General features: G+C 46.3%; 39 protein-coding genes (1 of these 39 cut by a window edge). 9 read left to right on the forward strand and 30 right to left on the reverse strand.

Annotation, left to right across the window (positions count from 1 at the left end):
- From DFP97_RS07635 to DFP97_RS07660, 6 genes are all read right to left on the reverse strand, one after another.
- Positions 1–1,641: the start of a sugar-binding protein gene (locus DFP97_RS07635; protein ID WP_181873397.1), read on the reverse strand. The gene continues 2,526 nt to the left of window position 1, outside the view; the window shows 1,641 of its 4,167 coding nt (coding positions 1–1,641); its start codon is at positions 1,639–1,641; its stop codon lies beyond the left edge, outside the window.
- 105 nt (positions 1,642–1,746) lie between these two features.
- Entirely contained in the window at positions 1,747–3,420 is a 1,674-nt protein-coding gene (locus tag DFP97_RS07640; RefSeq protein WP_114379406.1) for an extracellular solute-binding protein, read from the reverse strand.
- 98 nt (positions 3,421–3,518) lie between these two features.
- The gene (locus DFP97_RS07645) at positions 3,519–4,403 is read right to left on the reverse strand and encodes a carbohydrate ABC transporter permease (protein WP_114379407.1); all 885 of its coding nucleotides are present in this window, start codon (positions 4,401–4,403) and stop codon (positions 3,519–3,521) included.
- A gap of 12 nt (positions 4,404–4,415) precedes the next feature.
- Positions 4,416–5,276 (reverse strand): ABC transporter permease, encoded by an 861-nt coding sequence (locus DFP97_RS07650; RefSeq protein ID WP_245976012.1) that lies wholly within the window; start codon positions 5,274–5,276, stop codon positions 4,416–4,418.
- Between the two features lie 258 nt (positions 5,277–5,534).
- A complete protein-coding gene (locus DFP97_RS07655) occupies positions 5,535–7,076 on the reverse strand; it encodes a response regulator transcription factor (RefSeq protein WP_114379409.1) in 1,542 nt (513 codons plus the stop codon).
- Complete coding sequence (locus tag DFP97_RS07660; RefSeq protein WP_114379410.1) at positions 7,073–8,845, reverse strand: cache domain-containing sensor histidine kinase; 1,773 nt, start codon at positions 8,843–8,845, stop codon at positions 7,073–7,075. Before DFP97_RS07660 ends, DFP97_RS07655 begins: the two co-directional genes overlap by 4 nt.
- Before the next feature lie 145 nt (positions 8,846–8,990).
- Here DFP97_RS07660 and DFP97_RS07665 point away from each other — a divergent pair, with 145 nt between their 5' ends.
- A complete protein-coding gene (locus DFP97_RS07665; protein WP_114379411.1) occupies positions 8,991–10,310 on the forward strand; it encodes a hypothetical protein in 1,320 nt (439 codons plus the stop codon).
- Positions 10,311–10,419: 109 nt separating this feature from the next.
- Here the strand turns inward: DFP97_RS07665 and DFP97_RS07670 are convergent, their stop codons facing one another.
- The 8 genes from DFP97_RS07670 to DFP97_RS07705 form a co-directional block, all read right to left on the reverse strand.
- Positions 10,420–12,852: a polysaccharide lyase 8 family protein gene (locus DFP97_RS07670; RefSeq protein WP_245975978.1), complete on the reverse strand. Its 2,433-nt coding sequence runs from the start codon at positions 12,850–12,852 to the stop codon at positions 10,420–10,422.
- 125 nt (positions 12,853–12,977) lie between these two features.
- Entirely contained in the window at positions 12,978–15,062 is a 2,085-nt protein-coding gene (locus DFP97_RS07675; RefSeq protein ID WP_114379413.1) for a hypothetical protein, read from the reverse strand.
- A 10-nt stretch (positions 15,063–15,072) separates the two neighbouring features.
- On the reverse strand, positions 15,073–16,329 hold the full coding sequence (locus DFP97_RS07680) for a glycoside hydrolase family 130 protein (protein WP_114379414.1): 1,257 nt from the start codon (positions 16,327–16,329) through the stop codon (positions 15,073–15,075).
- A 13-nt stretch (positions 16,330–16,342) separates the two neighbouring features.
- Positions 16,343–17,218 (reverse strand): carbohydrate ABC transporter permease, encoded by an 876-nt coding sequence (locus DFP97_RS07685; protein WP_114379415.1) that lies wholly within the window; start codon positions 17,216–17,218, stop codon positions 16,343–16,345.
- 15 nt (positions 17,219–17,233) lie between these two features.
- Positions 17,234–18,151: an ABC transporter permease gene (locus tag DFP97_RS07690; protein WP_114379416.1), complete on the reverse strand. Its 918-nt coding sequence runs from the start codon at positions 18,149–18,151 to the stop codon at positions 17,234–17,236.
- A gap of 249 nt (positions 18,152–18,400) precedes the next feature.
- The gene (locus DFP97_RS07695; protein WP_114379417.1) at positions 18,401–19,921 is read right to left on the reverse strand and encodes an ABC transporter substrate-binding protein; all 1,521 of its coding nucleotides are present in this window, start codon (positions 19,919–19,921) and stop codon (positions 18,401–18,403) included.
- Between the two features lie 190 nt (positions 19,922–20,111).
- Positions 20,112–22,388 carry an AraC family transcriptional regulator gene (locus DFP97_RS07700; RefSeq protein ID WP_114379418.1) on the reverse strand — a complete coding sequence of 759 codons (2,277 nt, stop codon included), beginning with the start codon at positions 22,386–22,388 and terminating at the stop codon, positions 20,112–20,114.
- A 403-nt stretch (positions 22,389–22,791) separates the two neighbouring features.
- On the reverse strand, positions 22,792–24,159 hold the full coding sequence (locus tag DFP97_RS07705) for an esterase-like activity of phytase family protein (protein ID WP_114379419.1): 1,368 nt from the start codon (positions 24,157–24,159) through the stop codon (positions 22,792–22,794).
- A 326-nt stretch (positions 24,160–24,485) separates the two neighbouring features.
- Between DFP97_RS07705 and DFP97_RS07710 the strand changes: the two genes are divergently transcribed.
- Entirely contained in the window at positions 24,486–24,806 is a 321-nt protein-coding gene (locus tag DFP97_RS07710) for a GNAT family N-acetyltransferase (protein ID WP_114379420.1), read from the forward strand.
- A 226-nt stretch (positions 24,807–25,032) separates the two neighbouring features.
- Here DFP97_RS07710 and DFP97_RS07715 read toward each other — a convergent pair whose 3' ends face one another.
- From DFP97_RS07715 to DFP97_RS07735, 5 genes are all read right to left on the reverse strand, one after another.
- Positions 25,033–26,523: a glycoside hydrolase family 32 protein gene (locus DFP97_RS07715; protein WP_114379573.1), complete on the reverse strand. Its 1,491-nt coding sequence runs from the start codon at positions 26,521–26,523 to the stop codon at positions 25,033–25,035.
- A gap of 84 nt (positions 26,524–26,607) precedes the next feature.
- Positions 26,608–28,191, reverse strand: a complete 1,584-nt coding sequence (locus tag DFP97_RS07720) for an ABC transporter substrate-binding protein (RefSeq protein WP_425453506.1) — start codon at positions 28,189–28,191, stop codon at positions 26,608–26,610.
- Between the two features lie 77 nt (positions 28,192–28,268).
- Entirely contained in the window at positions 28,269–29,150 is an 882-nt protein-coding gene (locus tag DFP97_RS07725; RefSeq protein ID WP_114379422.1) for a carbohydrate ABC transporter permease, read from the reverse strand.
- Between the two features lie 17 nt (positions 29,151–29,167).
- Positions 29,168–30,091: an ABC transporter permease gene (locus DFP97_RS07730; protein ID WP_114379574.1), complete on the reverse strand. Its 924-nt coding sequence runs from the start codon at positions 30,089–30,091 to the stop codon at positions 29,168–29,170.
- 450 nt (positions 30,092–30,541) lie between these two features.
- Entirely contained in the window at positions 30,542–31,426 is an 885-nt protein-coding gene (locus DFP97_RS07735; protein WP_114379423.1) for an ROK family protein, read from the reverse strand.
- A gap of 315 nt (positions 31,427–31,741) precedes the next feature.
- On the opposite strand from DFP97_RS07735, the gene DFP97_RS07740 reads away from it, so the two are divergent.
- Positions 31,742–32,782, forward strand: a complete 1,041-nt coding sequence (locus DFP97_RS07740) for a LacI family DNA-binding transcriptional regulator (RefSeq protein WP_114379424.1) — start codon at positions 31,742–31,744, stop codon at positions 32,780–32,782.
- 74 nt (positions 32,783–32,856) lie between these two features.
- Here the strand turns inward: DFP97_RS07740 and DFP97_RS07745 are convergent, their stop codons facing one another.
- The 9 genes from DFP97_RS07745 to DFP97_RS07785 form a co-directional block, all read right to left on the reverse strand.
- Positions 32,857–33,840 (reverse strand): ABC transporter permease, encoded by a 984-nt coding sequence (locus DFP97_RS07745; RefSeq protein WP_114379425.1) that lies wholly within the window; start codon positions 33,838–33,840, stop codon positions 32,857–32,859.
- Positions 33,841–35,397: a sugar ABC transporter ATP-binding protein gene (locus DFP97_RS07750; protein WP_114379426.1), complete on the reverse strand. Its 1,557-nt coding sequence runs from the start codon at positions 35,395–35,397 to the stop codon at positions 33,841–33,843.
- A gap of 100 nt (positions 35,398–35,497) precedes the next feature.
- Entirely contained in the window at positions 35,498–36,472 is a 975-nt protein-coding gene (locus tag DFP97_RS07755; RefSeq protein WP_114379427.1) for an ABC transporter substrate-binding protein, read from the reverse strand.
- Between the two features lie 370 nt (positions 36,473–36,842).
- Complete coding sequence (locus DFP97_RS07760; protein WP_114379428.1) at positions 36,843–37,640, reverse strand: DeoR/GlpR family DNA-binding transcription regulator; 798 nt, start codon at positions 37,638–37,640, stop codon at positions 36,843–36,845.
- A gap of 220 nt (positions 37,641–37,860) precedes the next feature.
- A complete protein-coding gene (locus DFP97_RS07765) occupies positions 37,861–39,150 on the reverse strand; it encodes a multi antimicrobial extrusion protein MatE (protein ID WP_245975979.1) in 1,290 nt (429 codons plus the stop codon).
- 218 nt (positions 39,151–39,368) lie between these two features.
- On the reverse strand, positions 39,369–40,418 hold the full coding sequence (locus tag DFP97_RS07770; protein WP_114379430.1) for a Gfo/Idh/MocA family protein: 1,050 nt from the start codon (positions 40,416–40,418) through the stop codon (positions 39,369–39,371).
- A 26-nt stretch (positions 40,419–40,444) separates the two neighbouring features.
- Positions 40,445–42,022 (reverse strand): extracellular solute-binding protein, encoded by a 1,578-nt coding sequence (locus DFP97_RS07775; protein ID WP_425453507.1) that lies wholly within the window; start codon positions 42,020–42,022, stop codon positions 40,445–40,447.
- A gap of 76 nt (positions 42,023–42,098) precedes the next feature.
- On the reverse strand, positions 42,099–43,013 hold the full coding sequence (locus DFP97_RS07780; protein ID WP_114379432.1) for a carbohydrate ABC transporter permease: 915 nt from the start codon (positions 43,011–43,013) through the stop codon (positions 42,099–42,101).
- 19 nt (positions 43,014–43,032) lie between these two features.
- The gene (locus DFP97_RS07785) at positions 43,033–43,962 is read right to left on the reverse strand and encodes an ABC transporter permease (RefSeq protein WP_425453501.1); all 930 of its coding nucleotides are present in this window, start codon (positions 43,960–43,962) and stop codon (positions 43,033–43,035) included.
- 327 nt (positions 43,963–44,289) lie between these two features.
- On the opposite strand from DFP97_RS07785, the gene DFP97_RS07790 reads away from it, so the two are divergent.
- Entirely contained in the window at positions 44,290–46,017 is a 1,728-nt protein-coding gene (locus tag DFP97_RS07790) for a sensor histidine kinase (protein WP_114379433.1), read from the forward strand.
- Positions 46,018–46,029: 12 nt separating this feature from the next.
- The gene (locus DFP97_RS07795) at positions 46,030–47,619 is read left to right on the forward strand and encodes a response regulator transcription factor (protein WP_342773259.1); all 1,590 of its coding nucleotides are present in this window, start codon (positions 46,030–46,032) and stop codon (positions 47,617–47,619) included.
- A gap of 10 nt (positions 47,620–47,629) precedes the next feature.
- On the opposite strand, the gene DFP97_RS07800 is transcribed toward DFP97_RS07795, so the two are convergent.
- Positions 47,630–48,544, reverse strand: a complete 915-nt coding sequence (locus DFP97_RS07800) for an NAD(P)/FAD-dependent oxidoreductase (RefSeq protein WP_114379435.1) — start codon at positions 48,542–48,544, stop codon at positions 47,630–47,632.
- A gap of 50 nt (positions 48,545–48,594) precedes the next feature.
- Positions 48,595–49,083 carry an RrF2 family transcriptional regulator gene (locus DFP97_RS07805; protein WP_114379436.1) on the reverse strand — a complete coding sequence of 163 codons (489 nt, stop codon included), beginning with the start codon at positions 49,081–49,083 and terminating at the stop codon, positions 48,595–48,597.
- A gap of 291 nt (positions 49,084–49,374) precedes the next feature.
- On the opposite strand from DFP97_RS07805, the gene DFP97_RS07810 reads away from it, so the two are divergent.
- The 4 genes from DFP97_RS07810 to DFP97_RS30650 form a co-directional block, all read left to right on the forward strand.
- Entirely contained in the window at positions 49,375–49,857 is a 483-nt protein-coding gene (locus DFP97_RS07810) for a hypothetical protein (RefSeq protein ID WP_114379437.1), read from the forward strand.
- Positions 49,858–49,891: 34 nt separating this feature from the next.
- Entirely contained in the window at positions 49,892–50,149 is a 258-nt protein-coding gene (locus DFP97_RS07815) for a hypothetical protein (protein ID WP_114379438.1), read from the forward strand.
- Between the two features lie 130 nt (positions 50,150–50,279).
- On the forward strand, positions 50,280–50,708 hold the full coding sequence (locus DFP97_RS07820) for a DUF6385 domain-containing protein (protein ID WP_114379439.1): 429 nt from the start codon (positions 50,280–50,282) through the stop codon (positions 50,706–50,708).
- Positions 50,709–50,845: 137 nt separating this feature from the next.
- Positions 50,846–53,450: beta strand repeat-containing protein (locus DFP97_RS30650; protein ID WP_425453502.1), on the forward strand; the 2,605-nt coding region annotated here is incomplete at its 3' end.

Here is a 53,450-nt window from a genome sequence, read left to right on the forward strand (position 1 = left end):
ATCGATATACAAAGCGGCTTCGTTTAAATCCGTAAAGCTTGTATAATTCGTGCTCCAATTCGCATTAAAGGCCGCGATATCAACGTACTTTTCCTGAAGCATCTGAACCAAACGCTTCTTAATTCCCGTAGTGCTTGCCTTCAGCTTGGGAACCGCCGTAAAAAACTTTTCATAATGGTATTCGTTATCGACAAAGTACCCGATCAGCAAAGGATCGTCCTTTAAGGCAGGCAGCGTTGCAGAAAAGGCAGCATCAATCTTGGCTTCCGCATCGGCAGCGAAAATGTCAAATATTTTGATTTCGCTAGGCTTGCTCATGCTGTTGAGGGGAAGAACGAGGGTATACGGCAAACCATTCTGCGCGGACAAAGCTCCCGAGCCCCACGCACCGGCGCTGTTAAAGCCCCATTTTCGGAGCCGATCGACCGCCTCCGCGAAAAACTCCGCATTCGTCGGAAACGCCCCGGTTTTTTTGTATTTATTCGCCATGTAGAAAGAAAAGACGTCCGGTGAGCCTTGGAAGGCGCCCCGATATTCGCTGTCATAGGGCGGCACCCATTCGAACTTCGTCTCCTGACCCTTGAGCAAGGTGAAGGTTTCATTGTTCGTAATCCCGTTCATGCCTAAGCTGAAATATGCCGCTCCGCTCGGCGAAACCAGAATCGGCTTGCCGTTCGCCTGCTGAATGTTGAAGAAACCTTTGGCTTCCAACTGGAGCTCTTCCTTGCTGCCCTTTAAACCGCCAAGCTCATCGAAATCGGCTGGTGCCTGGAGACTGCCGTAATATTCCTGATCCTTCGCAACGTCTGCCTGTAATTGCGCATCGCTTGTCACTTTTGCAGGAAAATCAGCTGTTTTGACCTGACCATACCGGTCAATCAGCATATCCGCTTCAGCATAATACTTATAGGTTTTGACCGGACTTGCTACGAGTCCTTCCTTAGAAGCATACGTATCCAGCGTAGTAAACCCGGTAAGCGACAACGGTTCCGTATACGGTTTATAGCTTGTATCATCATTCAGTTTATAGAACACGGAAGCTCCCTGCGTTGCCGAACTCAAAGCAACGGTAAGCGGCTGATCGCCGATCAGACCGTTCGGCGGATCCGCAATCACCGAACTAACGTTTTGGTTAATGACCAGCTTGGACAACTGGGGCGTCCAAGCTTTGGTATCACCGATGAACTCAATTTTCAAATAATGCGTATCGGACGGTACTTGAGCGTCCTCGTAAATGACAAGCTGCCAGTTGGACACCGGGGCGCCGGAGCTGAACACCGACGGGTTCACTTCTGTAAAGGTCAAGCCGTCGGCAGAAGCATAGAAGCGATGCCCTACCGTCGGCATACCTCCACCTATAAAGGAATAGCTGTAGGCAGTAAAGGTGTTGATCGGCATTGCGGTTTTGTAAAGCATATATCCGGTAGCCGTTGTGTTTCGGACCATACGGCTGGCATCGTTTCCGAAATAGGACGGGTCAGCTGTCTCAATCCGTATATTCGAGCGTTGGAGCACTCGCGTAAAGTTGTTCATCTCATCGACAAACCCATTCTCTTCGGCATGAGTTGTAAACCCCGGAAATACAAGGGTAGCAAAGAGCGACCACAAGCAGATTAAGGCGAAAATTTTGCGTAGCTTCATGATGATGACCCCCCACATGTTTGGATGCGCTTTCAGACCCTTCATAATGAATTGGAAAGGGACACAGTTGCTGCTTGCTTACTGCATCCCTATCCGACTCCAGCCTTACTTTTGAGACTGCTGCTGCTCCATAACCTCGTAAATATCCTTTGCCAAGAATGCATTATTGCTGTCTTTTTCATACCATTGCTTGAACCAGTCCTCTATCGCTTTCCCGTTCCCTTTATCCCAAGTATCCTTCGCATCTTTTGTTGCCTGCTCGGCCGTATACCCTTTGCCGCCCAAAATTCCTTTGATAAACATATCGTCAATCGGCTTCACCATCGGTGCGGAGATCGCTTCAATATCCTTGGGAAGCTGCGGCATATGCTCAGGGTGAGTGATTTCGACATATGGCTTACTTGGATCGGTGTATAGTTCCATCGCTTTTTTGTACATGTCGAAGCCTTCCTTCTGCACCGGATCACTCAGGTTGAAACCTGTCTCGAGCTTGCCGCACTTTGTATCGAGTATTGTGCTGCTCATCATCTGGAAGTCACCGTTCCATGCCACCTCTTCCTTGCGCTTATCCATACTCACCGGTTCCGGACAGCCGCTGGCTCCAGCCTTCCAATGCTCGCCCTCGATACCGTTTCTCAGTGTATTCGCCGTCTCGGGCTTCACCAGGAAGTCGATGTATTTCATGACAGCATCCGGATTTTTCGTGCTGGCATTGACTACGGCTGTCGCTTGAACCGGATTTGAGAAAGCAGGATTGAACTGGCCTGCCGGGCTCTTCGGATAAGGAATCGGCGTCACGACGGCGTCCGGCACGTTCTTCTTCAGTGATGTCAGTTCATTTTGGGCAAAGCTGACCCAGTTGATCTGCAGCGGATAGATACCGACCTTGCCGTTAACGAAATCCTGCTTTGCTTTCGCGCCATTCTTATCGTTCAAGAAATCTTTATCGATGATGCCTTCATCAAACAACCGCTTCTTAAAGTCAGTCACAGCCGTGAAATTATCCCAGTTGCGGGTTACAGTCCCGTCCTTCACCACCCAGCGGGTCGCTTGAAAGATTTGGTCAACCACTTGACCTGATTGGAAGCTGATCGCGATGCCGTAGGTATCCTTTTCGCCGTTGCCGTCCGGATCGTTCTCCGCAAACGCTTTGGCAACCTGATAAAGTTCCTCCGTCGTTTGGGGAATCTGTAAATCAAGCTTTTTCAACCAGTCCTCACGGATCAAGAGGGCATGGATCGGATAGACCTCGGCCAGTCTAGCAAACTCGTACATTTTGCCGTCCGCCTTCGTGCCGACCTTCTTCAGCGCCGGATATTGCTGAAGCATTTGCTTATACGTCGTACTGTGCTCTTCGATCATATCATCGAGCGGCATTAGCAGCCCTTGATCGATCAACGGGTTCTTAATATGAGGCGCATACTCGAATATCAAATCGGGAGCGCTCGAGGAAGCAAACAGCACATTCAGCTTCTGCTGAGATTCAAATCGCGGAACCGCGACAAACTTTACATTCGCCGGACCCTGCTCATTAATCCATTTGGTCCAGCGGTTGTCTTCTATCGTTCCTTCTGCAGCAGGAACGGAGCCACGGTCGTAGACGGTTACGGAAATATCTTTTTTGGCTTCAGGCGTTTTCGTCTCCGTCGCGTTCGTCGCGTCCGGCCCGTCCTCCGGTTCAGTCGGAGCTGGCGTCTGGGAGCAACCCGAAAGCAGCAAGACTAAGGTTATGAGCAGCGCCGCACTTTTCGCTAACCATGGATTAACCGTGTTTTTCATCGTCATTCCCCTTTTTCATTAGGATTGAAATCATACTCTATTACGAATTCAAATTTTTCTTATAAACTCATTCGCCTCCCTCCTGCTCAAAGAAAACTTCACCCCTTCACCGAGCCCAGCAATGCGCCTTTTACAAAATATTTCTGAACGAACGGATAAACGATGACCATCGGCGCCATTAAGGTGATAATGCCGGCGGCTTTTATCCCTTCCGGGGTAATCTGAGCGGTGTCGTCGGCCTGAATCATTTGTGACGCGACGACCTCCTGGAGTACGGATTGGCTCTGAATCATGTTTTGCACGAGAACCGTCAGGTTGTATAGATGTGTATCGTTAATATAGATCAGAACGGCCAAGAACGAGTTCCAAAACCCGACCGCGTTAAACAGAGTTAATGTAGCCAGTACGGGCAGCGACAGCGGAAGAATGATGGAACCGAGCAGCCTCCACTCGCCGCAGCCGTCAATTCGGGCCGCATCCTCAACTTCTTCGGGCATCCCCACGAAGAACGTCCGCAGAATCAGGAGATTATACGTATTCACTAAGGCCGGCAGCCAGAGCGCCCAATAGGTATTGATGATACCGAGCGACTTCATAATCAGATAATTAGGAATCGTGCCCCCGCCGAACATCATCGTGAACAGAAAGGCCAGCATGAAAAAGCGTTTCCCGATAAAATATTTCCTGGCCAGCGGGTAAGCGGTTAGGATCGTGACGATCATCGCGAGCGTTGTTCCTACGACTGTAATCGTAATGCTGTTTTTGAGCGAATCTAATATACGCGTTCCTTGGAACAGAGCTTGGAATGATTCCATCGTGAAGCCGATAGGACGAAATGACACTCTCCCGGACATGATCGCATGTGCATCGCTCATCGATAAGGCCAGAATGTGCACTAAAGGCAGCAGGCAGCTTAATCCGAGCAAGAGCAGGACGATATAGTTAATGCCGTAGAAAAGCTTTTCTCCCGTAGTCGATTTCATCTGTGCACCTCCTTACCATAAGCCTTGATTGAATTTACGAGCGAAATAATTCGCCAACAAGATGAGAACAAGGCCGACGAGATTTTCAAATATACCCATCGCTGCCGTCAGGCTGTATTGTCCTCGAAGAATCCCGATTTGATAGATATAGAGGCTGATAACGTTTGCAACGTCAGAAACCACGGCGTTTTGCAAATTATAAATTTGGTCGAAGCCTACATCCATCACTTTACCGACGGACAATATTAACAATAGGATGATTGTCGTACTGATACCGGGAATGGTGATGTGCCGCATTTGCTGCCATTTATTCGCACCGTCAATACTCCCTGCTTCGTACAAGTGAGGGTCGATACCCGACAAGGCCGCTAAATAGATGATTGCCGCGAAGCCCATTTCCTTCCATACGCCTGAGCCCAAATAAATAATCAGCCATGAAACCTTTTCATACATGAAGGGGTATGGTTCTGCGAGAATGCCTTCCAGCCAGCGGTTGATCGTCCCCGACTCTAAAGCGAACAACGAAAGGACGATTCCGCCGACGATAACCCATGACAGGAAATGCGGTAAATAAACAAGCGTCTGTACGACGCGTTTAAACCACATTTTTCGAACCTCGTTTAACATTATGGCTAAAATGATCGGAACCGGAAAACCGACAGCAAGGCCAAGAATACTGATCATGAACGAATTGCGGATAATTTGGAGAGACTGCGCTTGGTTGAACAGCTGAACGAAATTGTCCATCCCGACCCAGGGACTCCCAAATATGCCGTCACGAAGATTAAAGTCCTTGAAGGCAATAATAATGCCGCCCATAGGTGCATACTTAAAAATGATATAAAACAGAAGTCCCGGCAAAAACATAATCATGAGCGGAATGTTTTGCTTTATTAATTTGACAGTGCTTGCTTTAAGCCATTTGTTCGTTCGGGTTTGGGGCACCGAATCCGTCAGGCTTGACCGAACAGCCACCTTCATCACCTCATCTGACCTTTATGAGTTTATCTTACCGATATTTTGTAAGCGCTACCTTGAATTACAGGCTCAAAACCTGTAATTTTTTGACCTGCCCGCTTCCAAGTAAAAATGCCGCTTTAAGGTTCTCCCTTAAAACGGCATAAAGAAAAATCAACTCTTATACTGCTTGCGGTAATCGCTCGGCGACATCTTATGGATCAGGCGAAACACGTTCGTAAAATAATTCGGGTCATCGTAGCCGACGGAAGCTGCGACGGAGGACACCTTCATATCCGTATTCATCAGCAGCAGGACGGCCTTTTGCATGCGAATTTTGGTCAAATAAGCGCTGTAATTATCGCCGGTCACCTTCTTGAACAATTTACTGTAATACGCCTGGCTGACGTTAAACATCTCGGCCATTTCCGTTAGCGAGCAGGTTTCCATGTAATGCTTGTCAAGGTAATCGAGAGAACGGCTGATGATGCTCTCGTTGTTGCGAAGCCTCCATTCTTCAAATCCCGTTATAAATTTTACCGCTTCGACCCTAGCCCATTCTGCTGCGGCATGCTCCGATTGCAAGCTCTGCAGCCGCTCGATTTGCTCGACAAAGCCCAGTGTCTCAGCGGACTGCTCCAGCTGCTGCTTAGCCACACTATTCATCGCAAAGGCTAGAGCCAGCGCCTCCATCTTGGCATCCTCGGGCGAAAGCGAACCGATTTTAGACACAAGCTCGCCTAACTTATACTCCAGCTTATCAGGCTGCCCGAGAAGGATGCCTCCGGTAAGCTGCGTTTGAAGCTCCTTCACGCGATGCCTGCTGGCCGTTCCGCTCGACAACACGGCAGATTCCGCCCCTTTTCGTTTCGAGGCCGAAGCTTCTTTCCTGATGAACGATTCGTAAAACGAAGGCGGATCGTTCAAGCTTGCAGCCGGAGGGGTCAAGCTTACCGTCAGACCGATGCCGAGATAGGTTTGCACCGCTTCCTTCATTAAATGGCCGAGTGTATTCGCTTCCCTGCCATCCTCTACAATGAAACAAAACCGGTCGAATTCGAGTGTAATGAACGGTCCGGTTAGCTGCTGCTGCTGCATGAGTTCCGTCAAGATATTGAACAAAGCAAATTGCAGCAGACCCAAATCGTTCGGCCCATAATGTTTATTCACAGGAAAATAATCCTTCACCGCTATAAACAGCAGCCTCTTCCCGACTACCCATGACTTCATCCGGCGCTCCTCCCCGCGGGTACCGGGAAGCCGGAGAAGCAACGCTCGCAGCAGCGCTTCCTCTTTCATGCGAAGTTCCGCCTCACGCTCCTCCCTTTTGCGCAAAACGGAATCCAGCCGCTCATGAGCCTTATGCAGTACCTCCATCAACGTTCGATCATTGCACGGCTTCAGCAGAAAATCGATGACACCAAATCGGATGGCCATCTGTGCATATTTGAAATCATCATAACCGGTCAAAATGATAACATCTGTTTCCGAATGCTTGTTATAGATATGCTCCGCCAGCTCAATTCCATCCATTCCCGGCATTCGAATATCCGTCAGCACCAGGTTCGGCTGTAACGCTTCCATCAGCTCAAGCGCTTCACGTCCGTTCCCAGCCTCCCCAACCACCGTCCAGCCTAAGGAATGATCCTCAATCATCTTGCGGAGCCCTTTTCGGAATAACGTTTGATCCTCTACAAGGAGCAGTTTTCCGGTCATCGCTGTTCATCACCTCTTAGGGGCAAATATAAATGCACCGTTGTTCCTTGGCCGGCGCTGCTTGTGATCTCCAACCGATAGGGTGGCCCGTATACCAAATTAATTCGACGCAGGACGCTTTGTACACCAAGTGAATCTCGTTCCCCTGTAAAGTCAGGAGCGCAAATTCCTTCCACCTGCTCCTTGCTCATGCCGCAGCCGTTATCCTCAATTTCGATTTTCAAAAAATCATCGATCCGGTAAGCACGGATCTCCAGCACTTTGGACGAAGTCCTCTCCTTGAAGGCATGGACGAACGCATTCTCCACAAGCGGCTGCAGCAGCAGACGTTGAATATCACAATCATATACATCCTCATCCGCGTGAATGCGGGCATCGAAGCTATTTTCCAGAAAGGCCGACTGTATACGCAAATAGTTTTCAACCTGCTCCAGCTCTTCGCGAAGCGTTGTTCTTTTTTTAATTCTTTCCAAGGAATACTTGAGCAGCTTCGACAACGAAAACACCAGATTGGCCGAATCCAAGTCGTTCTGTAAGTACAGCTTCCAATAGAGTCCGTTTAAGGTGTTGTACAGAAAATGAGGGTTCAACTGCGCCTGCAGCGCCTTAAGCTCCGCTTCCCTTTCTCTGATCTGGCTCACATAAACCTTTTGAATCATATCTTGGACGCTGGATGCCATGGAGTTAAAGCTCTCTCCCAGAAAACCAAGCTCATCGTATGTGCGGGAACGGATACGAATATCAAAATTCCCTTCCCTCATCGTACGCATCGCCCGCACCAGTTCCCTAAGAGGTGACAGCAAACGGCCGCTCAACAATGTTATGAGCAAACCGCTCAAGCCAATACTGAGCAGCCCCAGCCATAAGCTGATATTTAAGATCAATTGGCTTTCCCGGAAAATATACGACAGCGAAACCCGGCTGATCAGCGTAAACAATATTTCTTTCGAATAGACAGAGGTATAAAAAAAGATAGTATCTCCCTCTTTAATCTTACTGTTATTCGTACCGGTTAATAACCGCTTAATTCCCTCCGTATCTTCCTCGGGCCCATCAGTATATAGGAGCTTAGCCTGCTGATCGTATAAATAGACGCGTCCATCATCACCGCTTCCGATTTCACGGAACGAACGGGTCAAGAACTCTTCATCAATGACCATGACGAGCAGTCCGTAGTTCTCGCCATGGCTAGCCTTCATCCAGCGCGACGCGATAATGACATCCCGGTACCCGCTTTTCTCTATTTGACTGGGGATCGATCTTTGCATCCATACTAAATCTCCATTAGAAGAAGCCACGGTGCTGTGTACATCATGAAAATCGGCTTGGCTGAGCGGCTCGACCGTTTCTTTCAAAAGGCTGTAATAATAGTTTCTACCGGTTAAATCGTATAAATAAAGCGAGAGCAGCTGCGGAGCATCAAACTTAACCTGCCGGAGCTGCTCGGCGATTTGCTCCTGTTCAAAGTAGCGTTCTGCAAATGACAGCTCTTGCCTTGCGTTGGACAGCTTCGTAATAATTCTCTCAATCGTCCGATTAAACACAATATAGTTCGAGACACGATACATCTCCTGAATACGAAGTTCCAGCTGCATCATCGCCTGCTCGCTTGCCTTAAGGTACTGCCCCGTTACCTCCTCCTCAAACAACCGAAGATGGGTTTGATAGGAGATTAGTCCGGTCAAGTTGACCGTAAAGAAAATGATCGCTGAAATCCCGATCAGCAGCTTGCTTTTAAAACTAACCTTCTTCCCCCAACTGGTCCACACGAAGGCAGCCCTCTCTTTCTTATGGAGCAGGTCCGTTTAATTCCTAATAAGCAGGTTTATGGTTCTCGGGAGGGATGCGTTTATCTTTAATAAATATTAAGCTATTCAAAGACATTTATTGTAAATGAAAGAGAGTGGTGTTGTTATGAAGCGTATTTTATCAGTGCTTATGATGCTTTTCTTGCTGCTGTTCTTCGTAGGGACCGTATCTGCAGTGCCTGCGAATGAAGGTACGACAAACTCTTATGACCTTTCTTTGCAAGCATTAAAAGGAAAAGACAGCGTAACTGATTTGTATGTCAAGATTATACCTAAATCAAATGAGATAGCCCCCCCGGGCATACTCAAGAAAATCCAGCTTAAGTCCTATGGTTTGGAAGGAAAACTCATATACACCAAGAATCTCTTCAACGTTTCTGCTTCGACGGAACGAACCGATATAAAGCTCAATGATGTTGAAAGATACCAATCGTTAGAAACAAGGATTCATGTACTAAATGATCAGACAGCTGCCGAGGAAGTGTTAAGCGGAAAAACAAACGTCCTGCTCAGACCGGACCTTGTTGTCGATGAAGTGCAAGCGACAGATAAGGTAAGAGTGAATGAACCATTCTCCGTAACCGTGAATATTAAAGAACTGAACGGAGATGTCAGCGCTAAAGCAAACGTGCAGATCCTTGATGGTTCTAATGTGCTTGGTACCGCAGAAAGGTTAGTGGTGAATGCAGGGGGTCAAGCACAAGCCGCTTTTATGCTCACTCTTTCCAAAGCCGGAACATACGCGCTTAAAGTGAACATTACCGGTGTGGAACCGGGGGATTATGCCGACTCCAACAATGTTATGACATTTACCATTGAAGCTGTTGAAAACAACAAAATTGGGGAGTACCGTTCACATTACGAATACACATCGGATTATGAAATCAACTGGAAAAACCAATACAATGAATCTCATCAAAAAGGCTCTTCGGAAACGTTCGGCGTATATACTTTTACCCCTGATCAAATCAACCCGGAAGAAGTAAAACTGACCCTGACCAGCGAAACGGGCAAGCAAAAGACAGCAAACGTGACTTTGTCTTATGAGGATACAAAGGACGGTTACACCTATTGGTCCGGATCTGATCCATCAACGAGTACGTCTGTGCGGGCTTATCAAAATTCAGAGGGCACCAATTTAGAAGTTAATCAAAATATTGACCATATAACCAGTTGGGATACGGGATCCGGGGATTACAATAAGATCAGCGATGAATATTTAGGAGCAAAACAAACGGTTTCGGTCCATTTAGACATTTTATCCGCCAATGGTACCTATTACGGCGATAGCTATTCCATCGCTCTGAAGCCGTTTCACAACACTTGGGATTATGTTGATCCTCGGGAGCCGGGCCATGAAACGCGGAATTGGGGGCAATACAACAGCTACTCCGGTTTAAGCGAAGGAGCAGTGCCCGCGCGGTAATAGCTCAACCCAGAACTTATAAAACAAGGAAACTTGACCTCTATGACGGTCAGGTTTCCTTTATTTATCGGGCTTGTGTGAAAAAATGCTGCGCGTTTTGGTTTACCGGTTACCTGGCAATTTGGAATTTGACTTGGAACGTCTTGCCTTCCGAGTCTGCAGTTTGAACCGTGAAGCGGATGGTTGAAACCATTTCTGTTACTGTAATGCCTGGGTCTGCGGAAATGACGGCCATTGCTTTTTTGTCAAGTTCGATCTCAATCGTTCCGTTATTTGCGCGAGTCGGGTCAGCTGCAGAAACGGTCAGTTCACCGTCCATTTCCTTGACCATAACGGAGGCGACTTTGTTGCTGGTTATTCCGCCTGCCGTGGTTTTTTCGTTATTCCAAAAGAAAGCGCCGGTGATGCCGAGATTTTTCTCATTTACCGCATGAACGTCCGGTGAGTTCACCAATATCTTGATATCCGGTTTGGAGGCATAATCCGCCGTTTGTTTTGCCGTTTTATTAGGCAGCGTTACGTATTGATACGAAGCGTTGTTCGGGCTCATGCCGTGATCGAGCTTAAGCGTCAAATAATTGCGGGTAATCGGATTATCCGGTGATGGTCTCTGATTGAAGTTCAGGTCCCCCCATTTAGCCGTTCTGGCCAGACGCGAACCTATAAGGGCAGTCTGTCCTCCTGGAAAATAGTATCCGATATCGGAATTCGGAACATTGCCTGCAAGGTGCGCCCACGAAACATCATTCATCGTTTCTTCCGATCCGAGCGAGGTAAGTTTGGCCGTTCCATTTACGGTCAGCGCGTTATCTCCGGACGCATTCAACTTCCGATTTTCCACGATGGTTTCAACGGAATAAGCCTCTTGATCGTCCAGCTGAATGCCGGATCCAAGCGAAACCACTTCATCGTCGAAGAGAAACCATGATTTTTTCCCTTTTAGCGAAGTACCTGATGCCCCTGGCGCCGTAAGGCCCATTCCGACTACTCCGAATTTTCCGTCAGACACGCCGCCGACCCGATTATCCGAATTCACGTAAACCGACTCATTGACGTTAAGTGTTCTTGGTTTTGTATCGACCGTGGTTCCGGGAAGCCGTTTAAAATCAACGGTCGCCCAGAAATTATCGCTGTATTGTTCTTTATCTTCCGTATAGGTGTAGGTCATCCCCGAACCGGTGTACCAACCTTTACGCAACTCAAAATTGTTCTCGAAATTTGCGATTTTATCGGAGAACATACTGATGCCGAAGCCAAATCCGGGACGCACATGCACGGCACGGGCCATTCTGTTGAATACTTTGTTATAGAAGATGTCTCCGCGGGAAGTGATCGTAGAATCCTTCACGATATCATTGGCTCTCCAATTCATTTCGATGGAAGCATCTATATAAAATCCGCTGTCATTGCTCACGAGATATTTAACCAGGCTTATAAATCTTGCCGCATCCGCTTGCGGAGCGATTTGAGACAGACGAATAATGCTTGCGGTCGCTTTATGTCCTGCCACGGAATCTTGGAAATTATAGCGGGCCACTTCTCTGCCCCGGACCATATCCATCATTAAACCGGTTTTATACATCAATGGCTCAAAGGAATCATAGACCCATTTCCAAACATTGGCGCTCTTCGGATCGGTGACTTCCCAAGGGGTGCCTTTCAGTAAATACATGACATCGGAAAGGTCTTTGAGGAGGGAGATGCCATAACCGCCATTATAAGCGAATTTCCCATGCTGTATAAAGGATCCGTCCGGATAGAAGCCATCACCATTGGTTGCATATGCAAAAACGTTAAACCGGCCATTTCGGCCATCGGTGACATCGCTCAAACCGTCGCGCGCCTGAATCATTTTATCGCTGCTTTCACCGGTAATTCCGCGCAGGGCATGGACCATGGCGCGCCAAACCCGATTGGCAGCCATATATTTATATTCTTCGACAGGGCTATAGGAGATGGGGCTGTTATAATCGATCGACGCAGTCCAGGCGGCAATTTGTTCCGGGGACAAATCGCCGTACATCATCACCATGATTTCTCCGAGCCGCAGCGGAGATCCGATTTCAATATACCACCATTGCGAAGTGCCGGGACCGGGTTTGGTTGAATTGAAACGATTCGCATTCAACCAGTCCAACGCTTCGATAATATCCGTCTTCAAGGCGTTGTCGTATTGAAGTGAGCTCCCGTGGGTTGTGTAAGCCAGAGCCAATGCTTTGATCCGGTCATAGCTTGTAAAAATATAAGATCTGGCGGAAAGTTCTGAGGTGCTTGCCGGCCATAGGCAATTGCAATTGATGCGATCCGTTCCCCGTTTAAGAGAATCCCGGTAACTGATGGCCGTATTTTCAATCTGTCTGATTTTCGCGGCGATTTCCGGAGTCGCTGAATCATAGTGGGTTCCGCCAGTCAATACATCGTTCCATTTCTTCCGAAGCTCGTCATAGATAGCCTCCGATTCTGCAGAAACGGTAAATGCCGACGATACTAGGAGAGCCATGACGATAAGAAGGGCAAAGGCTGGTTTTATGGTATGTCGCACATTGTTCATCCTTTCTAAATCACATAGTAAAAAAACATTCATTTAAGCAAACGCTTTCATTTCAGGGCGATTAAGGAGAAGAAAAAGCGGTTGAGCAGATACAAATACTGCTCAACCTAAACCATTTACCCACCGTTCGCATGAATCGTTTCCAGCCCTGCATTAACGCTCTTCATAATATTGACCAGATCCGTATAGGGCTGATCCTGCTGGTTTACCAAGCCTGTATTGAAATTTTCGCCGTCTTTACGCCCGGTAACCGCTTGATCAAAGTACACAAACCAGCCCGAGCCGACAAATAGCGGATGTGCCGTTTGGCTTTCGATAAAAGCTTTGAAGGCGGTGCCTCTGTCCGCAATACTGGCTGCCCTTGTAGCCGCATTGACGGGCGATAACCCGCGCTCGCTAGTGCTAAATGTATATTCCAGATTCAACAGCGGTTTTCCGAAAGCTTCATATCTGGAAATCCAGGCCGCATCATTCGTATAATTATCTACGGAAAAAGCATCCACAAATTCCATGGCTGCCGAATCCCAATCAAGACTGGTCCGCCAGGTGGGAACGATAGAAGAACCTAAAAACAAATGGTTCGTATCATATTTTTCGATAATATTCCGGATCGCCTGGAAGTACGTTTTGGATGCCAGCTTGATAAAGGCCGATACATCCGCAGCCGGAACGCTCGCGATCGCGATCGACGTATTCTTTAATGCGTCAAATGATTCGGCGCTCGTACCAAGAAGCTGGTTGACGGCGGCAATGTCATTGTTATATCTTGGCGCAAGAAAATCCACAAAGGCGCCCTTCGCCGCAGAGGTAGACCCATACGTCAAAATCTCTTTTACAATATCGGTCGTCCATCCGGCCTCGTTATCGTAAGTGTAGCCGATCAGCCACCGGTCGTTCCTCGCCTTTTGAATCTGTGCGCTCACGGCGTTGTCGATAATGGATTCAGCCTGCGGATCGAATACATCGTACGTCCATTGAATCCTTTTCAAATTTGACGGATCTTGCAGAACCTCAATATAGGGAAACGTGACATTATTAGGTCTGGACCACTTGCTAAAGGCATTAAAGCCCCAATTGATCAACCGCTTCTTGGTGATTTCCTCCCACTTCGACTCATAGTCGCTGCCGTATTTTTTCATGACGTTGGCGATGATGAAGCTGACTCTTTCGCCATTTTTGTCATTGGCGTAAGCGGGAGTGTAGACGCTAGGATCTGGAAGCTCCTCGAAAACCTTCCGGGGTGTGCCGTCCGTTTTCCGATACGGCGTTCCGTATCCCCACTCCCATATGCTTGTGGCATCAACGCCCTTTAAAATGAATTTATAGCCGTCCGGCGTAATAAACCACCATTTATTATCGATTTGATCAAGTCGGAAAAATCCGGTGGATTTGTACTGTCCCCCGCTTTTAATCCCGCCGTACTGGTCATATTTGTTTCGGTCCAGCGAAACTTTCGCCAGCGCTTTCGCCTCATTCGCATATTCCTGCTTCAATTGCGCGTCAGTTGCAACCTTTCCGGTCCACGTTTCATAAATCCACTGTCCGTATTTATCCACCATCAAAGAGTCTTTCTTAAGCTCAGCCTGCATCTGCTCTACCGTAAAAGCTGCAGCCGGGTTCTGCCCTTCATCGCCTGTGCCCTTATAGATTTGTACTTCCGTCAGCGGGATATGCTGATAGGCGTGCGAACGCTTAATATCGATGACAATAAACCTGGCCGTCTTGTTGTTCATCGGGATGTTGACCGAATAGTTCAAGGCGGTTCCTGATTTTACATGCTTGCCGGCAATATAGTAATAATCCGTTGTAGCCTCGGGGCGGTATTTGACCGTAAATTCCTTAAACCCCCAAAAGCTGTTGGGAGAATTCAATACGATGTTTATGTTGTCCAGCGGGTAGTCCTTCAGCAGGTCGAACACCACCTGCACAGTCCCCATGGAAGTCGCGCTTCCCATCCATCCGGCATAGGTCGTCGTTAAGGCGTCAAAAAGTACACCGCTCTCTGACGGTACCAAGCCGGTTGCCCCTTTGTCGGGAGAATTGCCTGCACCCGGGGCAGGGCTGTAATAATAGTTTCCGGTTTTAAGCAGCGTACCTTCCGCGAGGGCTCCTCCTCCGGCAGGGATGAAGGACGATACCAGCAGGATAACTAGAAATAGTCTAAAAGCATCACCTCGAAACCATCTATACCATTTGCTCATAATTAACCTCCTAATAGTCATCGACATTGTTGAGACGGTTAATCAATCCTGTAAAGCGTTGGCCTTCTGCGTCAAATTGCCTGATATACTCCACCAGCTCGGCAAAATTCACCCAAGAAATACCTACTTTCTGATCGGCTGCTCCATAAGACATAATCAGATCATCTCCTATAACTATTCCTCCCGTTGTAAATAAGCAAGGCGTAGGATACTCGCTCGGCATCTCCCATTCCTGGCTGGCGTACATCAATCGCTCCGAGCATCGATGCGCCACAACCGGGAAATCGTTAACCTGCTCGCGCAAAATCATGAAGGATTGCGTATAACCGAAGCTGGCATCTTTCTTGCCATGATAAGAAACCAGCCATTCGCCAGCCGAAATTTGGAGCGGCGCCCAGCTTGCCCCGATCCGATCCTCTTCCCAGTGGAATATACACGTCGCCAGCAGACGGTGGGTTACCCTGCCGCAAGCGAAATCCTCCAACTTTTCAGCCGCAGCGAGGTAGATCGACGGTTTCTTGGCCCTGGCTCCTTGCGGGAATAAAGCAGCCGTCATCGGGCGATGCAGCATCACATATTGCAGCTTCCCGCCAATCAGCATCTTGTTCGGGAACAGGAAGGCGTCACGGTTATCGCTGACAAAGCCCTCCGTCAACGGGCATACATAGGCAAAGGCTTCCTCATAGCGGCCAACTTTCAACTTATCCAGGTCCAGCTTATACAGCACGGTTACGGTCGGGTTGGAGCAGGCGGTCACGCGGAAAGGATCATCCCCCTCATGCACCCATTCCGGCACATAGTCGTTGCGCGTATCCACAGGCGGCTCCCGATCGATAAGCCAATACGGGCCGGGCGGAAAAAGTCGGCACGCCGCGGACAAATAAAGCTCCCCTTCTACCGGAAAAATGCGCGGATCTTCGATGCAGCCGTTCGAATAATCGCGTACGCGTTTGCCGTGTATATCCGTAATATAAATATCTTCATACCGCTCATTCAGGGCAGGGGCAATGGCAGGCCGGGAGAAATCGGCAGTCCATGTTCTCCCCAGGTCGCTGCTCACCGCATATCCGAGAAAGATCGGATATGGGTCATGCTTGCCTTCCTTGCGCTTCCGGGACCATGGACCCGTCGCCCGGAAGAGCATATGCAGCTGATCGGAAGCCGGATCTTTAACAATAGCCGGATTCAGCACCATTTTGCTTGCCCACTCGCAGCCCGGAACCGGCCCCAGAACCGGCTCCGGGGTATACCTGAAATGAGGTTTCATCCATTCGTTCCCCCTATCCCTTAATGGCTCCGATCGTCATCCCCTTAATAAAATAGCGCTGCAGAAACGGATACAAGAAAATGATCGGCCCAATCGTAATAACAACCGTCGAAAGCTGTACGCCTGTAGCCGAGACGGGAATATTGATATTCGCATTCAAATAATCCAGATTCTCCGAATTGGAAACGATTCTTCGCAGCATCATCTGCAGCGGATGATTTTGCGGATCGTCGATAAACATCAGCGCGTTAAACCAGTCATTCCAATAAGAAAGCGCATAGAACAGAGCGATCGTCGCGATAACCGGCATGGAAATCGGCCAGATGATCCGGAAGAAGATATACAGCTCATGCGCACCGTCCACGGTTGCCGCCTCATTCAATTCAAAGGGAAGCGTGCGGAAATACGATGTCATCAAGAAGGCGTTGAAGGCGGAGAACAAGAGCGGCAGCAGCAGCGCGAGCACCGAATCCCGCAGGTTCAGCCAGTTGGAAATGAGCAAGTAATAGCCGACCAGACCAGGCGGAAACAGCATCGTGAAATAAATGTAGAAGGAAAGGAAATACCGGTATTTTACCTTCGTATGGGCCGCAACATAGGAGAACATGGAAGTCATAAGCACGGCTGCGATGGTGCCGGCCACTGTAATAGAAATGGAAACGAAACTGCTGTAGTACACCTGGCTGCCCTGGAATAAGAAGCGGTAGGAATCAAACGTAAATTCCGTCGGGAACATTCGAAAGCCCTTGACAATCTGACTCTCCGCCGTGAAAGACCCGATATACATAAGCCAGAAGGGAATTAAGCAAATCAAGGCGAAAGTGCCGATGCATAGATAAGCCGCTGCGGACACGGCGAGTTGCGAAGTATCCCGCTGTGTCATTCTCATACCATCACTCCCTTTCTAGAAGAGCTTTGAATCGTTATCGACCCTGCGGACAAACCAATTGAAGAACAGAATGGTAATCAGCCCCATAACCGACTGGAATAAAGCGACTGCCGCGGCATTGCTGTAACTGTTCATATTCGTGGACCTCAAGGACCGGTACGTATACGTATCGATCACATCCGTAGAATTGAAGAGCAGCGAATTGTCTCCGATGATGCCGTAAATTAAGCCGAAATCGCCGTAAAAGATGCGTCCCAGCGAGAGAAGCGTCAGCACGATGATGGTCGGCCGCAGCAGCGGCAGCGTAATATACCAAATCTGCTGCCACCGCTTGGCGCCGTCGATTTTAGCGCTTTCATAATATTCCTCGGAGAAACCCGTCAAGGTTGCAAGATAAATAATCGATCCCCACCCTGCCCCCTTCCATACGAATATGATCGTGAGCAGCCAAGGCCAAACTTCCGGCGTTTGAAACCAGGAGATCGTCTGAAAACCGAATTCCTTCAGCAAGCTATTAATCATGCCGTCCTGCCCGTTAAAGAAATTCATGACCATCAGATTAACGACGATAATGGAAATAAAATGCGGCAGAATAACGAGCGATTGCGTCACCTTTTTAATTAAGGAATGATGAATTTCATTAAGCAGCAGCGCAATCCCTAAGGAACATACAGTACCCGAAACAATGAACAGAAGATTCAAATAAATCGTATTCAACGTAACCCCCAGCCAATCCGGGCCGGTGAAAAAAAACGTCAGATTGTCGAGGCCCACCCATTCGCTCCCCCAGAGCCCCTTAGCCGGTATAAACTGCTTGAAGGCCAATATATGAGCGGACATCGGCAAATAAGAAAAAATAAACACATACACAATGACGGGAAGCGACATCGCGTAAAGCCACTTGTTCTTCCTAAGCTCCTGCAGAATTCCCATCTCGAGCTCTCCTTTCCTTTCTTCTGTACTTGCATATTACGCATTCGTGATGCTGTCCGTATAGTCTTGAATTTATCAATAGGTATGAACGGCAACACCAGGTGAAGGTCCGATTTCTATCACTCGCGAAAAGTACGGAGTTTACCGATACTTGAGTAAACTCACAACTAGATGATGCGTGCCGATGGGCACGCAATTTATAAAAAAACCGGCCGGCCTTCTTTCAAGGCCGCCGGCTTTTTTGATGGGTTACTGGTTCTTGCCAGCCAGATATTCATCCAGCTGCTTCTGATACTCCGCTTGAACTTTCTTCACATTGTCATAGGCCTTTTCCTTAAACTTGGCAAGACCCTCGTTCGGTTCCACCAGCCCCATCACGATCGGATTATAAAACTCCACGCCGGCATTGCTAAGTTGTGCCACTTCATTTGCTACCGGGCTAGGATTGAAGGTGAAGCCCGTCAGAATATCCGTTGTAAAGTTACTGGGATCCCTCTGCCACTTATTCAGCGCGATGACATCTTCAGGCAAGCTGGCATCGATTCGATCCAGCTTCGGATTCCAGCCCCATGCGAAAGGAACGCCCGCATAAGGGTTATCTTGGATCGGTTTATAAAGACCTTCGCCCGCATCTTCCCAGTTTTTACCCTTTATACCGTAGGCAAGCAGATCGTAATTATCCTTCTGGTTCAGCCAATTAAGGAATTGAATCGCGCGTTCTTTGTTTTTACTGACCACCGGAACGGCAATAAAGTTGCCCGCTTTGTAGGTCGAGCTCAGCTTCATGCCGGAGTCGTATAAGGAGAAGGCTTCGGCAGAAGCTCCCGGAACCGATTTTTCAAGCGCCGTGCGCGTATTCAGATTGACGCCGAAATCGAAAAACGTGGAAACAGCCGCCTTTCCTTTGGCAAATTCCGCATTTTTAAGCGTAAGGGCGTCTTTGGCCAAAATGCCGTCCTGATACAGCTTGTGATATTGCTCGAAATTTTTCATAATCATGGGGTCCATGTTATCGAAAATATTATAGACCTTCCCGTCGTTCCCTTTGGTGTACAGTCCGGGATAGTTCAATACGGCGGCAAGGTTGGCCGTCGGATCAAGCATGTTTGCAAGCCTCAAGCCGATATGTTCCGTACCGTTAGGAATGAACGGAGTGATTTCCGGAACCTTCTCTTTCACCAAATACATAAATTCGATCAGCTCATCATAGCTCTTGATCGGTTCGACGCCAAGCTGCTCCCGAATGTCCTTGCGAATGACAAACGTCCATGGGCGTATGAAATTCACTTCAAGTGGAACTGCATACAATTTACCGTTTACCTTATTGGCTTCCATCAGCTCCGCAGAGCGATTGGCCTTGATATCGGGACCATATTTCTCGACCAATTCGTCCAGCGGTTCATAGAGGCCGGCGGCCATATTCTGCACCGGATTATTGTCCCAGATCAGATCGTAGTCTTCCGCGGAGGATAATGCAACTTGTCGCTTCTGAAGTACGTCCGTCCATGGGATAAACACCACGTTCAGCTTCACATTAAGCGTACCCGCCAGACGGCTCTCCATCTCCGCCTTAACTTCCTCCCAGCCCGCCGGCGGATCTCCGGGGAACATGATCTTCAATGTAACCGGATTCAATTTTCCATCCTCGGAAGCCTGCGGCGATTCGCCTGTTTCGGTAGGGGCCGATCCATTCGAACTGCAGCCGGCCAATATTACTGTAAGGATTAGCGATACGACCATTAACAAGAACCCTCTTCTTCTTAACTTCATGGCTTAACCCCTCCTGCTTGATGATCATCCGGGCGGCGGCCGCGACGATTTCCGTCTTGACCCGCTCATCCCGCTTCTGTCTGATCATACTCGGGTTGTTCTGCTTCCGTACAGTCCGATATCTAACAATCGGTACGAAAGTTTATAAAAGGGCATGTATTCATTTTCCAACGGGATGAAGTACGGATTTCTACGTTTTGTCTTGCGTATTTTCAGTACGGTATTGGTTCGGCGTCATTCCGGTGGCCCGTTTGAACAGGGAATAGAAGGTGCTCTTGGTTTGAAAACCGGACTGTTCCGTTATATCGGCTACCGTCCAATCGGTCGTTGTAAGCAGCTTGATCGCGTACTCGATCCGTTGGTTTGTAATATAGTCGGATAGTGAGCACTCAAAACTTTCCTTGAAGATTTGCCGGGCATAGTTTACGGATATGGACACATGAGCGGCAATGTCGTCCACCGAAAGCATCGAATTGTGAAGATGGTTGCGCACATATTCGATCATCTCGGCGGCGACCTCGTCCTTTCGGCTCGAGGCATTCTTCTTGCGGTGCTGGTCCATGATCTGCAGCAGCTCCCCGTACAGCCACGAGTTCACTTCTCCAATGGTTGCAAATTGCTCCAGGAAAGTATGGATGCTCTTCATTCCTTGGAACGTCTTATAGTTCTTGAAGCTCTTCATAATCGAATAAATAATATGAGTCAGCTGCAGCTTGCATTCTTCATAGCTTAGCGCCTGCATATGCAAGGTAAGATCATCAAGGTAACTCTTTAGAGCCTTATCGTTCTTAAGGTGCACGGAATAAATCACCTGCTTCAGCAAGTCTTCATCCAGCTTGCTGTCTTCGCCCAGCTGATACCGCTCCAGATCTTCGGAGGTGAATACCCGGTCCTCGTTATAAATGAATCCGATCAAAGTCAGTTCGTACATCAGGGTATAAACGGTGTGCACATTGTCTTCCATATGAAGCACGGAGCTGACAGCCGCATGCAATTCCAGCTTCAGCCACCGTCTGATCTGAGCTCTTACCTCCTCCATCGCTTCGATGACCGGCGCCGAATCTTCCCCCGAAGCGGGCGAAGAAATAAGCACCACGAGGTGATCCGAGCTGAAATCGGCCGTTTCCGCGTCAAATCCGTGATTCGCAAGGACTTCAACCATAATATTGCCCAGTGCATAACGGAGCAATTTTCGCGAAGCGAAATCGTAACATTCCTTGAACCGCCCGTAGGATTCCAGCCGTACGACCGCCATACGGAATGAGCCCGTCTGGAGGATTTTCGTTTCACTTCTAATAAACGCTTCGACGGGTCCGGAAGCTTTCGAGTTGAAAATCCATTGACGCAAGAAATCCTCTTTCACCAAAGCTTTGCTGCTCTTGATCGACAAGTCCAATTGCTCGATTTGCTCGACCAGCAGATGGAAACCGGAATGAATCCACTGAATCTCATTATTGGCATTCGCTGTCTGCTCCATCGGATGCTTCTTGCCGAGCTTGATTTGTAGTTGAAAGGCCAAGTCGCTAATGGGTTTCAAGCTGCGATAGGATTGCCAGAACAAAAATAACAGCAAAGCGAACAGCAGAATGATCGAGGAACCGATAATTTCTGTCCTGATCTTGGTTATTTTCGCTTGCCACAGAGAGATCGGTGACAAATGATAGACCTTCCAACCTTCAATAGGAAGCTGTGCCGTCTGAATGGACCAGGTTTCATTGCCGGACTCCCATTTCCAGCCCTGTTCTGCCGCCTGCGGCTTATCCGTCTCTATGAGTGCTTCCGTCAACGCGGCATCCGTATTGCCCAGAATGAACTCCTTATTTTTTCCTTCAATAAAAAATTTGTTGTGATCTTCCTCCGATATTTGCAGCATGTGCTCATTCAGCAGCGGCTTGCTGAACAAAATCGCCACGAATCCATGATAGTTCTGATTAGGCCCGGCTGCCGGCACGACAAGCGCTAGATGCGATTCGTCCTTCACCTCATGGTTGACAAACTGCAGATACGGCGTTTTCTGGCTCTTAATGTAATTCAGCATAGCCTGGTCATCGAAATCCTGTATCGTATAAATGCTTGAATCTGAAGTATAGATTTGGCCGAGACTGAAGTTGAATAAATAAATGCCGTCTATGAAAGGCTCGCTGCTCATAAATTCCCTTACGCTATCGGCTGCTTTATTTAGTGACAGGGGGGAATAATCATTTTCACTCATGTTGATCCACAGTGCGATATTTTCATCCGAATAAATTCTGAGCGCAAACTGACGCAGTTTCTGCAAAGTAAATTCCGAGGTTTTCACGACCTGGTTCATTTTCTCTTGGTTGGACTTATTGATTTCATCCATTGCGCTTTGAGCGAACTGCCGGCTCAGGAACATGGTGAACACCAGGGTGAGCAAGCTTACGGCTATGCAAGAGTAAAGAAATACGCTGGAATACGTCTTCTTCGGCTTTACCCAGCTCCACATTGGCATCCCCCCCGCTATTCCCGTAAAAAACGATAGGCTAGTAAACACAACTTGTCCACTATGAAATCTATTAAAGAAGTCCGGATTTTATTACTTGACAGAGCTTTCTTAACTAATTTGAAAGGCCCCAACCTGCGGTTCTTCAGTGTAAGCTTGGAGGTTGGATATCGAATTTAGGTGTGTAGAAAAAAGAGCCGAGCTCACACACGTTCAAATGCGTGTGGAGTCGACTCTTTCATATTGCTCGGATCCAATTAGCGCTTTTACTGGTGAAATACGTCCGCTTCGTATACAAATGGTTTTTTCTAGTATAGATCGCTAAGGGATACGCGGCAAAGATCGGTAAAAAAAGGTTCCTTGGGAAAGCATCGACTTTATTCGATTTAGAGATTGTTTCTCATGATTATTTAAGCTGCTTATGAAGATCGGAAATGGTAAACAGCCAAATAACATTTTTTCGATCTGTAGGCGAATTAACGGAGAACTGAACATTTGTTGGAATCGCTTGAGAATCTAAAGACCATTGTTTTGTAGCAGAATCATAACTTAAATCCGTAATATCTTCACCGTTATCAGTCGATACTGCTGCACCAAAGTCATTATCGTTAACGATCGCTATGGTGTTACCATCAGGAAGCAATGTTAATCCTTCTGCTTTTTCCATGTCCCAGCCATACTCACGCAAGTTAAGAATTTCTTTTGTATCGGCCATATTTATATTTTTAAGTACCGCCGGATCACTAATCGTTTCCAGTTCTTTTCCGTTGATGGTTTTGCCAGTTAAGTCAGTTGCTTTAGAAAGATCGACAAGGTTCACAACGGTTCTCATAACCCCATTCGCATCCTTACCTTGCTCAATCACAAGAAGCTTGCTGTCACTGATTGCAAAAATGTCCCCGATTTTCAAAGCGTTAGATTTTTTGTAAATGGTTTTATCAACAGGGTAAGCGTACATTTTTGTTTCTTTTGTCTTTGGATCAAAAAGAACTATACGCGTAAAGAGAGCATTACTTGTCTCTCCGTTAACATCTAAAATACTTTGCACAGCTGAAAAAACCTTGCCGCTTGGGCTGATGCTTAATCCTTCCATACCTCGGTTAGGGATTCGATACTTTAAGACTTCTGGCAAACCAGCACCTGGTTGATATTTTTCGATTAACTTACCAGTTTTTGAAAACTTTGCAATAAAAGGACCATATTCATCAGATATCCAGAAGTTTCCTTGTTTATCCACAGCAATACCCTCTGGATCCAACCCGTTATTGTCAAAGTTCAGCTTGTCCATTGTTGGAAGGAGTGGCACTTCCAAAGAGGATCCCGTTAATCCTGGAGCGAGTGGCAGCCCGGTTATTGGAGACTGATTTTTATTTTTCAAAGGAATACTATCATTGATTTGTGCTTTCCCGTTACTAATCTTGAGTATGCCTATTTGGGGATTAAAGTCTGGTGAAAGGAAGAACTTACTTGCAGAAGCTTGTCCGTTTTCTAAATACGTCGGAGCATCCCCGTTTGGTCCCCGGTCAGTTAAAGCATAAAACTCCATTTCTCCGGTTTTTTTATCATAGGATTTGAGGGCTAGTGCGGAACCAAAGCCTCCAACAAATCCAAATGGATATTCGTCAGCGATTGATTCATGTGGCTGAGCAAACAAATCGGAATTGACGCCAACCGTAAATTTTTCTACTTCGACATTTGATTTAGCTGATGCTCCTCCGACAAATAAAGTGATTGTCAGAGCTGCTGTTGAAAGTGGTATTAAAAAACGTTTCATATGAATCCTCCTAATATAAAATATAGAAATAGGATAGCACTATAAAATGAATAGAAATTTATTTTTCTTGTAAAAATTGAGTGAATTTTGTAATAAGCAAAAGAGAATTACTTCATTATAATGATAAGTTGTAGGATAGTTATATAAAGGATGTCATATGATCATGGTTATATAGATGTGAAGACGTTCACCTACTCATACATCTGAAAGATTAAGGTTTACAAAGTCTAAAAAACGATCGTTTTTTAGCCATAAATACATCCAACAAAGTGATATAATAAAGTTGTTTAATTTTTAGGCTAAGTAGCTTAAAGGAGGTTACAGCATTGTTCCTTAGGATTGATAACTTAGCGGATCGATTAGAAGACTTAGAACTTATAAAAAAATGGTTGATCCAAAGCCAAACAAGTGAAGTATTAATTGATTACTGTACACATATATCATTGAACAAAAATAATAAATTTGATGTTCCAATGATTCTTGTAGCGCTTTTAGATGAAAAACCGGTTGGTACCATATCATTATTAAGTGACAGTTTGATTAAAGACAATAAATATACCCCATGGATTGCGAATATGTTTGTAGTAGAAGATAAAAGAAATATGGGTGAACATATATGCATAATTATATGCTCGAAGAAGCTTTAACCATGGGATTTGAAAAGTTATATATAGCTACAAATCTAGATGGATATTTCGAAAGACTTGGATGGACATATAAGGAAACGACGATAACGATCAATGGTAATGAAACAAATCTCTATGTCAAAGAACTAGAATATTAACGCTGGTCTCGTAAGAGTGATTTCCAGAACAAGTAGAACAAGCCCAGTACCTGTGCTGTACTGGGCTTGTTTTTTACAGATTATCTCTCCTATTTGGTCACCGTTACTTCCGAATAGATCGACATCAATGGATAAAGCGTCAGGGAAATGACTTTCGCCTCTCCATCTTTCGCATACAACTCCAACCCTGTACTAGACGGTTCAGGGAATATTTGATCCGTAATTACGGTTTCCCCATCATTCGCAAACACTTCAATCGAAGAGTGATCGACAAACATACGCAGCTTTAACCGTCCGTTTTGAAGCTCGAATTGCACGCCATGCCGGCATGGAAAAGCGTCATGAAATCCGCTTTCTCCGGATTTGGAGCGGTCAACAAACAGCGTCTGTGCCGCTCTGTTGTAGCCGACAACCGTTTCCTCCCGTTCGGATTTCCGTAGCTTAAAGCCTACCTCATCTGCATCAGCCATGTCGATCTCACATTCGATCTCATAATGCCCGCTTTGCACGTCAGAAAGCAAGTTATGATCGGGGCTGATCGTTCTTTCATTCCAACTCTGCGCCTGCAGCCGAAGCCTCTGTAGCTCTGTTACCGGCTCTTGTACCAATCTGACACCGGATGCTCCGGTTCTTAAATATAATACCCGCGGCAGAGTCATTGCACTTCTCCAACTGACGGTTGGCGTGAGATTCGCATACTTCCAATTGCTCATCCAGCCGATAAACAACTTACCATTATCCGGGGTATGCACATCCGACCAAGTTACGCCGGCATAGTTATCTCTTCCATGGTCCAGCCATAATACGGTTTCAGGGGAAGCCTCATTTGTAAATGTATTTCCGTCAAAGCTCCCGATAAAATATTGCGTTCTCGACCCTTCCGGAAATTGCGGATGATCGCCGATGCTGACTATCATTACCCACCTTGTTACATCAGCGTTACCATCTACCTGCAGCTCTATTAAATCCGGACATTCCCATACGCCATCGTGAGAGCCTTCAGATACGCCAAACTCACTTGCGAAAATCCATTCCTTTAAATCAGTAGAATTGTAGATTTGAACGCGGTCTGCAGCTGCAAGCACCATAACCCACTTCTGCTTCGGGGCGTGCCAGAACACTTTCGGATCCCGGAAATCCGTCATTTGCTCATTACTCAGCACAGGATTTCCTTCATACATCGTCCAGGTTCTGCCTTTGTCCAAACTGTAGGCCAGACTTTGCCGCTGTCTTGGACGATCGGAATCCGGATAAACGTCCGCATGGGTGAATATGGCAACCAAGCCTGGTTTTCCGCCGAAAAAACCGCTGGTATCTTCCCAATCCACTACTGTGCTTCCGGAGAAAATCTGACCATTCTCATCCGGTTTCAATGCAACCGGGCAATGCTCCCAGTGAGTTAAGTCGCTGCTGATCGCATGTCCCCAGTGCATCGGCCCCCAAGTTGTGCCATCCGGGTGATGCTGATAAAACAAATGATATTCACCTTCAAAATAAACCATTCCATTCGGATCGTTCATCCACTTCGCCGGCGGGGTAAAGTGAAACTGCGGCCGGTATTTTTCTCTATAATTATTCATGATTTCTCCCACTCCCACCAAATAGTAAAGCCGAAGCATGCCCCCTATCCAGAAGCACGCTCCGGCAGCTCTATAGATCAATTTTTATTCAGTTGCGTTTCTGTCATATCCTGCTTGTTTAATTTGCAGCCATTCCTGTAAACCAAGACGATCCAATTCCTTCAGGTACTCATCCCACTCTTTATCGATTTTCCCGTTTTCAGTCCATTCCGTACGTTTCCTTAACACATAAGCGAACAGATCGGCTTCAATCGTAGAAATTCTGTCCAAGTCTTCTATAGAGAAGAATACTCTAGGATAAATATTTTCCGCCTTCATATCAGGTACATACACATTTTTCAAAATGTCCAGTCTCCAAGCGGCATCATCCGGTTTCGTCGTTACGTTGCCGTAATAGGAATCTAGAATGGCTAATGGACCTCCAACACTAGTTTTTCCTCTTAGTTCAGCCGGAGCAGTTCCTTCGAGCGGTAAATGCTTCAGCGATTGCGAAGCAGCATCAAATTCAAAAATATTTTGCTGTGTTTCATCTCCATAGGTGCCCCAGTTATTTTGAACCGATTGAAGCGGATCGTATAATTGATCCATCCATTTTGCAGTTGCTTCAATGTTTTTGTTCTCTTTTGTAATAACCATTCTACCTCTATCAAAACCCATTCCGTTCGTTCTGGCGACGTTTTTGCTTCCACTCGGTCCAACAAGCGCAGGCATAGGTTCATATTTATCATTCATACCTGTAACATTTGCCTTATCCCAAGTGAAATACAACCCATAGAGCTCTTCTTTTCCTTTGGCAATATAAGTATTCCAGTCCTGTGTAATATACTCGACATCTATTAATCCTTCTTTATACAATTCATTGAAATATTTGACGCCTTCTTTGAATCCGTCATTATTCGCTGCGAAAGAAACCTTTCCATCATCACTGACAAGCGTCATATCCCAGTTCAAGCCGGGACCAAATGATCCGAATAAAAATCCGATGTCCTCTCCGCCGCCGTTAGAATTGATAAAAGACAGTGGAATTTCATCCGCTTTTCCGTTACCGTTCGGATCTTGTGTCTTAAAAGCAATCAAAACTTGTTTTAATTCTTCCGTTGTTGCCGGCATTTTTAAATTAAGTTTTTTAAGCCATTCCACATTAATCCAAGGAATGTTATTAACAGAGTGGATGCTTTCTTTCCCTTCACCCAGCTCCTCAATCCATGGAAGCGAATAAATATGACCATCCGGTGCCGTAATCATGGCTTTATATTGCGGTACTTGCTCGAGCACTTTTTTGAAATTAGGCATTTGGTTTTCGATAATGTCATCAAGAGCAATAATCGTTCCGTCCTTCGCTAACTTTAACAAATCATAATCACTTAAACCTGCGTCAAAGATCGCGTCCGGAAGATCGCCCGTTGCCAGCGCCAGATTCCTTTTTTCCGCAAATACGTCGTTTGTGTAGTTTTTCCAAGCAATGTGGATCCCCGTCTTCTCTTCCATGCGTTTAAAAATTAACTTTTCATTAGGATCGGTTGGAGCCAGTACGGAGCTTTGAGTCATAAAATTCAAGGTTGCTTTTGAATCAGATGAATGAGAAGTATTGCTGGATGCGGCATCCGGATTATTGGAACCCCCATTGCCGCTGCACCCCGTTACTGCCAACATTGCCGTAAGAGTCATGATTGCTGCATTTTTCTTTAAACTTTTCAAACTTACCCCTCCCTTTTTTAAAAAACCTATATATCTCAGCCCATTCACTATTTTAGTGAACCGACCATGACACCCTTTTCAAAATACTTTTGAAAAAATGGATACATCACAAGCAATGGAAGACTGGAAATGACAATAGACGCATATTTTATGATTTCAGAGAGACGTTTCATTTCAGCCATTACCAATCGGTCGGTTATCATCCCCGGATCCACTTGATTCTGAATTAAGATCGATCTCAAAACCAACTGCAAGGGATACAATTTAGTGTTTTCCAGATAAATCATGGCATCGAAATAAGAATTCCATTGTCCGACGAAAGCATATAAGGCCAGGACGAAAATGATAGGCTTGGAAAGCGGCAGCACAATCCTTAAGAAGATCAGCAGCTCTGATGCGCCATCAACCTTAGCAGCCTCGTTTAACTCTCTCGGTATGCCTTTAAAGAAGGTTCTTGCCAAAATGATGTTCCATACACTGACAGCCCCGGGGACGATGATCGCCCAAACCGTATTTAACATCCCTAATTCCTTAATCACCAGGAAGGTAGGAATTAATCCTCCGCCAAAAAACATCGTAATAATGAATATGGTCATAAAAAATTTTTTTCCGACGAAATTATCAATGGATAACGGATAGCCGGCAAAGATTGATACAGCCACTGTAACAACAGCAAACGCTGCCGAGTAAAAGAGACCGTTTACAAAGCCGCGAAGCATCGCCTCATTGGCAAGAATAAGCTTATATCCTTCTACGCTGTAATCGGAAAGATTAAAAGAGATCCCTTTGTTTAATAGAGTTGTCGGTTCCATGAAAGACGCCACTACAACATAAATTAAAGGTACTAACACGACTAACACAGCCAGCGCTAACAGCGTATAGTTGATCGTTAGAACAACCCGGTCTAAACGGGAAGGCTTAAGATTCATAGAAAGACTCCTTTCTTTTAATAGAGGCCGTCCCCTTCGTTTAATCTCTTAACGACGAAATTAACAAGAACCAGCAAAATAATATTGATAACGGAATTAAAAAGCCCAATAGCGGCTGAATAAGAATAATCGCCTGCTTTTAACCCCACTTTATAAACGTAAGTCGGAATAATTTCCGAGGTTGGCAGGTTCATCGCTGTCTGCATCAAAAAAGCCTTTTCAAAACCAATTGCCATAATTCCCCCGGCGGATAAAATAAATACAATCGCCATGACCGGTTTTATCGTCGGCAAATCGATATGCCAAATTCTTTGCAGCAGATTAGCGCCGTCAATGGTTGCAGCGTTATGCAGCTCGGGATCGACACCGGCTAATGCCGCCACATAGATAATGGAAGCCCAACCCGCCCCTTGCCAAATTCCCGATAAGACATAAATCGTTCGGAAGTACTCCGGGTCTGACATAAATACGATCGGATGTCCGGTCGTTAAGGTTATGATTTTATTAATCGGTCCGGTTGGAGACAAGAAGACGAAGATCATACCTACAATAACAACGACCGAAATAAAATTAGGAGCATATAAGATCAATTGGATATTTTTCTTAACACCCACTTTGCGCATTTGATTCAGCATCAGCGCCAAAATGATCGGTATCGGGAAACCAAGGACAAGACCATAAGCACTTAATAACAGAGTGTTCATGAAAATCGGTTCAAAGTTGGGAGCGCTTAAAAATTTCGTAAAATAATCAAGCCCAACCCAATCACTCCCTAAAATCCCCTTGCTGTAACTAAAATCTTTAAACGCGATGATTACGCCGTACATGGGCACATACTTAAAAATAATCGTAAGAATGAATGCCGGCGCTATAAGCCAATATAAGAAATGATTTTTTAACACATAATCGAAGTTTCGCTTTAAAACATATCCTTTCTGCATTTTGTTCTTGTTGACTGTTTCTAATAGTTGCTGCAAGGTCTGACCCCCTAACTGGTTGCTTACATTTTTACATTTATTACATTTGAACAAATCATTTCCCACTATGTACCGCTTTCAAAAATGGTTTTCATACCATCTCCTTCATGTTGGCCAGCTATTAAAATTTACAACCAAAATTAAAAAATGTCAACCACATATTTGTGCATTTAACACCAAATATTGCGACAAAATTGCAAAAAAGGAAAGTGTAATAGAGAAAAAACAAATAAAACACCTAAAATACTTGATATCCGTCCTCTTTCCGATAACTTCACCACCGACACCTTTGTTACATTTGCACTTTTAATTAACGCAATTATGTGTTTATTTACAATGAACAAAAACACAAAAAGAGCTGCATGGAATCCTTCTAGGGTCCTCCAAGCAGCTCTTATGTTTTAGATAAAAGTTCTATTTCCCGTTACGTTCCAAAGCCGCCAAGCCAAGGGCAAGCGAGCCGCATAAGCCGGCATTGTCGCCAAGTCCGGGGGAGACGATATAATCATCAATACCGGTTAGAAGCGGCGCCGCACTAACGTAGCCATTTAAATTTTTTCTCACCTCGGCACGAATCATCGGGAGCAGCTGTTTCTGATGCATGACGCCCCCGCCCAAAATGACCATTTTCGGAGATAGCATCAGAATAGTCGTTGTTACAGCTTGTCCGAGATAATACGCCTCCATGGCCCAAGCCGGATGATCTATCCCCAGCTCGCTGCCCTTCATGCCCCAGCGCTTTTCGATTGCCGGACCCGCAGCCATCCCCTCAAGGCAATCGCCATGATAAGGACAGTTTCCCTCGAAATGGTCCTCCGGATGACGCCTCGGCAAAATATGCCCGCCCTCCGGATGCACCAAGCCATGAACAAGCTTATGCTCGGAATAGACGCCAACTCCGATTCCCGTTCCAATCGTAAAATAAACGCAGCTGTCAAGTCCCCTTGCAACGCCCCATACCGCTTCGCCGTACGCAGCGGCATTAACGTCCGTATCCCAGCCGAACGGCACGTCAAATTCTTTCTTCACCGTTTCGAGAAAAGGAAAGCCCGACCATCCCGGCTTCGGCGTCGTCGTCACGGATCCGTACGTTTCGCTGGCAGGGTCTATATCGATAGGTCCAAACGTCCCGATGCCGATCGCTTCTACATTTTTATCTTTGAAATAAGAGATGACCTGTTCCATCACGCGCTCCGGTTGCTCGGTCGGAAAGCTGATCCGCTCCTCGATCACTCCATTCTCATTGCCGATCCCGCATACAAACTTCGTACCGCCTGCTTCAATTGCTCCAATTCGCATTTACTTGTTCTACTCCTCTGCCTAAAGTTAAAATGACTGCTCGTTCCAGGGCAGCTTCTTGCGTAAACGTTTACTTAATGCTTACTAGAAAGGGCTGTAATTGTTCGTTTGCTGGCTTTTCGTATTGAATTTATCAAAGCATTTTAAATAAGTCAATGACTAAATGTAAATAAAAATTGTCATTTGTAAGTAATGATTCATTACGTTATTTCCATTGTCAAATGCAACACTAATTGTGCATTTGAAACATTATTGTTGCTATTAAGGTTTAAGTATTATACATTTACTATAAATAATCTTATGGAGAACAACTAAATGGGTAAAGAAAAAGTCACGATACAAGATATCGCGGATTCGCTCGGGATATCCAGAAACACCGCATCCAAAGCTCTGAATCGCAGCAAAAGCATTCCTGAGGAAACACGCAATAAAGTGATTAGCCGAGCCATTGAATTAAAATACAAACAGTTTGCTTATATGGAGACAGATACTGTCACTCCTAAAAAACCGGGCAATATTGCTCTATTGACGAGCAGCTTGCCCAATAACTCGCATTTCGGTTCCCTTCTGCTTAGCGGTTTGGAGAAAAGAATAAGCGCCGAAGGTTATAATTTGTCGATCCATATCATTCGGGAAGCTGAAATTAACGCATTGTCCTTGCCTTCCAACTTTGAAATATCAAAGGTCGATGGCATTATTTGCATTGAGATGTTTGACAAAAGCTACAGTGAACTCATCAATGATTTGGACATTCCAACCATATTCATTGATTGTGCCGCGGATATTTTTTACCCTGTGCTTAAGGCAGACGTTTTGTTAATGGAAAATGAGCACAGTACTTATTTTATGACCAAAAAATTAATAGACAACGGGTATACCCATATCGGTTTTGTTGGCGATTACAATCACTGCAAAAGCTTTAATGAGCGGTGGGTCGGATTCAACAGGGCATTGTCCGTATCCAACCTAAAACTGGATTTAGATCATTGCATCGTTGATGAGGATCGTTACTTTATTTTGGAGTCCGAATGGATGGACAAGCAATTGGACCGAATGAGCACATTGCCGTCAGCATTCATTTGCGCAAATGATTTTGTTGCGATACGCGTAATGAAATCTCTCAAAAATAAAAACATTCATATCCCTAACGATATCGTTGTATGCGGATTTGATGACTCGCCAGAATCACGAATTGTTGAACCGCAATTGACAACCATTCATATATTCAACAATGAAATGGGGATCACGGCTGCAGAAATGCTTCTATCCAGGTTAAAAAATCCTTCTAAGGCGTTTCAGATCACTCATGTTAAAACGGAGCCGAAATTCAGGGCATCGACGGGCACGCTCAAATAATGCAAATAGCGTCAGAATAAAGGACTTCTCAAACATTCACCTGTTGAGAAGTCCTTTTTGATAGGTTGCATTCATTATCTGCGCCTGCGATTGCGAATGCGGTCAAGCAGAACGGCCGCAACGATAACGCCGCCCATTATAACCTTTTGCCAATAGGAATCGACGTTTAAGAGCGTCAACCCGTTGTTTAATACAGCAATAATTAAAACTCCGATGATCGTGCCCTGGATGCGGCCGAAGCCGCCGACAAAGCTGGTTCCCCCAAGAATTACCGCTGCAATGGCGTCTAATTCCGCCATAATGCCTGCCGTGGGCTGGCCTGAGAAAAGCCTGCCCGCCAGTACGACACCCGCAATTCCGGCTAATAGCCCGCTAATGGAATAGACCTTGATAAGCGTTCGTTCAACCTTGATACCCGTTAGCCTTGCAGCCTCTTCATTGCCCCCCACCGCATATACATGACGGCCGAACATCGTATATTTCAATACAAAAAACATGATGATGTAAACCAGCGTCGTAATGTAGATCGGCGTTGGAATACCCAGTATTTTGCCCGCTCCGATAAATTTAAACGTCTCGTTCGTCAGGACAAGCGGGTAACCCCCGCTTATAACAAGCGCCAATCCCCTCAAATAGGTCATGCTGCCCAGCGTGACGATAAAGGACGGCAGTTTGGGAACGGCAGTTAAATACCCGTTGATCGCACCAGCAGCAAGTCCGATTGCCGCTCCGACAAGCATGGCAATAATTGGATTAACTCCGGCATTTGTAATCAAGACCGAGATGACGCCCGACAGAGCAACCGTAGAGCCGACGGACAGATCAATGCCTCCCGTCAAAATAACAAGCGTCATTCCTGCCGCAAGAATTGCCGTAATCGATACCTGCTTAAAAATGTTCAGCATATTGCTCATTTCCAGAAAGTGGGGTGCGAAGATAGCCATTCCCACGGACAGCAGTACCAATATGATGACCATGCCCAATTGATTAAAGGTATAGCTGAGCTTCTTTTTGATCAACTGGTCATTGCCCCCAGCCGATTGAAGGTTAGTCTGCATTTATTTAATCTCCCCTGTTGCGTAATACATGATTTTTTCCTGCGTTGCCTCCTGCCTTGACAGCTCCGCCCTGATCTTCCCTTCATGCATGACCAAAATGCGGTCGCTAATGCCCAATATCTCCGGCAGCTCGGAGGAAACGACCAGTACTGCAAGACCTTGCTCCGCAAGATTGCTAATTATTTTATGGATTTCGGTTTTAGCTCCAATGTCAACGCCCCGGGTCGGTTCATCAAGCAGAAGTACCTTAGGCCCGATTGAGAGCCATTTTGCAATAACGACCTTTTGTTGGTTTCCGCCGCTTAGCCCCATTACATTTTGGTCCTTAGACGCGGCTTTGACCCCTAAGTCCATGATAAACCGTTCAGCATCCTGACTCATCCGGTCATACTGCAAAATGCCGCTATTGCGATAGCTGTGCATTTGGGCCATCAAAATATTTTCCTGGACGGACAGATTCGGAAATAAGCCTTGCTCCTTCCTGCTTTCCGGAACATGGGCAATACCGTAACCGATGGCGTCCGAGGGAGACTGAATGTTCACCGGCTTTCCTTCGATGATTATTTGGCCGCCGCTGAGCGCCGATATACCGAAAATGGCCCGAATGAGCTCCGTCCTGCCCGCACCTACCAAACCGGCCAAGCCGACGATTTCACCCGGATACAAACGCAGCGAAATTCCCTTTACCGTTTTTTTGTCGGAAATATCCTTTAATTCAAGAACAGGCTCCCGCTTCGTTGTAACAGCAGTATCCGCGTAAGTTCTTTGAAAGAGGTCCTTAATTTCCCTGCCGACCATTAGCTTAACCAGGTGATCAGGATTCGTATCCGAAATCGGACCGCTTGTAATCCATTTCCCGTCGCGCAGAACAGTGAACCGGTTAGAAATACGGAATATTTCATCCATGCGATGAGAAATATAAACGATTGCGACGCCCTTACGTTTAAGATCGTCTATAATAACGAACAGCTTTTCGATTTCTTTATCGGTTAATGACGCCGTGGGTTCGTCCATAATCAAAATTTCAGAATTAAAGGACAAGGCTCTGGCGATTTCCACCATTTGCTGTTGAGCGATGCTAAGCGTCGATACCTTCGCCCTTGGATCCAGAGACGAGCCGATCGATCTTAAAATCGCTTCCGCTTTCTCATAAATGAGTTGCCATTTAATAAATCCCATTTTGTTTCTTGGAAATATCGTACCCATCAAAATATTTTCGCCAATCGACAGGTTGGGGGACAGGCTGATTTCCTGATGGATGACGCTAATTCCCTCATCTCTTGCAGCCATTGGACTAGGCCAGTTTACCGCTGAATCTTTATACAAAATACTGCCGGAATCCGGTCGGTACACACCGGCCATTATTTTCATTAAGGTTGATTTTCCTGCCCCATTCTCCCCCATAAGGGCATGGACCTCTCCCTTATACAGCTCGATATTGACATTATGAAGAACTTGAACACCTGAAAAGGATTTATTGACGGACGCCATCTTCATGACGGGCTGCAACTCGGCATGCGGTTCAGCAGCGCGCTTTCTTGCTAGGACAGTCTCCATTTTGCCACTCCTTGTTACCTGATTACATCCATACAAATGCAGTCAAAACTTGGACAAGATACGTTATCTGATTCAGATAACGCATCTCGTTCCTTAGTTATTACCAGCCTTTGTAGGAAGCTACATTATCCTGCGTAATCAATTCCGTCGGAATCAGCACTTGCGGCTCTACTTTCTCGCCGCCTAGAACCTTCATCGCCAACTCGATTCCTTGAATAGCCATCTGGTTCGGGAATTGAGCGGATGTTGCCGCATAGCTTTTCTTTTCTTTCAAAGCATCCGAAGCGCTCGGCGCGCCGTCGACGCCTACAATGAAAAATTCTTCCGAACGTCCAGCTTGCTCTTGAGCGATCTTGACGCCTACGCCTTCTTCATCATTGATACAGAATACGGCATCGATCTGTTTATTGGCCTGAAGAATACCTTCCATCAGCGTCAACGCTTTTTCACGATTGCCTTCTCCGTTCTGATTGGCCACTACTTTAATGTCCGGGTATTTGGCCAATACTTCTTCGAAGCCTTTGATCCGGTCGGTAACGGCAGATACCGGTGGTCCGTCAATAATGACGATGTTTCCTTTCCCTTCCAAACGGTCGGCCAAATATTGACCTGCAAGGCGTCCTGCTTGCACATTATCGGACATGACGACGGAATCGATACCGCCTTCTGCGCTTCCGTCCAGCGCAACGACCGGAATTCCTGCAGCTTTAGCTTGCTGAACCGCACCGGCAATTCCTTTGGAATCAAATGGACTGAGCAGAATCAGATCCACTTTTTGCGTAATAAAATCTTCAAACTGCTGGGTTTGCTTCGCCAGATCGTGGTCCGCCGATACGACGATTACTTCCGCGTTGTATTTGGCGGCCACTTCCCCGGCTCCCTTGGACATGGCAACAAAGAACGGGTTACCCAGCGTCGGCACTGTCAATCCGATTTTCATTTTTTTCTGTTCCGGCTGATCATCCGTTTTACCCGAATTCGAACCGGCTTTGCTGCCGCCGTTATTGCCTGAGCAGGCAGAAAGCACGAACACCAGAGCCAACATGATAAGACACAACGCTTTATATGATTTCATTGAATACCCTCCAATATTTTGAGAAAATTTGCACACCTACTACACTTGATTTATTACGGTAAATTTAAGACAATACAAATAGACTTGCTTGTTAAATCTTCACGATTTTTTAAGCATGTTCAACTACGGGTGTGAACAACTGGGCTGCAACCATTCGCCGTGGACTAAGCCGTTGTTTACACTCGTTCATTTAAGATTTTTGTTCTGAATTGGATCAACTCCTTTGGGCTCCAAACGAATATAAGAGCCGCAAACTGAAACAAACTCCCCTTGAAGCGTTCGCTTTGGTATTATCCCGTTTCCGCTGAAGCATCACCTCCTTAAAATATCCTTTTTTCAAGAAATCGCTTACAAATAATCGATTTGAAGATTAGCTTTTACCAGCCTCATCCTTCTTCACACCGCATGGCACCACATGGAGCATTAATCCATTGCTTTGGAATGCTTCTATGCTTTCTTCAGATATACCGTCATCCGTCACAAATAATTGAATGTCAGACACCTTGGCAAACTTCACATGCTTAATTTCATTAATCTTTGAAGAATCGGCCAGAAGTATTACTTTCTTCGCGCTCGCAATCATTTTGCGCTTAATACTTGCCTCGTCTATATTCGGTGTGCTGATGCCTTCAACCGGATGAATGCCATTTGTCGCGATAAATGCTTTATCTACGTGAATCATGCTGAGAACATGTTCAGCGAACGGTCCTACAAGAGATAAAACCTCTTTGCGCAATGTACCGCCCAAAAATATCAGCTCGATGCCATTATAAGCCTGGAGCTCCTGTGCCAAAGGTACAGCGTTCGTTACGATCGTCAACTTTTTAAATCGCTTCAATTCCTTAGCCAAATAAAGCATCGTTGTGCCGGAATCAAGCAAAATAACGTCGCCGTCCTCTATGTACTGTACGGCCCCTTCTGCGATCGCTTTCTTTTGTTCGCAGTTGCTGATTTCCTTTTCAAGAAAAGATGGCTCAAAATGGACGTTGTACAAAGGAATTGCTCCTCCATGCGTCCGCTTGAGATGATTGCTCTCCTCTAATTCCTTCAGATCGCGGCGAATCGTCGATTCAGAAACCTGAAGCTCCTGTATCAATCCTTGCACGTCTACGCGATAACGTTCATTTAAGAGGTCCAATATTCTTCTCTTCCGCTCTAATTCGTACATAAGCACAGCCTCCAGCATTTCTTGACCAAATGATTAAATTCGACAACATTATGACCGTTTGCGTTCATATATGACCGTTTGTGATTTGTTTTGATTATAGTTTGGACTTCCATTCTCTGTCAATCCTCTTTTTTGATCGGATTAAAGCCTCGAAAATTTCCAGGAAAACGATTACGTAATCCATTGACAGGTCAAAAGAAAACGTTTACCATAATCTTAATTATCGGTTTTGAAGTGTTTCCGTCACAGGATCCTTAATAAACCGCAGGGCCAATGCGACAAAGATGAGCTCCGCAGTCATGCCTATCGATTGCGCCCAAGCCCCAATCGTTCCGTTCCATTCAGGCGCAATCCCAATACAAACAAATAGCGTGATGAAGGTAAAGCTGAAATTGGCGATTTGAGAGCCGATTATGAGCTTCGTTTGCCCGCGCACGAGCACAAGTCCATTCATTACATCAAGCCAAGGCATAACGAGCGCAAACAGCACAAATCCTTGCAGCACCCGTATGCTCTCTGACTGCAGTCTCCCATGAACTCCTATGACGTGCTCTAGCAAAAAAACACCTACCGGCGTAAAAGCTATTAGTCCCAATAGTAGAGCGGGCACAAAGCCAAGCATCAAAATAAATCTTCGGACTGCCGCAGGATCGATACGATAGAAATTGATTACAATCTGATGAAAATAACTGAAAAAGCTGCTAAGCAGCATGACTAGGCTAGCTGCGATAGCAAAGGAAGAGATGGCCAGTTGCGCATCCCAAGTCTTCCCGAGTATGGCATTAATGGCCGGACCGATCCATACCGAAATAAATGAGGAATACAGTAATGGCCGATAAAAGGAAAAAACATGCCGTTTGCTTTCTATCGCATGATTCTCCAGCTTGACTGGCATCTTTCGTACCAGTAAACGTCCCTCTAAGAAACTGACTGCAGCTTCGATCATCATGCCGAATAGGAAAATCACCGCTCCCACAACCCCGCTGGTAACCCCCGTATGAATAAAATAAAGGGAAAGCGCATACATCCCAGCCAGCCGGATCACCATTCCGATGGTTAACCATTTCGTGCGTAAATTATAAATGATAACACCTTGGTAAAAGCAACGAATCCCTGAGAACAAGCTTACGAACATCAGCACTTTATATACAAGAATGACATCTTGGACATTGTCTTTAGTGACTCCGAACACATCCTTGAAAATAAAAGAGCCTAACGGGGTATAGCTGATGACAATACCCAGCATCATAATGCTGGCAAACACCAGCTGTGCAACCGCGAGCGTCGAATGAAATGATCGTTTGTCCCGAACGAGTGTAGAAGAGGTTTGCCTCAGCAGTACGGCTGGCCGTTCAGTAATAGCGAGCAGGCTCATCGCAACCGCATAGCTGGCGATAATACGTTCGGGATCAGCGCTCCTGCTTAACGTACTGTTTATGATAACATGTGAAATCGTGACTAAACTTGCCGAAATCCCTAACGGCAGAAAAAAAGACCATAGCTTTCTCATACTCACTGATTGTCTCGTTGATTGTTTTTTTGGTTGTGATAATGATAGATTCATTGCTTAGGCTCCTTTATGGCTGATGGTCTGATGTATTTGACTTCTATTATAGTCCTCCCTTATGAATTTCACAGCCTTACGTCGCAAAAAAACAATCGTTCTGCCAGAGACGGCAGGACGATTGTTTTTCATCCTAGTATGTTTTTCTGCCTTCAGGAATGAATTTAAAAATGAATTACTGCCTTCGTTTCGCTTGCCCTGACGATGGCATCCAATATCTCTTGGTTGCGGTAGCCGTCCATAAAACCGGGAACGCCTTCCGGGACGGCCCCCTCGAGCAATGCCAAGAAATCTGCGTACTGCGTTACTTTACAATGCTTAGGCGCATCGAGTGTCGCCTTCACGAGCTGTCCCGGCGCTTCCTCGCGAATCCAAATAAGCTGATCCGGATTCAGCGTTGAAGCGTGAATCGTACCGGAATCTCCGTAGATGGACACTTCGTGCTGATTGCCCGATCCGATAGCATTGCGCGTTGTCTGGAAGACACCCATGATACCGCCTGTCATTCGAGCCTGGAAACTCGCAAAGTCGTCGACCTCGATTTTGACCATTTTTCCGGTCGCGGGATCCCGGCGTTCGGGTATGAACGTTTGCAATTGCGCCGATATTTCTTGGAATTCTCCAAAAAGGAATCGCGCCATATCGATCATATGCGAGCCCAGGTCCCCAAGCGCGCCTGTTCCGGTAATATCCTTATTGAAACGCCACGAATAAGAATGATCGTAAAGTGCTGAACCCCCACTCTGTAAATACTGGAAAGAGAAGCTGCGTACCGTACCTATCCTTCCCTCCCGTACCAGTTCCCGGGCGTAACGGAAAGCTGGCGTGTAGCGGTAGGTAAAGCCGAACATGGCCGGTACCGGCTTCTGCACATACAACTCCAACAACGGTATCGCTTCCTCGAATACGCGGGTAAAAGGCTTCTCGGCCATAAAAGGCTTGCTCGCCTGAAGGCACGCACGGACGATGTCCGCATGGACGTTATTAGGTGTAACTGACACCACCGCATCGACGTCCGGATCTTCAATCAACCGCTCGAAGTCCGTATATCTTTTTTCCGAAGCGATACCAAGCTGATTCCCGACTTTAGCCAGCGCGTCTGCGTTTACGTCACTCACCGCAACAATCTCAAAACGGCCTTCAGCAACCATCCACCTAATGTGTGCCCCGGCCATTCCCCCCAAGCCGATCAATCCGATTCGAAACGTTTTCATGTTCCTTTCTCTCCTCCAGTTACTTTTTACTTCACGCTCGTGTAACGTTTATACGCATCAGTACGAATCTCAACGAGACGTTTAAGCCCCATATCGTTAAGCTGTTTAATATAAGCATCCCACTCTTGGTCGATGTTTCCTTTTGTGATCCACTCCGCACGGGTAGTTTTGACGTAGCTGTCGATATCTGTCGTCAGGGTAGGCAGCTCCTGAAATTCTTCCGCGCTGTACATAACATTCGGGAACGGCTCCGTCACATACTCGCTGCCGAGCTTATCAATCACGAGCTTCAGTCCGTCTCCGGTCGTCTCGTCTAGTATGATATTTTTCTCGAAGCCCGGACTTACGTATTTGGGACCGAAATCCCGGACGGATTGCTCCCAGTACCAGGCATCCGCGCTTGTGCCTTCCGGAGGAGACATCAGGGCATAAGTGCCGTCTTCATTTTTCTGGATAACCGTGCCGATGGCTCCCCAGAAATTTTGGATGCTTGCTTCGTTGGTATAGAATTGGTCCGCCCAACGCGCCGCGATTTCCGGATGTTTGCTGGATGTCGTAATTAACAGCTCATTGCGTCTTAAGCTTAAGCCGACCGGATCGCCGGTCTGATAACGGTTCCCGTCCGGTCCGGCAATCGACGGAATGGTCGCATATTCATCCTTCCATTTGCCAAAAACAGCGTCAGGTATCCACTGGTTGGAGAAACCGATAAGGGCGGCGTCAGGATTTTGCTGCTTCGCCGTAGACATGGTGTTATCCTGCGTGAACAGCTCCTGGTCGATCAAACCTTCCGCATACAATTTATGCACCCACTTCAATGCCTCTTTGTATTCTATCGAAGCAGGGATAAATACCGGCTCGCCTTCTTTAAGCATCATGCTGTTGTTGTTCAAGTCCGTAATGCCGAAAGGGCTCAGAAAATCCATGCTGATATCTACCGAACCGCTGAAAGGAATTTCATCCGGCTTGCCGTTCTGGTTCGGATCCTTTTCCTTAAACGCTTTGAATACGTTGTACAGCTCCTCGATATTATCGGGAACATCCAGGCTCAGGCGATCCAGCCAAACTTTATTGATGACAGGCTGCATCGTTGTTATAGGGCGCGACGGCAATCTTGCCGGCAGTGAATACATTTTGCCGTCCGGAAAGGTGCTGATTTGCCTCATCTCCGGCGTTTCTTCCATAGCCGCTTTCAGATTCGGCATATAGTTGTCGATATAGTCATCCAACGGGCGGAAATAGGATAAGTTATTGACGATATCGGAATCCGAGAACACGATGTCGCCAAATATGATATCCGGAAGCGTGCTGCTAGCCAGCATAATAGATTTTTGCTCGCCCCAGTCATTGGAGGACATAACCTGCCAATTGATTTTTACATTGGTTTCTTTCTCAAGATCCTGCAGCCATTTATTCGCTTTAAACGTATCCCCCATGTTGCCCCAACGGACGGTTAGCACATCCAGCGTTACTGGAGCCGTTACAATCGGCAGCCCTTCTTTGTTGAAATTGGAGCTTGAATCAGCCGGAGCTTCTTCAGACTGATTCGTACACCCTATAAGATTGAATAGCATGGTCAAGCTCAGAATCCCTACAACCAACATTTTTTTTCCGATCGATATGGATTTAATACGCATTGATAGTTCCCCCTCTGCATAATGTCAACGGAATGATGCTTGCTTACTTCACGGCGCCAATCATCACCCCCTGGTTGAAATACTTTTGTACGAACGGATACATGCACATAATGGGAAGCGTGGAGACGATGATGACGGAATAGCGCATCAGATTGGCAAGGCGCATAGCAATGACCGCTGCTTCGCCTGTCCCCAAACTCGACTGCATCTGGTTCGTAATCAGGATGTTTCGCAGAACAAGCTGCAAGGGATACAGATCCAGATCTTTTAAGTAAATAAGCGCGTTAAAGTAAGAATTCCAATACCCGACGGCCGTCCAGAGCGCTAAAACCGACAGGACCGCTTTTGATAGCGGCAATACAATTTGAACATAGTATTTCAGGTTGCCGCAGCCGTCAAGCTGAGCAGCCTCCCACAAATCGCCGGGAATGCTGGACTGGAAGAAAGTACGCGCAACGATGATATTGAATACGGCAACAGAGAAAGGCAGTACCATAACGAGAAACGTGTCGTATAAATGAAAGTCGCGGATCGTCAGGAAAGTTGGGATCAGTCCGCCATTAAAAAACATCGTAAAGATAAAAAACAAAGTGATGGCTTTTCGGCCGACAAGGTCCTTTCTGGAAAGCGCGTACGCGGCCGAGACATTGATGGCTAAACTAAGTAACGTTCCAACTGCCGTGTACAGAATCGTATTTTTGTAACCTATCCAAATGTTAGAATGCTTTAACAGCTCCTGATAGCCATCGGATGTAAAGCCTTTCGGGAAAAACCACATCTGACCGTTAGCGACCGCAGCCGGATCGCTGATTGACGCCATCACGATAAAGTATATCGGATAAACGATTAGAATCAGCATAAGTGCCGCAAACACATAGATCAAAACTTCCATGACGTCCAAGGAACGCCCTTTTTCCTTCTGTAACGCCGGTTTCACCGTTGCTTCCATTGTGTTCATCCCGTATCCTTCCTTTCCTTTACCACAGGCTGTTTTCGCTGTATTTTTTCGCCGCCTGATTGACAAGGATCAGCAAAATGAAATTAATAATCGTATTAAACAAGTTAATGGCCGAGGAAAAGCTGTACTGGCTGCTCAGCAGCCCGATTTTATATACATAAGTAGCAATGACCTCGCTGGAGGAAATGTTCAGATTGTTCTGCATGAGATAAACCTTTTCAAATCCGACGCCGAGGAGCCCCCCGATCCGAAGGATGAGCAAAGTGATCGCCGTCGGCATCAGCATGGGAATATCAATATACCGGATTCTCTGCCAGCGGCTGGCCCCATCCACCTTCGCCGCTTCGTAAAGACTCGGATCGACAGCAGATAGCGCCGCAATGTAGATGATGCTGTCCCATCCGGTGTGCTGCCATACATCCGTCCAAACGTAAACGCTGCTGAACCATTGGGTCGAGCCCATCAGATTAGGTGCTTCAGCTCCGAACAGACGGTAAATATTTCCGAGAAGTCCATTTCCTGGAGAAAACAAGATCAAGATTAGGCCCACCATAACGACGGTAGAAATAAAGTGAGGCATGTAGGTCACAGTCTGGAATACTTGTTTGAAGCGGTTTACGCGCATTTGATTAATCATCAGCGCAAGCATAATCGGTATCGGAAATGTGGCTATGCTGTAAAGGCTAATGATGAGCGTATTTTTAATGGTGATCGAAAATTGATAGGAATTAAAATACTTTTCGAAGTACTTGAATCCTGCCCAAGGACTTTCCATGATTCCCAGAGCGGGACTGTAATCTTTAAAGGCAATCAGTACGCCATACATCGGCTTATACGAAAAAAGCAGAAGCAGCACTGCTGCGGGCAGCAGCAGGATATATAAGCCCCAGTTCTTTCTTATCCGGCCGATTGTCAGCTGCATATCAATGTTTAATTGGCTGGTTTTCAAAGAGATTCCCCCATCCTTCATCCTTCTCTATCAATCTTGTCTAATCGTGCTCTCCTGCCTCTTTATTATAAAACCATCTTTTTGGACAATGCGGACTTCTCAAGAACGTTATTCGGACATTTATTCGGATATATTGGGAACGTGGTAGTCCAAATAAACCAAAACGATAACACTATCCAGACTTTATTTAGCCCTTTTCGGACTTTGCGGCAAAACGCGCAAAATCGATGTGTCTTATTGGCAGCTGTTCGCTCTATAATAGGTTTGATTAGCAATACAACCGCTTTCAATAGCCAATACGGATAGAAAGGATTTTGAATAAGACCTATGGCCAAACGAATGACAAGCAAATCTTATCCGATTAGGCACTACGTTAAAGTCATGCTCTTGATTCTATTCTCTGTATTAGTACTGGATTGTCTTATCAGCTTCGCAGCTATTTCAATTGTCAAGCAGCAGAATGGCCGATATTTGCAGAATACGGCTAATATGTACATCAATCGGATTAATCTTGATTTTTCCAATATTAATCAATATATGGGATGGACACTCGCAAACGATGAAAATGTAAAAACCATGAACAAGTTTCTTCCCGCTGATACCGAGTTTAGAAAGGCAAATACGGAACTATACAAGCGGTTTTCCGAGCTCCAAAAAAATTATGAACAAAAGTATAACTTCTTTGTCTATTTAAGAGACCAGCAGTATTTTTTAAATTCTGCACCCACAGACTTGATCTATCCGGATTATCTGGAATTAAAAAAACAGATCTTTTCCTATGTGCAGGATAAAAATCTGTTCGAAAAATTTTATTCCAATTGGTCGCCTATTCTCTTAAATGATAAATATTTCATCATTAATATCGTGCCTTATTATGAAAGCTACCTCATTTGCCTGATTTCAGCCGATAATCTGATCCGTCCCTTGCAGCAGATCGATCTCGGAGGCAGCGGGTCTGTTTCCTTAATTGATCATAACGGAGATGTTATCGTGAATCCGAAATCAGAAGAAGAAACCGTAATGCGGAAGGATGCGGAAAAAACGTCCCTTCTCGATCTGGCAAAAGCCAGAACCACCGTCAGCGGACAATTTTCAAACGCGACCTTCGGCGTGAACATGCTTATTAAATTCGGAACGTTTGAAAAAATAATGATTGCCCAGCTGCTGATTATGCTGCTGGCTGTCATTGTCGCTTGTACATTATGCGGCATCATGGTCTATTTCAATATCCTGATCCTAAGGCCCCTAAAAAACTTTTCATATAATTTGACGCAATTTAATGAGGACAGCAAACCGTTGGAGCTGAAAATGAACAGAATCGTAGAATTGGAATATGCGAACAAGCTATTCAAAAATTTGCTCGAACAAATTAGGATTTTCAAGATTGATAGTTATGAACATGAGCTCGAAAAACAAAAAATTCAGCTTGATTACATGAAATTGCAGATCAAACCCCACTTTTTTCTTAATTGCTTAACGAACATTTACAGTATGGCCCAGATGCATATGTTTGAAGAAATTCAAAGCATGGCCATTTCCACGTCTAATTATTTCCGTTATATCTTTCAGAACGGACAGGATTTCGTGAGGCTGGATGATGAGATTGACCATGTCCGCATCTATTTGGAAATCCAAAAGCACCGCTACCGGGATGCGTTCTCATACCGCATTGAAAAGGCTGCCGGTACGGGCCAGATGAAAATCCCGCCGCTTGTGCTCCAGACTTTTATCGAGAACTCGGTGAAATACGCGGTTTCGCGGGTAAACGAGGTGCAAATCCGTCTGGATGTCAGCCTTAATACGGATGCGGAGAAAGAGGTAGCTGTCATTCGTATATCCGATACCGGTCCCGGGTTTGCCCCGGAAATACTCGAGCGGCTCCAGAGCGGGCAGCCATTGGATCAATCGGACGGGCACCGTATCGGCATTATGAACACCAAGGACAGGCTGGAATACTTGTACCGCAATAAGGCGAACATCTTTTTTTCCAACTCCGAGGACGGGGGAGCCTGCGTGAGCATACACCTTCCCCACCCCCCGTCAGAGCAGCTATGAAGGGAGTAAAGCATGATGAATGTACTGCTTGTTGATGATGACTACTTCGTTGTTACTGCACTGGAGAAGAAGATTAATTGGCAAGCGCTCTCTATCGATCTTGTCTATTCCGCCTATAATATCGCCCAGGCGCAGGAATTGTTGAAACAGCATCTTATCCACATTTTGATTTGCGACATCGAAATGCCGCAAGGCAGCGGTTTGGAGCTGCTCGCTTGGATAAGGGAGGAGCATTACAACGTTCAAACCATATTTCTGACCAATTACGCCGATTTCAACTATGCGCAGAAGGCGATCGAGTTGCAAAGCTTTGACTACTTTTTAAAACCGATCGAGTTCGACAAGCTGACGCTTATTATCCAAAAAGCGCTCGTCAAAGCAAATGAACAGCAGGATCACGCCAAAGCGATACAGGAAGGCTACTACTGGAAAAAAAACCAGAAAAATGTGCAAGAGCATTTCTGGCGTAAGCTGATGACGGGAAAAAACTCCTATTCCAATCCCGCCAACATTACCCATATGATTACGGAGCAAAATCTTTCTTACGCATTGACGAATTTGGTGCTGCCCGTGCTCATTCATATATTCCCTTACGAGGGAAGCTTTGGAAAGAAAGATAAGGACCTGTTTGATTTTGCTCTGCTAAATGTGCTTTATGAGCTGTTCCAAAACTCCCGGTTTACGGTAGAATCGATAGTGGAGTTCAAGGAATACAATTGGATGGCCGTCCTAAAATGGAATGACCAGCCTGATTCCCGCATCGTCCAAAGCATTTGCGCCACGTTCATTCAAAGGGCGAATCAATACCTCAAATGCGACACATGCTGCATTATTGCCAACACAGGGAAGCTGGAAGACATCCATCAGGTCATGAGTGAGCTGCTCGGCATGAATGAAAAGATCATCAAGTACCGCAATCAGACCTTTTTGCTGGAGCATTGCGAGCAATCGGAAGCCTCTTATGCGCCGCCCGATTTGATGCTGTTGGAACAGCTGCTGGAGCAAAATAATCCGTCCGCATTTCTTGAAGAAACGAGCAGCTATCTGCAAAATATATCACATACTCAAATGTTGAATGCGTCTGTCCTTAGCTTGTTTCGGCTTGATATGGTTCAGCTTGTTTACGCTTATCTCAAAAGCAAAGAAATACTGGCGCACAAAATGTATACGGGAAGAACGAACGACCAATTGTTTATGCAATCATTGAACTCGATCGAGGATATGGAGAACTATCTCCAGTATTTGGTGAACACCGCGACGGAATACCGGAATTTCACGGAACAGCCTAATTCCGTCATAGAAGAAATCAAGCATCACATCCGCACTCATTGCGGCGATGAGCTGTCACGAACGAGTCTGGCGGAAATCGTCTATCTCAATCCTGATTACTTGGCGCGGCTGTTCAAGAAAGAAACGGGAATTTCACTCGGAAACTATATTATTCAAGCCCGGCTCAAGGTTGCCAAGCATTTGCTGGAATCAACCAACTTATCTGTGAATACGATCGCCAGCAAAGCCGGCTATACTAATTACTCCTACTTTACGAAGCTGTTTAAACAGGAAGTCGGCTGCACGCCTAATGATTTTAGGAAAAATAGATAGTATTATCAGGCTAGCTCTGGCTATTCCAGGCCTCTGCGAGCAGCTCGCCATTAATGCCTACAGCCGCCAATGCTCCCAATGAAGCTGCTGTAATCGCCTGATAAAGTTCCGATGCTGCATCTCCGGCACTATAGACACCTGGAACGTTTGTTTTGCCAAAAGCATCGACGATGACGGTTCCTGCTTCCGTGATCTTGCAGCCTAATGCTTGCGGCAAGTCTGATCCGGCAGCAAGCTTCGGCGCAAAGAAAATCCCTGTGCATGGAATTGTTGTGCCGTCCGCAAGTATTACTCGCTCCACCATACCGTCGTTGGATTCAATACGTTGGATCGGAGAATCAAATGCAGGGACGTTATGCTGCTTAAGTTCCTCGCGTTCCTCATCGGTCCATTCATCAGGTCCATCGGTGCAAATTGTAAATCGGTTTGTCCATCCGGACAGCATTTTGGCCATGTGCAGCGCTCTTGCACCCTTTGCGGTCAAGACGAGAGACTGGTCTCTTAACTCCCACCCATCGCAATAGGGGCAGACAAAGGCACTTTTGCCATACGCGTCTGCCAATCCATTAATGTCGAGAGGGAGATCCTTCATTCCTACTGCAAAGAGCAGCTTTTTGCTCCGATAGGTCGTTCCCTGTCCGGTCGCAATTTGAAAATTACCATCGGTTCCGGTAATCGTTACGGCAGCATCCTCCACAAAATGGACCGAGGGATAAGCGTTAATCTGCTCCTTTGCAACCCGCCGAAATTCACTTGGGCTGATGCCATCTCTCGTAAGAAAGCCGTGCGTTTCACGAGTAACCCGATTACGCGGGCGCCCTTCATCAATTACGACCACGCTTTTTCTTGCTCTGCCCAGCACTAGAGCGGCATTCATTCCTGCCGGCCCGCCTCCAATAATCGCTACATCGATATGTTGCTCCATAATAATCACCCTCCCGGATCTTTAATATCCATAATTAAAGCGCAAGAAGATCATTGCTTCTTGTTTACATCATTGTAATCAAAGGATGCAGTGTCCAGCACCCACTGGATCGTATGCTGCTGCAAGTATTGATTCATTTGCTGTTCGGCGCCGTACATTACCTTTTTAACCAGACATTCCTTGCCGCCTGGATGGTCAGGGATGTTAGCTTCCAATGCCTCCGCTTCAAAAAAAAGCTGATGACGATGCTCGTTCATATTCGAGCACTCGTACAAATGCTGACGTCCTTCGACTACCTGAATGACGTCAAGAAACGTAATTTGATCGGCTGGCCTTGCAAGCTCATACCCGCCGCTCGCTCCCGTAACAGCACGAACGATTCCATCCTGCCGCAGCTTGGACATGATTTTGGACAAATAACTTTCCGGAACACCCTGTGACGCAGATAATTCCTTGATCCCTACGTTGTGACCGCGATTCGCATGTGCTAAGTGAATTAATGCGTGCAGCGCATAACTCGTGCTTTTGGAAAATTGCATCAGTAACACTCCCTGGTACGATTAGTTAATCTTTATAGATCTGTAATGTCCATAATAAACAAACCGGCACCATTATTCAAGCAGATTTTCAAATGAAACTTAAAGTTTCTTGATAAAAATTTTATTCGACGGACAGTTGTACAAGCATAAATCTTATCATGCCATAAACTAGCATATTGAAAGTGACGAGGAGGAATTCAAATGGAATTTATCATCCGTAGCCGATTGATATCGGGGCCATTCGTAAAAATGGAAGATTTTCGATATTTAACATGAAGGGTGTGATTTGACGTGTCCATTTTTAAATATTTGAAAGACCTTTTATTCCCTACGACCGGATTGTTCATGGTCAGCAGCGGACCATCGGCAATACCCGGAAACCATTTTTTCGGCATTTATCTGAACAATCCTAGCGGCTCGAAAAAACAGATTTACATCTCTCGAATTATTGCTGGAGGGAATTCGAACGTATCGATTACTCTAATCCGAAACGGAACATTCGCGGGAGGTACACCGCTTATCCCCTACAATGCTAACTTTGGTTCAGCTAAAACACCAGCGGCGACGGTAAAACTAATAACGCAATCAACAGATCCTTTTGCAGGGAGCGCCCCATTTTCAACCGTCATTCAGTCAGATGGGTCAATTGTGATCGATGATAACGGTCGAGCCACCTTGCCGCCTAACTCCAGTTTGGGGATCCGTATCGAAAATAATACACCTCAGCCTAATCTACTGTCGGCCACAATCAGTTGGTGGGAACAAAAGTATTAAATGGAAATATATCTAAGTTAGGAGATGGTATACCATGGCGTCTAGTGTAAGGGTTTCTGTACCACAAGGAGTAGCAACCCAAATTTTTACCGGAGACGGAACAAAGATTCTCCTGCAAGCCGGACAAATTTATATCGGCGGATCGAATGTTAGTACGGCAAACGGCCTTTTTTTAACAGGGTTTTATAGCGACTATTACGACTTGGGCAATGTTTCGCTTGGAGAAACACTCTATGCGTTATCACCCGATTTTGACAATGAGGTAACGGTTTTATCCATTAGCTCAACGTAAAGAATCACAAGTGATCAGGTTTCAGTTTCGTTCAAAAGGCTGGTATCCCGTAGGTATAAATACAAGCATTCATGAAATGCGGCGCATAAGCTGTTGGCAGACAATCTGCGTCCGGGGGGTACAGTCGAGTATGGTAAGATGTCGGATAAAAACATGTCGGAGGCGGGCGGCTAAGGCCAAGAAGAAATGCCTGCGCAAGAAAAAAACTGCAGTTGCCGTGCGGTTTATCGCAAAGAGAATTTGCGGCTTAGTTATTTCTGATCGGCTAAGAGAGCTTCCTCCCCAGAACACTTCGAAGCTTACCGTATATTCGTACGCTATCGTGAATAGAAGCAAGGAGCCCATTATAGCCCGGGTTGAAGTCAGTCCGAATAAGGACGATTTTGCCTCAGATCGAGAAGCAACGGTGCCACCGGATGAAACCATTGTGATTGTACCAACGCGTTTTTTGAAATATACACGTATTGCTCTTCAAACTGCCTCAGATGCAAGCATAGCAGCGGAATGCGATGTTTATTTTCAAGCCCAGACATTTATCGGTTACAAACCTGCAGGATGAGGCGATTGCCTCATCCTTTTTCAATTTATAGAGTAGCCTTCCCGAATAAAAGAACCATGAATAGTAAGGTATCGACATATGAATAATCGTAACGATTATTTTAACATGCCAACTGGCACGGGGGGTACTATTACGAGATGCCCAATTTTGCGGTGTTTAACACGGATCCCAATGATCAGCGAATATTGATTTTTGGGTCGGATCGAAAATCCGCATTGCATCCCGTCGCAACGGACGAATCAGGCAATTTAACCACAATATTGCTAGCAGGTACATTGACCAATATTCTGGGTGCCGTTGTCAGTTCCGGAACGATCACGACGATTGAGAACGTTATGGGAGTTACCGTTACGGCAGGCCAAATCGATGCGAGGATCGTCTCAGGTCAACTAGGCGCTGAAATAACAGGTGGAACAATCGATGTTGTCAAAAATGTTTTTGCAGCTACCATAGTTGCAGGCGTCTTGTCGGATCTGCTGAATGGTACGATCTCGAATCTGTTGGCTGCAACAATTGTCGGCGGAACGCTGAACGTTGTGGAAGAAGTACGGGCGGCTACTATTGTCGGCGGGACGGTGAACGCAAACATTATTAGCGGAACAGTGGCAACCGAGATTGTCGCGCTCACAGTCACCGGCGGCACCTTAAATGTAATTGAAGAAGTGCTGGCCACTACCGTTGTCGGCGGAACCATTAATACTATCGAAGAAGTCCTTGCTGCTACAATTGTTGGGGGAACCCTGAACGCTGTCACCGTTATCGGCGGCACTATCAACACTATCGGGGAAGTCCTTGCCGCTACGATTGTTGGCGGTACGGTGAACGCGAACATTGTCAGCGGCACAGTGGCAGCCGAGATTGTCGCGCTCACAATTACCGGCGGCACCTTAAATGTGATTGAAGAGGTTCTGGCCACTACCATGGTCGGTGGGACTATTAACACTATCGAAGAAGTCCTTGCTGCTACTATCGTCGGCGGAACTCTTAATGCGGTTACCGTGATCGGCGGGACAATCAACACGGTCGAAGAAGTTCTCGCTGCTACTATTGTTGGCGGCACGCTTAACGCTGTCACCATCATCGGTGGGACGATCAACACTGTGCAACAACTCCTTGCCGCCACCATCGCCGGTGGCACGCTTAATGCTGTAACCATCATTGGCGGCACCATCAACACCGTCGAGGAAGTTCTCGCAGTTACCATTGTTGGCGGTACCATCAATACGATCGAAGAAGTCCTTGCTGCTACTATCGTTGGGGGAACCCTGAATGCTGTCACCGTTATCGGAGGCACTATCAACACTATCGGGGAAGTCCTTGCCGCTACCATTGTTGGCGGAACCATCAATTCTATCGAAGAAGTTCTAGCAGCAACTATCGTTGGTGGCACGCTTAACGCTGTTACCGTGATCGGCGGCACATTAAACGTGATTGAAGAAATTCTCGCCGTTACCATTGTTGGAGGAACGGTAAACGCGAACATTGTCAGCGGCACAGTGGCAGCCGAGATAGTCGCGCTCACAATTACCGGCGGCACCTTAAACGTGATTGAAGAAATTCTCGCCGTTACCATCGTTGGAGGAACGGTAAACGTGAACATTGTCAGCGGCACAGTGGCAGCCGAGATAGTCGCGCTCACAATTACCGGCGGCACCTTAAATTTGATTGAAGAGGTTCTGGCCACTACCTTAGTCGGTGGGACTATTAACACTATCGAAGAAGTCCTTGCTGCTACTATCGTTGGCGGAACTCTTAATGCGGTCACCGTGATCGGCGGGACCATCAACACGGTTCAACAACTCCTTGCCGCCACCATCGTCGGCGGATCGCTTAATGCAGTAACCGTCATTGGAGGAACCATCAACACCGTCGAAGAAGTTCTCGCAGCTACCATTGTAGGCGGCACGCTCAATGCCGTCACCATCATCGGTGGGACGATCAACACTGTTCAACAAATCCTTGCCGCCACCATCGCCGGTGGCACGCTTAATGCTGTAACCATCATTGGCGGCACCATCAACACCATCGAGGAAGTTCTCGCAGCTACCATTGTTGGCGGCACCATCAACACGGTCGAAGAAGTTCTTGCCGCTACTATTGTCGGCGGTACCATCAATACGATCGAAGAAGTTCTAGCGGCCACCATTGTTGGCGGCACACTAAACGCTGTCACCGTTATCGGCGGCACCATCAACACGATCGAAGAAGTTCTCGCCGCTACTATTGTTGGTGGTACCATCAATACGATCGAAGAAGTTCTCGCGGCCACCATTGTTGGCGGCACACTAAACGCTGTCACCGTTATCGGCGGCACCATCAACACGGTCGAAGAAGTTCTTGCCGCTACTATTGTCGGTGGTACCATCAATACGATCGAAGAAGTTCTCGCGGCCACCATTGTTGGCGGCACACTAAACGCTGTTACCGTCATCGGCGGCACCATCAACACGGTCGAAGAAGTTCTTGCCGCTACTATTGTCGGCGGTACCATCAATACGATCGAAGAAGTTCTCGCGGCCACCATTGTTGGCGGTACACTAAACGCTGTCACCGTTATCGGCGGCACCATCAACACGGTCGAAGAAGTTCTCGCGGCCACCATTGTTGGCGGCACACTAAACGCTGTTACCGTCATCGGCGGCACCATCAACACTGTCGAAGAAGTTCTTGCCGCCACCATTGTCGGCGGCACACTAAACGCTGTTACCGTCATCGGCGGCACTATCAACACTGTTCAACAAA

The organism is Paenibacillus prosopidis (genome assembly GCF_003337375.1).
In the GTDB taxonomy this organism is placed as follows: Bacteria; Bacillota; Bacilli; order Paenibacillales; family Paenibacillaceae; genus Pristimantibacillus; species Pristimantibacillus prosopidis.

Bases quoted from the DNA above. Each gene is read 5' to 3' on its own strand.
- DFP97_RS07815 (WP_114379438.1), top strand. From the start codon at position 49,892: ATGGCGTCTAGTGTAAGGGTTTCTGTACCACAAGGAGTAGCAACCCAA.
- DFP97_RS07720 (WP_425453506.1), bottom strand. From the start codon at position 28,191: ATGACTCTTACGGCAATGTTGGCAGTAACGGGGTGCAGCGGCAATGGG.
- DFP97_RS07780 (WP_114379432.1), bottom strand. From the start codon at position 43,013: ATGAACACAATGGAAGCAACGGTGAAACCGGCGTTACAGAAGGAAAAA.
- DFP97_RS07740 (WP_114379424.1), top strand. From the start codon at position 31,742: ATGGGTAAAGAAAAAGTCACGATACAAGATATCGCGGATTCGCTCGGG.
- DFP97_RS07820 (WP_114379439.1), top strand. From the start codon at position 50,280: ATGGTAAGATGTCGGATAAAAACATGTCGGAGGCGGGCGGCTAAGGCC.
- DFP97_RS07655 (WP_114379409.1), bottom strand. From the start codon at position 7,076: ATGACCGGAAAACTGCTCCTTGTAGAGGATCAAACGTTATTCCGAAAA.
- DFP97_RS07790 (WP_114379433.1), top strand. From the start codon at position 44,290: ATGGCCAAACGAATGACAAGCAAATCTTATCCGATTAGGCACTACGTT.
- DFP97_RS07805 (WP_114379436.1), bottom strand. From the start codon at position 49,083: ATGCAATTTTCCAAAAGCACGAGTTATGCGCTGCACGCATTAATTCAC.
- DFP97_RS07645 (WP_114379407.1), bottom strand. From the start codon at position 4,403: ATGAAATCGACTACGGGAGAAAAGCTTTTCTACGGCATTAACTATATC.
- DFP97_RS07795 (WP_342773259.1), top strand. From the start codon at position 46,030: ATGATGAATGTACTGCTTGTTGATGATGACTACTTCGTTGTTACTGCA.
- DFP97_RS07770 (WP_114379430.1), bottom strand. From the start codon at position 40,418: ATGAAAACGTTTCGAATCGGATTGATCGGCTTGGGGGGAATGGCCGGG.
- DFP97_RS07730 (WP_114379574.1), bottom strand. From the start codon at position 30,091: ATGCAGAAAGGATATGTTTTAAAGCGAAACTTCGATTATGTGTTAAAA.
- DFP97_RS07775 (WP_425453507.1), bottom strand. From the start codon at position 42,022: ATGTTGGTTGTAGGGATTCTGAGCTTGACCATGCTATTCAATCTTATA.
- DFP97_RS07750 (WP_114379426.1), bottom strand. From the start codon at position 35,397: ATGGAGACTGTCCTAGCAAGAAAGCGCGCTGCTGAACCGCATGCCGAG.
- DFP97_RS07725 (WP_114379422.1), bottom strand. From the start codon at position 29,150: ATGAATCTTAAGCCTTCCCGTTTAGACCGGGTTGTTCTAACGATCAAC.
- DFP97_RS07800 (WP_114379435.1), bottom strand. From the start codon at position 48,544: ATGGAGCAACATATCGATGTAGCGATTATTGGAGGCGGGCCGGCAGGA.
- DFP97_RS07695 (WP_114379417.1), bottom strand. From the start codon at position 19,921: ATGAAGTTAAGAAGAAGAGGGTTCTTGTTAATGGTCGTATCGCTAATC.
- DFP97_RS07680 (WP_114379414.1), bottom strand. From the start codon at position 16,329: ATGAAACCTCATTTCAGGTATACCCCGGAGCCGGTTCTGGGGCCGGTT.
- DFP97_RS07640 (WP_114379406.1), bottom strand. From the start codon at position 3,420: ATGAAAAACACGGTTAATCCATGGTTAGCGAAAAGTGCGGCGCTGCTC.
- DFP97_RS07755 (WP_114379427.1), bottom strand. From the start codon at position 36,472: ATGAAATCATATAAAGCGTTGTGTCTTATCATGTTGGCTCTGGTGTTC.
- DFP97_RS07765 (WP_245975979.1), bottom strand. From the start codon at position 39,150: ATGAGAAAGCTATGGTCTTTTTTTCTGCCGTTAGGGATTTCGGCAAGT.
- DFP97_RS07735 (WP_114379423.1), bottom strand. From the start codon at position 31,426: ATGCGAATTGGAGCAATTGAAGCAGGCGGTACGAAGTTTGTATGCGGG.
- DFP97_RS07745 (WP_114379425.1), bottom strand. From the start codon at position 33,840: ATGCAGACTAACCTTCAATCGGCTGGGGGCAATGACCAGTTGATCAAA.
- DFP97_RS07685 (WP_114379415.1), bottom strand. From the start codon at position 17,218: ATGAGAATGACACAGCGGGATACTTCGCAACTCGCCGTGTCCGCAGCG.
- DFP97_RS07650 (WP_245976012.1), bottom strand. From the start codon at position 5,276: ATGATTATGTTTTTGCCGGGACTTCTGTTTTATATCATTTTTAAGTAT.
- DFP97_RS07700 (WP_114379418.1), bottom strand. From the start codon at position 22,388: ATGTGGAGCTGGGTAAAGCCGAAGAAGACGTATTCCAGCGTATTTCTT.
- DFP97_RS07665 (WP_114379411.1), top strand. From the start codon at position 8,991: ATGAAGCGTATTTTATCAGTGCTTATGATGCTTTTCTTGCTGCTGTTC.
- DFP97_RS07690 (WP_114379416.1), bottom strand. From the start codon at position 18,151: ATGGGAATTCTGCAGGAGCTTAGGAAGAACAAGTGGCTTTACGCGATG.
- DFP97_RS07760 (WP_114379428.1), bottom strand. From the start codon at position 37,640: ATGTACGAATTAGAGCGGAAGAGAAGAATATTGGACCTCTTAAATGAA.
- DFP97_RS07715 (WP_114379573.1), bottom strand. From the start codon at position 26,523: ATGAATAATTATAGAGAAAAATACCGGCCGCAGTTTCACTTTACCCCG.
- DFP97_RS07705 (WP_114379419.1), bottom strand. From the start codon at position 24,159: ATGAAACGTTTTTTAATACCACTTTCAACAGCAGCTCTGACAATCACT.
- DFP97_RS07675 (WP_114379413.1), bottom strand. From the start codon at position 15,062: ATGAGCAAATGGTATAGATGGTTTCGAGGTGATGCTTTTAGACTATTT.